Origin of the sequence: Bartonella sp. AP40SXNS (assembly GCF_042195825.1) — a bacterium.
Taxonomy (GTDB): Bacteria; Pseudomonadota; Alphaproteobacteria; order Rhizobiales; family Rhizobiaceae; genus Bartonella.
The window spans coordinates 57,672-115,342 of record NZ_JBHIPB010000006.1; the positions used below are offsets into that span (position 1 = coordinate 57,672).

Here is a 57,671-nt window from a genome sequence, read left to right on the forward strand (position 1 = left end):
TATAATATAGTGAAGGCTCATACCTTTATAAATGTCAAAGATGGTGGTGCCCAATAGATCTTAAAATGTCTCTTTAAAACAGGTTTTTAGATAAGGAGTACCTTGGAACTTTTAGTGAGGGGTGCAAAAAGATGCTCTAAAAAGACGAAAAAGTAAAAGGGTAAGACAATGCATTATATTCATAAAATAAGATCGGCGATGATCTAGGGATAGTTTGTGGCTGAAAGTAGGAAAAAAAGCGTGATATTACACTAAAGTTTCGTATCTCTTTATCATGAGAAGTTATGAAGGTTATTAAATAAGTCCATTGTTTTTGCCAAAAGTATTTTCTTTCTTTTTATGTTTGCCGCTCATCTTATGACGCAGTCCGTGGGTATAGCGTAAAATTGATAGGGCACCATCGTCTTTAGTTTAAGTAAAAGTTGTAAGCAGGCATCATCGTTTTATGTTTTTTATCCATATGCTTCTTCTTGTTTGTGATGTGCGATAGTATGGCTATTCATTAATTCAATAGACGAAGATTGAAAATAAGGGAACCTTACGTTCTTGAGATCTCTCATGTAAATTGTAAAATGATGAGTTATGATTGTAAATCAATGAATTGTTTACGTTAGAAGAACAGACTATAAAAATTTTTGAGCATAGAAACTACTGTGTGTATTACTTTACGGGATCATTTAAATGATAGAGATTAAGAGAAAATGTCTGCGTTGATTTCGGTTTGTTATGTTAAAATGAGTTAGAGACTGTTGGTTATTGTAAAATGGTTTATCGTTACTTGGAATGACGATGGCGCGTGATTCGAAACAAATACCTTCAGAGTTCTCATTTTCTCATAAGATTAAGCTGTTTAAGTTCCTCATTGATTGTTACATGAAGGATGTAACAATATTTTAATGATCATTTACAGAAATTTTTTATAAATATAGATAAGATTTTATTTCTCTAATTTATTGTTTTATATGAATAATTCATAGCTTTCTTGCAAGAAGATGTTTTCCATTTTTTACGGTTATTTGTGTAAGATTTTAAAAATCTACGTTTTTCTTTTTGTGGTGATTGCTGTTGGAAAAGCGATTCTACTTTTACATAGTTTAATTTTTATAGGGTGGATACGTAGAAATTACTGTTTTTTAATATGATCATCAGAGTTATGAAAGAAACTATTTAAAAGTTATAATGATCGTAGATTCTAATTGATGCTTCTTGAAATAAAATTGCTTCAAATTGGGTCATTTTGAACTTTTTTTGCCTAAATTTAAACATTTTTAAATAATTTATAATTCTTTTATGTTTTTTTGCGTAGAAGATGATAAGAATTTCTTGTTGTTTAAAGAATTTTATTCCATAGCAAGAATATTGCATCGGCTATCTTAGTGGTTGATGTAAGAGGACAATCGGGGAACCTCCTCCCCCCCCCCCGCGTGGATCCCCTAGATTGTCTGGCCTGACTGAGGATTTCCTCAGTCAGGCTTTTTATAATTGTTTTAGGGGATGTGTAAGGTTTTATAGGGGGGAAGTGTAAGATCTGTTATTGTTTCGCCTATAGTACGTAAATATGTAGAGGGGGATGTCTTGTTAGGCGGATAGTGTTAGCGTATTTATTTTGAATAATTTGATTTTTCTTTATTGAGGCATTGTTGAATGCTATAAGGGAAATCGTAAAGGGAATCTATGTTTGTATTCTGTGATCTTTAGGTAAGAGATAATGGAATCTTTTTCGCATCGTATTATTTTTATTTTATTTGTGTTTTTTATTTTTGGCGCTGTCTTTTTTGCTTTTCAAAGTGGTGTTGTTTATCAGTTTTTTCCCGGTCACTCTTCTTTGTCTTCTCAGCAGCTTGATGTAACAGAGGAGGAGTTATTAGAGAGATTATCCGTATCTTTTCCAGATATCATCAAGCATCTTTCTAAAATGACCCCTCAACAGCAAGAGTTGTTTATTGCGCAGCTGCGTCGTGATGTAATTGCGCTTGCTTCTAAAAGTGGGCAGAGTCGTGAACAGGCTCAAAAATCTGGTGAAACTGTTGCTATGGCTCTCTCGAAAGCGATTTCTCGTCCTTCCATTGCTAATACTTATTTTTAGCTATTTTTTTAATCGCGCTTTTGGGTTTTATTTTAAGGAGCAAGAGCTTTTCGTGAAGTCTTGAAAAGTGCGAGGAGATAATCGATTTGTAAGGTATTAACAAAATTTATCTCTCAAAAGGTAAGCAATTGGAGTATAAGGGTAATGTTGCAATCATTACAGGAGTGATAGAAAGTCTATCAAGGGTATTGGTCCAAGTTAATTGCATTATCAACCGCTACAATGACAAAAGCAGTATTGACTATAATAAAACACGTTAACCGCATTTTATATGCCGGTTATTTTTTTATTTGATATGAGAAAATAAAAAATTTTAAAGGATTTAAGCTTTTTTATTCTACGGATTTTAGGATATTTATCCACTTGTATGATTTCTGAAAATGAGGTGTAAGGCTGATAAGATGATAGTCTGTGACAAAGAAAAAATATTTGAATGAAGATGAGAGGTCTATTTTTATTTAAAAAGGCTTTAGGGGTATTGAGCTTTCTAACATTTTTCAAAAAAATAGACACAAGTAATTGTTAAGCTTTGTTGTAGGAAAAAACGGATATAACTTTTTTAGTATATTGTTTTATAATGATAATTTATCATTTTATATTGAATGAGAATCTTAAGAATTATAAAATCCTCTCATTTTAAATTTATCCATGGTGAAAAAATCAAAATCAGTTTCTTGTATATACAAGTGGGAGGCTTGTGTGGATAAAAACTCTTTTAAAAAGGAATTAAAAAGCTTCTTTGAGATATCTTGAGAGCTAAAAGTCTGTTGCAATATTTTGAATTGGTAAATAGCGTATGATGGTTTTTGTATATCTATGGACTCCTTATGCACAGTGATGGAGGTAGGGGTTGATTTTAGTCAATGGTTTATTGGGGCCATAAAGAATGCTGCGCGTGTTTATTGGTTAGAAAGAAGCATCAATAACGGGTTTTATTTTTGTGAAACTTTTGCGATATCGAGGATCTTTGGTAAAGATGATCTCGTCTCTATTGCTTTGTGGGATTGATATCAATAAAAAATTTAATCATCGTATATAAAAAAATATCATATCTTTTTAAAGTGCTATTTTGTAATATAAAAATTGATTGATACAATAGATATAACAGAACTTGATAGAATATATCATTTTAGTTAATATGATATAAGTTTAATTATAGGCTTTTAATTTTTTTATTTGATGATATAGAGAAGTCTATAATTTTTGTATAAAGAGTTTTTCTTTTTATACAGAACTTTATCTTGAAATTGTCTTAATATTTCCCTTTTCAAGCCGTTCTTTTGCTTTCTTTTTTTGTACAATGCATTCGAAAATTATTTGCGGTTAGAATTTGAGAATTTTTGAGTGAGAGAAAGAAAATGCAATTTTTGAAAATTTTGTTAAATATAGCGTGTGCTGTATTTTTTGTATTTGATATAAGTTGGGCTCATAGTGTTTTAAATGTTGCAGAAGCAAAAGAAGGCTTAGGGAGTGTTGCTTCTCAGATTTCTAATCGTCCTTATGAGTTTCTTATTCAGAAATTTGCAAATAAGTATAATATTCCGGTTAATTTAGCACATGCTGTTGTAAAAGTTGAAAGTAATTATAAGGCAGGTATAAAGGGGGCTGCTGGCGAAATAGGTTTGATGCAAATTAAACCCTCTACGGCACGAGGGTTGGGCTTTAGTGGTTCTGTACAGGATTTGTACGATCCTGCGACCAATCTTGAATATGGTATGCGTTATTTGGCACGGGCCTATAAACTCAGTGGTGGAAGTACGTGTGGTACAATCCTTAAATATAACGCAGGTCATGCTGCAAAAAAAATGAATTCCATTTCAGCGAAATATTGCGCAAAAGTAAAGACTTATCTGGCTTCATTAAAATAAAAACATCTGTTGAGAGAGGTTTGTCATAAAATATTTTAAGATGCTATTTTCACGGAGCAAAAAATGTTTTATAAATCAGTATGTCAGTCGGCTGGGCAGCCGCGCTTGTCCAATGCTGAAAGGCGGCAGGTGAGGAAAGTCCGGGCTCCATGGAAAGACGGTGCCGGGTAACACCCGGCGGGGGTGACCCTAGGGAAAGTGCCACAGAAAGTAAACCGCCTATTTTTATAGGTAAGGGTGAAAGGGTGGAGTAAGAGCCCACCGCGCATTCAGTAATGAATGTGGCAAGGTAAACCCCACCGGGAGCAAGACCAAATAGAAATGACGTGCAAAATTTAATTTGCAGCCGATTTCCGGGCGAGTCATTCGGGTAGGTTGCACGAGGCGGATGGTAACATCCGTCCCAGATGAATGGTTGCCATGTAAAGTGTAAGCTTTACTCTACAGAACCCGGCTTATAGGCCGACTGATATTTCATGATGATACGCGATATTTTATAAGATCAATTATATATGGTCTTTTATGGAGTCTATGTGTTTGAAATGGACACTTGAGCAAAGAGTGTTTTAAAAAATTATAACATTTCTTTAAGTATAATGCGTTAGGATCTGTTTTAGGATAACTTTAGTTTTTTCGTTCATTGTGATTAATGTGAAAGTTGAAGGCCAGGTTATTCTAAGATCAGTTGCCATGAGAGAGCTGTTGATTTAAGACAGCATAACTTCAAGACGGATTATTTTGATAAAGCAGGATCAAAGAGCTGAACGCCATATTCCAGTGTTGTTACAGCCAGTTTTGGCTGGGCTTATGCCATTGGTTGGAGCAAAAGTGATTGATGGCACCTTTGGTGCTGGTGGTTACACGCGCGCTTTGTTAAAGGCAGGGGCACAGGTGATTGCTCTTGATCGTGATCCTCATGCTATCAGTGCAGGACAATTGCTTGTTGAAGAATTTTTTCCACGCCTTCGTTTGGTCCATATGGCGTTTTCACAGCTTGATCGTGTCGTTGAAGAGAAGGTGGATGCAGTTATTTTGGATATTGGTGTCTCTTCAATGCAGCTTGATGAAGCAGAAAGAGGTTTTTCTTTTCAAAAAGATGGGCCATTGGACATGCGAATGGCTCAGACTGGTTTTACAGCCAGCGATGTTGTCAATCATTTAAAAACAAGGGATTTGGCACGTATTTTTAAGATATTAGGAGAAGAGCGTTATGCGGGACGAATTGCACGGATGATTGAAACGCGTCGTGTTGTTCAGCCTTTTTTGCGTACGGGTGATTTGGCGTATGCTATCGAAACGTTGATAGGACGTAAACCGGGAGATCGTATTCATCCTGCAACACGTGTATTTCAGGCTCTTCGTATCTATGTCAATGATGAAATTGGTGAATTGGCGCGTGGTTTATTTGCTGCTGAACGCGTTTTAAAAGCTGGAGGCCGTTTGGGGGTTGTCAGTTTTCATTCTCTTGAAGATCGTATGGTCAAAAGATTTTTTTCGACTCGTTCTGGAGAACGTATGAGATCACGCTATCTGCCAGAAATAAAGGCTGCTCCAGCAACATTTTTTCCTTTGTTTAGAGGTGGGATCACGGCAACTAAAGAGGAGTTACAGAAAAATCCTCGTTCACGTTCTGCGCGGTTGCGTATTGGTGTACGGACTGAAGCAGAGGCTCTTACAGAAGATATGAAATTATTTAGTTTAGCAGAGATTGCCAGTTTTGAAGGCGGCAAGAAATGACAGTTTTTCGTACATTTGATATGATTTTAGTGATGATTATGATTTGTATGGCAGGTCTTACTTATAAGGTAAAATATGATGTTCAAAAACGAATGAATGAAGTTCTTCATCTTGAGCATGAAATTGCTGCAGCAAAAAATACGGTGAGTTTGCTTCATGCTGAGTGGGCTGTGATGATCAAGCCTTCGCGCATGCAAAAACTTGCGAAACGTTATCAAAAAGAACTTGGATTAGAAGTTATACAGCCGCGTCAAATCGTAGAATTTAAAGACATTCCGGTACGGGTACATGATCCAATTGAAGAATTGATTAAACAAAATATCTTGGAAGATAATCAAGATATTTTGGCAAATCGTCGGGATTCTCAGATGAATGGTGTTGTCCAAAAAGGCGTGCAGTGATGAAGTCGACTTTTTTATTCTTACAGAAGAAAAAGCACTTTAAGAATTCGTTGAATAATCATAATGTTTCTGTTCGTCGTCCCTATTCTAGTCGTCCACGTTTGCTTTTTTCGTTGTTCTGCTTTTTAGTTTTATATGGCATCATGGGGGCTTGCCTTATTTCTTATGGGTTGGAAGGTGGACAGATTGAAGAAGCAAAGGGGCCAGGAGTTCTTCAACTGACGGCGCGGCCTGATATTGTTGATCGTAATGGTCGTTTATTGGCAACAGATATTAAAACTTATTCACTTTTTGCTGAGCCACGACGTATTATTGATGTGGATGAAACCATTGAATTGCTCTCAACAGTTTTGCCTGATCTTAATTGGCAGGAAACCTATAAGCGCTTAAAAAGAAAAACTGGTTTTTCTTGGATACAGCGTGGGTTAACACCAATGCAGAAGACACAAATTATGGCCCTTGGTATTCCAGGAATTGGTTTTCGGACTGAAATTCGTCGTTTTTATCCCGATGGACCTGTAACTTCCCATATTCTCGGCATGGTGAATGTTGATAATCAAGGCATTGCAGGTATGGAAAAATATATTGATGATGCGGGTTTGAGTGCTCTGCGTGCCGCTGGTCTTGCCGTGGAAGAATCATTAAAACAAGTTCAGCTTTCGATTGATGTGCGACTTCAGGCAATTGTCCATGATGAACTTATTCAGGCTATGAAGCGTTATAAGGCAATTGCTGCAGGAGCTGTTATTTTAAATATACATACGGGGGAAGTTTTGGCGTTGGCATCTCTACCAGATTTTGATCCTGGAAATCCTATTGAAGCTTTAAAAAGTGATCGTCTCAATCGGATGACGGCCGGAACATTTGAAATGGGATCGATTATTAAAAGTTTTACGACCGCCATGGCACTTGATTCCAATATTTTTCATTTAAACAGTATTATTGATGCTTCAAAGCCCATAAAAGCAAGTAGTGGATATATTATTCATGATTTTCACGGAAAAAATCGTCCCTTAACGTTATGGGAGGTTTTTGTTTATTCTTCCAATATTGGTTCTGCTAAAGAAGCATTGGCGATAGGGATTGATAAACATCGTGATTTTTTGCAAAAACTTGGGCTACTGGATCGACTCGCAACAGAGTTGCCTGAAGTTGCTCATCCTATTGTGCCACATCATTGGAAGGATATCCAATCTATGACGATTGCTTTTGGGCATGGTATGGCAACAACTCCCTTGCAAACAGCTGTTGGGGCTGCTGCTTTAATGAATGGTGGTTGGTTAATTGCTCCGACATTTTTAAAACGGACAAAAGAACAAACTTTGCACCATGCAAAACGGGTTTTGCATGCTAAAACAAGTCAAAATATGCGTTACCTTTATCAATTAAATAGTGAGATTGGGTCTGGACGTAATGCAAAAGTAGAAGGTTATCGTGTAGGTGGTAAGACAGGAACAGCTGAGAAAGTTGAAAATGGAAAATATTCTAAAACAAAAAATTTCAATAGTTTTCTTGCTGCTTTTCCTATTGATGATCCTGCTTATGTTGTTTTAACAATTATCGATGAACCAAAGCCTGCAGAGGGACAGCGTTCATCAACAGCGGCGATGAATGCTGGACCAATGCTTGCTAATATTGTTCGTCGCACAGCTAGTTTTCTTGGTGTAAAACCCGATTTTAAAAAAGAATATGAGCCTCTTTTAAGTAAAAAGAGCAATTCAAGTTTCGTTAAACAACGGTAAAATAAATATAAAGGTGCGTTATCATGTTGTTGGGAACAGTTTTTACAGAATGTGTTGAAGATGAAAGTCTTTCTTCAATAGAAATAACAGGAATAAGTGTGGATTCTCGGCAAGTTTTGCCGGGCTATGTTTTTGTTGCTGTTCAAGGGAAAAAAAGTGATGGAAGACACTATATAGATGACGCGATAAAGCGTGGCGCACGAGCAATCGTTACAGACTGTCATGCTGTTCTTGAGGATTTATCTGTTCCCATTTTACGTGTTTCTAATGTTCGTCATAGTTTAGCGTTGGCAGCTGCACGTTTTTACGGTTCTCAGCCGGAAACAGTTGTTGCTGTGACTGGTACAAGTGGTAAAACATCTGTTGTCTCTTTTCTTCGGCAAATTTGGACTCATGTTGGATTTTGTGCAGCGAGTATAGGAACGGTTGGTGTTGTTTCTCCTAAACGGAATGTTTATGGTTCTCTCACAACACCTGATCCGGTCGTCTTGCACCGTCTTCTTTGTGAAATTTCTCATGAAGGTGTGACGCATGCCGCTCTTGAAGCTTCTTCGCATGGGCTTGATCAAGGACGACTTGATGGAGTCCGTTTAACGGCTGGTGCCTTTACTAATTTAGGGCGAGATCACATGGATTATCACACGGGGGTAGAGGATTATTTGCGGGCTAAAATGAGGTTGTTTGATACACTTTTGCCTGTATCTGCTCCTGCTTTGATTTTTGCTGATGATGTTTATTCACAAAAGGTTATTGATGTTGTTACACAAGCGCGCCGTCGTGTCTTGACAATTGGTCGTAAGGGGCAATTTATCACGATTAATCGTGTCGAACATCAACGCTCCAAACAGTGTATTGAGTGTCGTGTGGAAAACAATATTTATACATTTGATTTGCCTTTAGCTGGAGATTTTCAGGTAGCCAATGCGCTTATGGCAGCGGGGTTAGCCATTGCAACGGGCGTTTCACCTCGTAAGGTTTTTCCTGCGCTTGAAACTTTGCAGGGGGCACCTGGGCGGTTAGAGTTTGTGGGAAAGACAGAAAATAATGCGCTTGTTTATATTGATTATGCTCATAAACCAGAAGCTTTGGAGCAGGTTTTGCTTTCTGTTCGTCCCTTTACGCAAGGGCGCTTGATCGTTGTTTTTGGTTGTGGAGGAGATCGTGATCAAGGAAAAAGACCTTTGATGGGAAAAATTGCGGCGGATAAAGCGGACATTGTTATTGTAACAGATGATAATCCTCGAACAGAAATGCCAGAAAAAATACGTAAAGATATTTTACAGGCGGTGCCAACAGCAATAGAGATAGCAGATCGTGGTGAAGCTATTTCTTATGCGGTGGAGTTTTTGAAAGCTGGTGATACACTCATCATTGCTGGAAAAGGTCATGAGGATGGCCAAATTATAGGGCAGACAACTTATCCTTTTTCAGATCGTCTGAAAGCGATAGAAGCTTTAGAGGACCGAAAGAAATGACAGCTTTATGGGATAAGCAAGCACTTGTTGCTGCAATTAATGGTGTTGTAATGGGAAGCTTGCCAGAAACTTTTTCTGGGGTTTCCATTGATAGTCGTACTCTTGCGGAAGGGGATGTTTTTTTCTGCATTAAAGGGCACCATCTTGATGGTCATGATTTTGCTGCGCAAGCTTATGAACGAGGTGCAGGCGTTCTTATCGTTGCGGAACACCGTTTGAGGGATATGAAAAAGATATTGGCTCCACTCATTGTCGTTCCTGATGTTTTGCAAGCCTTAGAACAACTTGCACAAGCTGCACGCAAACGTTCAAGAGCTAAGATTATCGCGATAACAGGATCAGTGGGAAAAACGACGACAAAAGAAGCTTTGAAACAAGCACTTGCAACGGCTGGGAATGTTCATGCGAATCTCGCTTCTTTAAACAATTGCTGGGGGGTTCCACTCACTTTAGCGCGGATGCCTATGGAGAGTGATTATGGTATCTTTGAAATTGGCATGAATCATAGAGATGAAATTCGCCCTCTGGTCAAACTGGTTTGTCCGCATATTGCTCTCATTACGCATATTTGTGCAGGACATATGGGATTTTTCAAAAATCTTGAAGAAATAGCAAAGGCAAAAGCTGAAATTTTTGAAGGATTGGATGAAGAAGGCATTGCCATTTTAAATGCGGATAGTGATTTTTTTTCTTATCTCGTTCAAAAAGCAAAGAAATGCGGTGTAAAGAAGATCTTAAGCTTTGGTGGGACTAAAGATGCTGATTATCAAGCGCGAGATATACGTCTTCTAACCGATAGTTCTTCTATGATTGTGCGTATTGGGGGGCGGGATAAGGAGGTTCAAATTGGGGCTCCGGGACGCCATATTGTGCAAAATAGTTTAGGGGTTATTGCTGCTTGTGATGCTATGGGGGTTGAGTTAGAGCCTGTTTTTCTTTCTTTTCGCCATTTTTCTTCTCAAAAGGGGCGAGGTGTTCGTTATCGACTGTCTTTATCAAATGGGGGTGAATTTTATCTCATTGATGAAAGCTATAATGCAAATCCTGCTTCTATGCGTGCTGCACTTGAGCTTCTTGCTACAGGACCTGTAGGAAAAGGGGGGCGGCGAATTGCTATTTTAGGGGATATGCTAGAGTTAGGGGGGTATAGTGAAAAGCTTCATCGTGATTTAATAAAACCAATACGTCTTTCCGGTGCTAATCCGGTTTTTCTATTTGGTGAGGCGATGAAATCTTTAGTCAGTGATTTGTCTGCTGGTGTTAAGGTTCATTATGCTGAAAATATTGAGAAAATTTTACCGCTTCTTTTAGCAGAAATTTCTCCTGGCGACCTACTTATGATTAAATCATCCAATAGCCTTTGTTCATCAAATATTGTGACTGCATTGCTTGATCGCTATAAAGCAGTTTCTTCATAGTTTTAAGAGGTTTTTTTGTTCCATGATGCTGTTTTTTTCTTCGTTTAGTGATTGGCTTCCGGGTGTAAATGTTTTTCGTTATATTACTTTTCGCACGATAGCAGCTATGCTTACTTCGGGGCTTATCGTCTTTTTGTTTGGACCTAGCATCATTGCTTCTCTTAAATTGCGGCAAGGTAAGGGGCAACCGATTCGTGCTAATGGACCTCAAACACATTTTAAAAAGGCTGGAACACCTACAATGGGTGGATTAATGATTTTAATCGGCATTGTGGTATCGGCATTTTTATGGGGTAATTTATCGAATATTTACTTTTGGGTATCGCTATTGGTTATGCTTTCTTTTGGGGTAATTGGGTTTTATGATGATTATCTTAAGGTCACAAAACAAACAGACAAAGGATTTTCTGGGAAAGCACGGTTAAGCTTGGAATTTTGTGTTGCGGCGATTGCTGCTTTTGCCATTCTGCAAATTGGCTCATCTGGATTAGCTTTGCCTTTTTTGAAAGATTATCTTATCAATTTGGGCTGGTTTTTTATTCCTTTTTCTGCTTTCGTCATTGTCGCGACGGGTAATGCGGTTAATTTGACGGATGGACTCGATGGGCTTGCTATTGTTCCTGTGATGGTTGCAGCCTTATCTTTTGCTCTGATTGCTTATCTTTCTGGTAATATGAATTTTGCTGATTATCTCCAAATCCATTATGTATCGGGAACAGGTGAATTGGCTGTTTTATTGGGAGCTGTTGTTGGGGCAGGGCTTGGATTTTTATGGTTTAATGCACCACCTGCAGCTATTTTTATGGGAGATACTGGATCGTTGGCTCTTGGAGGACTCTTAGGGACTGTTGCGGTTGCTACGAAGCACGAAATTGTTTTGGTTCTTATTGGTGGACTTTTTGTTGTGGAAGCTTTTTCGGTCGTTATTCAGGTTGGTTATTTCAAATTAACAAGAAAACGCGTGTTTCTTATGGCACCGATACATCATCATTTTGAGAAAAAAGGTTGGACTGAAAGCCAAGTGGTGATACGCTTTTGGATTATTTCGATTGTTCTCGCTCTCATAGGTCTTTCAACACTTAAATTGCGGTGAGAATGTGATTTCTGTTACGTGTTATAAAGGTCAAAAAGTTGCTCTGTTTGGATTGGGGCAGTCTGGATTAGCAACGGCACAAGCATTAATGTGTGGTGGTGCAGAAGTGGTGGCGTGGGATGATAGTCCTTCAAGCGTGCAGATGGCTTGTCGGCAAAATATTCCAACAAGAGATCTCCACGATGAGGACTGGTCAGAATTTGTTGCATTGGTTCTCGCTCCTGGAGTTCCTTTAAATTATCCTCAACCGCATTGGGTTGTTGAAAAGGCACGAAAAAAAAATATAGAAATTATTGGTGATATTGAATTGTTTGTTCGTGCACGCCATGATTTTTTACAGCATTATGGTTTTTGTGACCAAGATGTTCCGTTTATTGCGATTACGGGGACGAATGGAAAGTCGACAACAACGGCTTTGCTTACGCATTTATTGGAAAAAATGGGCTATGATGTGCAGATGGGGGGAAATATTGGAAAGGCAATATTGACGCTTAAGCCATTTGTTAAAAAACGTATTTATGTGATTGAATGTTCATCATTTCAAATTGATCTTACTCCCTCTCTTCAGCCAACCATTGGACTTTTATTGAATTTGACATCTGATCATATTGATCGACATGGAAGTTTTGCCTGTTATGTGCAAACCAAAAGGCATCTGATTGCTCAGGCTTCTCAGGCTTTTATTTCAGTTGATGATGCAGCTTGTCAGGTTTTATATCAACAGTTACTTCATGATGGGAAGCAAATTGAGGCAATTTCCAAGAATCATTTTGTTGAAAATGGTTTTTATGCAGATGGAACCAAGCTTTTTTCTGTTCGTCAAGGACAGCGTCATATGCTTGCAGATCTTGCTCCTATGGCGGTGTTACGTGGGAGTCATAATGCGCAAAATGCTCTTATGGCATTGGCAACATTGCAGGCTTTAAAAATAACAGATCCCTCTATAAAAAAGCATTTAGCAAGTTATAAAGGGTTGGATCATCGTATGCAGCAGGTGCGTAAAATGGGGGCGGTTTTGTTTATCAATGATAGCAAGGCGACTAATGCAGATGCAACAGCTCCTGCTCTTTCCACCTTTAATGATATTTTTTGGATTGTTGGGGGACAGGCGAAAAAGGGAGGAATAGAGTCTCTTAGAGAATTTTTTCCTAAAATTCGTAAAGCCTATTTGATTGGGAGTGCGGCGGAAGAATTTGCTCGCATTATTGGATCTGCTTTTCCCTTTTCTATGAGCTTAACTTTGAAAAATGCGGTGCGTGAAGCAGCTGTTGACGCAATAGGTTGTAAGGCAAAAGAGGTGACGGTTCTTTTGTCACCTGCTTGTGCAAGTTATGACCAATTTAAAAATTATGAAGAACGGGGCGAAGCATTTGTCTCTTTTGTGATGCAGTTACAATAAAAAGCATCAGTTATAAAAAAATATTTTTGCGTTAAGACTCCAGAATCTTTTTTTGTGTAATTTAGTTTTTAAAGTGTTTGTTAAACAGGCGGGGAACCATATCACTTTGAAACAATTTATAAAACGGATAAGGCGGATATCATGGTTACGCGTGCAGATAGAGACCCAATTGCTAATTGGTGGTGGACGATTGACCGCTCTGTCTTTGCAGCTTGTTTAATTTTAATGGGGATTGGCATTATGTTGTCTTTTGCTGCCAGCCCCACGATTGCAAAAAAAATCGGAATTGCTGATAGTTTTTATTTTGTTCGGTGGCATATCATTTTCAGCATTTCAGCATTTTTTACGATGGTGACCATTTCTTTTTTTTCAATTCCTAATATTCGTCGTTTATGTGCTCTTTTGCTTATTGTAACGCTTGCTCTTATGGTTGCAACCTTATTTTGGGGTCCAGAATTAAAGGGAGCACGGCGGTGGATTGTGCTCTTTGGTTTTTCTGTACAGGCTTCAGAGTTTATGAAGCCAGCTTTTGTGGTTATGTCCGCTTGGCTTTTTTCGGAACAGATACGCAGGAGGGGAATTCTAGGTTATACGTTAGCGATTGTACTTTATGGCATTTGTTGTGTGCTTCTGGTTTTGCAGCCTGATATTGGACAAACACTTTTAATAAGTGCAACATGGGGTGGTTTGTTTTTTATTGCTGGTGTGCCTCTAGCCGTTATTTTTCTCTTTCTCATTTTAGGTGCTGGAGGAATTGTTTTAGCTTATCTTTTTCTGTATCATGTGCGTGAGCGTATCAATGGTTTTTTGACAGGTGAAGGAGATACCTTTCAAGTAGATGTTGGACGTGAGGCTATTTTGAATGGTGGTTGGTTTGGGCAAGGTCCTGGGGAGGGAACAGTAAAACGTATTATTCCTGATAGCCATACAGATTTTGTATTTTCCGTTGCTGCTGAAGAATATGGTATTATTCTTTGTTTATTAATTATGATGCTTTTTGGTTTTATCGTTATGCGTTCATTGTATATAGCAATGAATACACGTGATTGCTTTATACGTCTTGGTATTACTGGCATAGCAATGATGATTGGCTTTCAATCAGCTATTAATATGGCCGTTAATCTTCACTTAATTCCTCCAAAAGGCATGACATTGCCTTTTATTTCTTATGGTGGTTCATCGATGGTGGCAATTGCGTTTTCAATGGGCATTTTGCTCAGTTTAACACGTCGTTGGCCAGAAGCACGCCTTTCAGCTTTTTCTTCCTCTTCTGTCTTGGATACGCCTTATGAATGATAAAAAAGTTATTGTTTTGGTGGCTGGTGGTACAGGTGGACATCTTTTTCCTGCTGAATCCCTTGGCGTTGAATTAAAGGAGCGTGGATATGATGTTCATTTAATAACAGATGAAAGAGCACGCCCTTTTGTTCGGTGCTTTGATGAAGAGCATACACATATTGTTTCATCGGCAACATTTATACGCCGCCATCCTTTTGCTCTGATAAAGACGTTTTGGTCTTTACTAAGGGGAATGGGGCAATCGTTGGCGTTGTTTTATAAGTTACGTCCTGTTCTTGTTGGAGGATTTGGGGGATATCCGAGCTTTCCTCCTCTTTTTATTGCGGCTTTAACAAGGCGTGTGACATTTATTCATGAACAAAATGCTGTTATGGGGCGTGCCAATCGGATGTTGGCAATTTTTGTGCGTGCAATCGCTGGTGGTTTGTTGTCGCCAAATGGCGCTTATGCCCATAAAATGCTTTTAACGGGGAATCCTGTCCGTGAGGCTGTGCTGAAGGCGGCCGAAATTCCTTATCATTCTTCAGAGGGGGAAAAGCCATTTAATTTTTTGATTTTTGGTGGTAGCCAAGGGGCTTCTGCTTTTTCACATATTGTTCCAGAAGCCATTGCGTTACTCGATGATAAGAACCGTAAACGCTTGCGAATTGTGCAGCAAGTTCGCGGTGAAGCAGAAGGGTTGATCAAAATCTATCGTGATATGGGCGTACAAGCAGAGGTTGCTCCTTTCTTTGATGATATGGCTGAACGTATGGCACATGCTCATTTTATTTTGTCGCGCGCTGGGGCTTCATCCGTTTGTGAGATAGCGGTGATTGGTAGACCTGCTTTGCTTGTTCCCTATCCCCATGCTTTAGATCATGATCAGGCTGCCAATGCAGCTCTGCTTGCTTGTGTAGGTGGTGCGCAAATTGTATTAGAAAAAGATTTAAGTGCACAAAAGCTTTCTTCTCTTTTAACGCAAGTTTTGCGTACGCCCCATTTATTGGAAAAACAAGCGCTTGCTGCAAAAAAAGTTGGGCAACCTCACGCAACACGTTGCCTTGCTGATATGGCTGAATCTTTAATTGCAGGGCGATTGTTGTCAGATATAAAAGAGGAGCTTTTTGATGAAAATGCCACTTGATATAGGCGTTATCCATTTTATCGGAATCGGGGGGATCGGTATGAGTGGAATTGCGGAGGTTTTTTATAATCTTGGCTATAAAGTTCAAGGGTCAGATCAAGTTGAAAGTGCAAATGTTGAACGTTTACGGAAAAAAGGAATTAACGTTCATATAGGTCATTGTGCTGAAAACTTAGGGAATGCAGAGGTTGTTGTTTTTTCTACTGCCGTTAAAAAAACAAATCCTGAGTATATTGCTGCAAAGGAAAGACATTTGCCGCTTGTCAGACGTGCAGAAATGCTGGCGGAGCTGATGCGGTTTCGGCGTGCAATTGCAGTGGGTGGTACACATGGTAAAACAACAACCACATCAATGGTCGCAGCCCTTCTTGATGCTGGTCATTTTGATCCAGTGGTGATTAATGGCGGTATTATTAATGCTTATGGTACGAATTCTCGTACAGGAGATGGCGATTGGATGATTGTTGAAGCTGATGAAAGTGATGGTACATTTTTAAAGCTGCCTGCTGATATTGCTGTTATTACTAATATTGACGCTGAGCATTTGGATCATTATGGAAGTTTTGATGCTGTGCGTGAGGCTTTTCGGCAATTTGTAGAAAATGTTCCTTTTTATGGTTTTGCTGTTTTGTGTCTTGATCATCCAGAGGTTCAGTCATTGGCGGGCCGTATTGATGATCGTTGGGTGATCACTTATGGTAAAAATCCACAAGCGGATGTTCGTTTTCTTAATCTTTCGATGGATGGTCAAAAAACGCATTTTGATGTTCTTGTTCGCTCACGCAAAACAGGAAGAAAGATTGAGTTAAAAAATTTGCTTTTGCCCATGGCAGGGCAGCATAATGTTGCCAATGCAACGGCGGCGATTGCTATTGCGCATGAACTTGGCATTTCAAATGAAGCTATAAAAAGGGGCTTAGCAGAATTTGGCGGAGTAAAACGGCGTTTTACGCGAATAGGAAGTTGGCGTGGCATTGAAATATTTGATGATTATGGACATCATCCTGTTGAAATAAAGGCAGTTTTGCGTGCTGCACGTGAGAGTGCAAAAGGGCGTGTTATTGCGATTGCACAACCCCATCGGTATTCGCGTTTGTATCATTTATTTGATGATTTTGCTGCTTGTTTTAATGATGCAGATACAGTGTTGATTACGCCCGTTTATGCGGCTGGTGAAGAACCTATTGTAGGATTTGGTTCTCAAGAATTGGTAGAGCATATTAAAATGGCTGGTCATCGTGATGTGCGCTTAATACATGGTCTGGAAGATGTTGTGTCTCTTGTCTCAACATTTGCTCAGGCAGAGGATTATGTGGTTTTTCTTGGTGCTGGCAATATCACACAATGGGCGTGTGCATTGCCTCATCAGTTGTCGGTATTTGATGGTCATGATAAATTTTCAGCACATTGATGGTGAGGCGTTATTGGCGCAATTGCAACCACTGTTGGGGGGTATAAGAGGCAAGCTTACACCTAACGTTGAGATGCGTAAGGTGACGTGGTTTCGCACTGGTGGGTTGGCAGAACTTTTTTATCAGCCTGTTGATGAGGAAGATTTAGCTCTTTTCCTTCAAAATTTGCCTGAATTTATTCCTGTAACAATTGTAGGAATAGGTTCTAATCTGCTGGTGCGTGATGGGGGTGTTCCTGGTGTTGTGATTCGTCTTTCGCCAAAAGGTTTTGGGCAAGTGCAACAAGTTTCTCCAAAACGTTTTTTAGTTGGTGCAGGTACGGCAGATAAACATTTAGCTACTGCTGCTTTAAAGGCAGAAATTGCAGGTTTTCATTTTTATCACGGTATTCCTGGTGGTCTTGGAGGGGCACTCAAAATGAATGCGGGTGCAAATGGTGTTGAAACCGCAGCACGTGTTGTTGAGGTTTATGCGCTGGATCGTAAAGGAAAACGTCATATTTTGAGTTTGAAAGATATGCATTATTCCTATCGCCATTGTGATATTCCTGAAGGGTTTATTTTTACTGCTGCTTTATTAGAAGGACAAACCGGTAATAAAGATGATATTCGTGCTGCTATGGATGAAGTTGCCCTCCATAGGGAAACAGTGCAACCTATTCGTGAAAAGACCGGTGGATCAACTTTTAGAAATCCTGAGAATGGATCTGCGTGGCGCGTGATTGATGAGGCAGGGTGTCGTGGTTTACGGATTGGTGGTGCTCAGATAAGCGAAATGCACTGTAATTTTATGATCAATACAGGGCAAGCAACAGGATATGATCTTGAAGCATTGGGAGAAACAGTGCGTGCACGTGTTTTTGCACATTCAGCCCACCTTTTACAATGGGAAATAGAGCGTATTGGTCAATTTGAGCGTGGTCGAAGTGTTCCTCCTTTTGATCCATTTCATTGATTTATTGTTCACTAAAAAAGTGAAAATAAAAAATTGAGTCATTTCAAAGAGATAATAAAAAATTTCTATTAAGAATCAATAAATTAACAAAGAATCTCTTGCATCAAGCTTTTGAGTCTGATTCATTATGCAAAATGCTAGGTTATTGATTCGCAAGGATAAACTTTGTTTTTTCCTGTATGTGGTGCTGATGTATTCTATATAGACTACATATAGTATGCGAAAGAGGGTGATTTATTATGAAAGATAAACATATAGCTGTATTAATGGGAGGTTTTTCTTCTGAACGGTCTGTAAGTTTATCTTCAGGGGCGGCTTGTGCTGATGTTCTAGAGGTGCAGGGGTATCGCGTGAGCCGCGTGGATGTTGACGCTCATATTGCTTCTGTTCTTGAACAGTTACAGCCCGATATTGCCTTCAATGCATTGCATGGTCCATTTGGTGAAGATGGCCGGATTCAAGGGATTCTTGAGTATTTAAAAATTCCTTATACCCATTCTGGTGTGATGGCATCTGCTTTGGCAATGGATAAGGGACGTGCAAAAATTATCGTTGCAAGTGTTGGGGTTTGTGTTGCTCCTTCTCGTATTATGAGCCGCTTTGCTTTGGGTCGAACACATCCCATGGAGCCTCCTTATGTAATTAAACCTGTGTGTGAAGGATCAAGTTTTGGTGTTGTCATTGTTCAAGGAAATGAAGCTGCACCGCCGCATAATATTGGGGGAGCTGAGTGGGGATATGCGGATGAGGTAATGATTGAAAAATATATTCCTGGTCGTGAATTGACTTGTGCTGTTTTGGGGAACGAAGTGCTGGATGTGTGTGAAATTCTTCCCGATAAACACTTTCCATTCTACGATTATGACTCAAAATATAAAACGGGTGGTTCTCTTCACATTTGTCCTGCACAACTTTCACTAAATATTTACCAAAGTGTGCAAAGAATGTCTTTAGCAGCCCATCAGGCGATAGGGTGTCGAGGTGTTAGCCGTTCTGATTTTCGTTTTGATGAGAAAACAGGAGAATTGGTTTGGCTTGAAATTAATACGCAACCCGGTATGACATCGACGTCTCTTCTTCCTGATATTGCAAAAGCGAGCGGTCGTACTTATGGCGATATTGTTCAATGGATAGTGGAGGACGCATCATGCATGCGTTGAGTATTAATAAAACGAATATTCCGATGGAGGTGCTTTCAGTGCCGGCTTTGCCACGTCTTTATCGTCGTTTTCTTCGGTTTATGTTTGAGTTTGTTTTTGTCAATATTCATATTCCACGCCATTTTGGCTCTTTTGCTGTTGTGTGGTTTTTCTTTGTTACGGCTTTTTATGGGCTTTCATCAAGTGGTCAGATGGCTGTGATCGTAAACACGATCATATTGGATAGTAGTTTTGTGGTCACTCATGTTGATATAAGCGGTAATAAGCGCTTGGCAAAGCAGGATATTTTTAAAATTTTAAAACTTGATGTTGCGCCTTCTATATTCACTTTTGATGTTGAAAGAGCACGCTCTCTTTTGGAAAAACAGCCTTGGGTTCAATCCGCTAATGTTCAGAAAATTTATCCCAATAGAATGCGGATTTCCATCGTGGAGCGTGAACCCTATGCCATTTGGCAACATGATGGCATAATGGATATTGTTGATAATACAGGTCGTGTCATTGTGCCTTTTAAAGGGGAAATTGTTCGGGATTTACCTCTTGTGGTTGGGCAGGGTGCACAAAATGCTGCTAAAGTGTTTATTCAAGCGCTGTCAGTCTATCCGGAAATATATAATCGTGTTCGTGCTTTCGTGCGGGTAGGGGATCGGCGTTGGGATCTTGTTTTGGATAACGGAATGCGCGTTATGTTGCCTGAAAGTGGTGCGCTTGAAAGGCTTTCTTCTCTTGTTTCGTCCGGTACAATGCAAGATCTTTTATCTCGCGATATTCTCAGTGTTGATTTACGTCTTGCTGATCGAATTACTGTTTCTTTATCAGATGAAACGTTGGAGCGTTATCATACTACTGTAGCAGAAGAAGAACGTATTTTAAAAGCGCGAAAGGCAGGAAGCCTATGACATTGCTCAGATCACATCATTTGAAGGGGCGTAAAACACGTTTTTTAACGGTACTTGATGTCGGTTCAAGTAAGATTGTTTGTCTTATTGCTTGTTTGCGTCCTTTGAAGCATGCGCACTATTTACATGGTCGTACACATTCTACGGAAATTCTAGGTTTTGGTGTGCAGCGTTCACGTGGTATTAAATCTGGTGTTGTGATGGATATGTTTGCAGCAGAGCAATCAATACGCTTGGCTGTTGATGCGGCAGAAAAAATGGCGGGTTTGGTGGTGGATTCAGTGATTGTGAATTTTTCCTCAAGTCGATTACAAAGTGCTTTGATTAATGGAATGGTCCATTTGAATGGTCGTGAAGTCACCAAGCGTGATATGCGTATGGCCTTTTCAGATGTTTCGCGCAAAGCCTTTGATGCTGAACGTCATGTTATGCACTCAGTTCCAGTTTCTTATGTATTGGATGGAGATAAAGGAATTTCTGATCCTATTGGCATGGCAGGGGAAACATTTGGTGTTGACGTGCATGTGGTAACAGCGGAAACAGCATCTTTGCGTAATTTAGAAACTTGTATTAATCGTGCACATTTGAGTGTTGAAGCAATGGTTGCCACTCCCTTTGCAAGTGGTCTTGCTGTTTTGATGAATGATGAGGCGCGTTTAGGGGCTGCATGTATTGATTTTGGTGGTGGAACAACAACATTTTCAGTGTTTTTTGAAGGGAAATTTATTCATGCAGATGCTCTTGCTGTTGGGGGGCATCATGTCACTCTTGATGTTGCGCGCGGATTTTCTATGTCTTTAACAGAGGCGGAACGTTTAAAAGTTGTTTATGGTTCAGCACTTTTAACAAGTGCTGATGAGCGGCAAATGATTAATGTAGCAGAAATTGGGAGTGAACAGCGTGAAACTCAATATCCTCGCGCAGTTCTTGGGCGTATCATTCGTGCGCGTGTTGAAGAAATTTTAGAAATGGTCCGTGATTGTTTAAATCGTTCTGGTTTTGGTCACATCATTGGTAAACGTGTTATTTTGACTGGGGGAGCAAGCCAGTTAACAGGATTGCCAGAAATGGCACGTACTATATTAGGAAGAAATGTTCGTATCGGGCGGCCTTTAGGTATTTCGAGGCTTCCTTCTCTTGCAAAAGGGGCGGCGTTTACATCTGCTGTTGGGTTGTTAATTTATCCGCAATTGGTGGGTTTTGAAGAAAAAACAATGCAGGCGGCAGGAAATCATTTATCGATGGGCACGCGTGGGTATTTTCAGCGTGTTGGTCAGTGGTTGCGTGAGAGTTTTTAGTTAAGTCTAGTTGGATAAATTTCATCGCTTTGGCTTGCGGTGTCTTATGAGAAGGAAAAGAAAATGACGATTAATCTGCATCGGCCAGATATCGCGGAATTGAAGCCACGCATTACCGTTTTTGGTGTTGGAGGTGGTGGCGGGAATGCCGTGAATAATATGATAAATGCTGGTCTTCAGGGAGTTGACTTTGTTGTTGCAAATACGGATGCACAGGCTTTGGCTATGTCAAAGGCTGAACGTGTTATCCAACTTGGGGCAGCTGTGACAGAAGGTTTGGGTGCTGGTGCTTTACCGGAAGTTGGGCAAGCGGCGGCGGAGGAATGTATTGATGAAATTATTGATCATCTTGCGGACTCTCATATGGTTTTCATTACTGCTGGTATGGGGGGAGGAACTGGAACAGGGGCTGCTCCTGTTGTGGCTCGCGCAGCGCGTGAAAAGGGTATTTTGACCGTTGGTGTGGTGACAAAGCCATTTCAGTTTGAAGGGGCACGTCGTATGAAAACGGCAGAGGCTGGTATTGAAGAATTACAAAAGTCTGTCGATACATTGATTGTTATTCCCAATCAAAATCTTTTCCGTATTGCAAATGATAAGACAACATTTGCTGATGCTTTTGCTATGGCTGACCAAGTGCTTTATTCTGGTGTTGCTTCCATTACGGATTTGATGATTAAAGAGGGTTTGATTAACCTTGATTTTGCTGATGTTCGTTCTGTTATGCACGAAATGGGTCGAGCCATGATGGGAACCGGTGAGGCATCTGGTGATGGGCGTGCTTTGGCTGCTGCTGAAGCTGCTATTGCGAACCCATTGTTAGATGATACTTCTATGCGTGGGGCGCGTGGTTTACTGATTTCTATTACGGGTGGTCGTGATATGACTCTCTTTGAGGTTGATGAAGCTGCTAATCGTATTCGTGAAGAAGTGGACGCTGATGCAAATGTGATTTTTGGCGCTATTGATGATGAGTCATTGGAAGGTGTTATTCGTGTTTCTGTGGTTGCGACCGGTATCGATCGTGAAGTTAGTGATGTGGTTCAGTCCTCTCATCCTCAGATTCAAAGGCCTGCTTCTTCAATACGCAAAAGCGATCCTGGAACGTCACACAGTTCTTTTCATGTTCAATCATCGCCTCTGCGTTCTGAGTCAATGGTAGAAGTGATCGAATCACTTGAAATAGAGAAGGGTAAATCAACCGGAGAACAGTTCCGTCCCAAAAGTCAAATTTTTGCACATCCTGTAGAAGCAATGACGACACGAAGTGCGACGAGTGCTGTTGCGTATGGCTCAAATGCTGTTCAGGAACAGAAATTAAATGTGCCTCGTATGCAAGTAAGCCGCGGTTCTCAACAAGCGATGGCGGCTCCCGTGAGTATGGAGGCAACAGCGCATGTTCTTGATGAGATGACAGGGGTTGTGAAGCAAACAGAAAAGCCAGTGCAACCAAAACAAATGCAAGCGCGCGCTCCAATGCGTATGCCTGAGTTAAAGGATTTTCCTCCTGTTGCTCATGGACAAAGCCAAAGAACATTTGTGACTGATCAAGGTCCTCGTAATCTTTGGCAGCGTTTGAAACAGAGCTTGACACATCGTGAAGAAGCTGAGCCAGAAGCGAGGTTGGAGCCTGCTGTTAGATCGTCTCAGCAGAAAGAGTCTCATGTTTACAATAAAAACTCTCAGGCGCTTTCTCAAGATGCTTCTGTTTATGTTCCACGTCGTTCTGGTGAGCTGCATCCTCAGGTACCACAAGATCAGCGTACTTTTATAAGTGAAGAAGATCAGTTGGAAATACCAGCATTTTTACGTCGTCAGGCAAATTAATTGATGAAAAATGAGGTAAAGTAAGAAAATTTATTATTTCTTTAATGCTCAGTCAAAAATTATACAGTAAAATATATTACTGTTTTTTGAATAAAATACTTTGTTTAAAAAAAACCGCTTACAATAAGCGGTTTTTTTTATTATTTACTATGAATATTTTTTATAGTTTTATAAATTTTGTTAAAAGATGTACAAGCAATTTAATAAAATGATATGATGAGTTTAGTACCAAAATATCAGTCTACTCTTAAAAAAGCAGTAACATTTAAGGGGATTGGCGTTCATAGTGGCTGTTTGTCAGGGGTAAAGGTTTGTCCAGCGGATGTTGGGTGTGGTATTATTTTTAGGCGTTGTGGATTAGACGGAACAGAGAAAATATTTCAAGCCCATGCATCGCAAATAGGAGAAACTGAATTATCAACAGTACTTGGAGATGGAGATGTAAGGGTTGAAACAATTGAACATTTGATGGCAGCAATTGCTGCTTATAATTTGGATAATCTTATTATTGAAGTGTCACATAATGAGATTCCTATTTTGGATGGTTCAGCGTGGCTATATTGCCAAGCTTTTGAAGATGTTGGTATTGTACAGCAAAATGCGTTGCGTTCTTATTTCATTATAAAAAAGCCGGTGCGGGTTGAAGGAGCTCATGGTGTTGCAGAGCTTTTGCCATTTAATGGACGTCGTTTTGATATAACGATCTCTTTTCCTTCTTCTGCTATTGGTAAGCAACATTTCAGTTTTGATCTTACCACACGAGGGTTTAGGGATGATTTGTCACGGGCACGCACTTTTGGTTTTATCAAAGACGTGGAAAAATTACGGCTTTCTGGAAAGGCAAAAGGCGCTTCTTTGGAAAATTCTCTTGTTATCGACCTTAATGATAAAATTTTAAATCCCGATGGTCCTTATTGGGAGAATGAATGTGTTCGGCACAAGATGCTTGATGCGATTGGTGATACTGCTTTGCTTGGGGCACCTTTTATTGGATTATTTCGTTCTTATTGTAGTGGGCATAGAATTAATGCGCAATTGGTGAAGGCTGTTTTGGCAGACGAATCATATTATGAAAAAAGCTTTTTAGAGAAAGAGTAAAAAAATTGACAAGATTTTTTTATTATTTATTTGATTTTTAAGGGGATGATTGACCTGAACTGCTAAATTGGTTATGTGGATTTTATAGTGATATGGTATAAAACCTTTGATAAATTGTTTTTGCTACAAGGTGATATTCTGTGGAGGCCGGAAAAAATATGAAAAAATCTCATGTGTGCATTGGAAATATGACATATAGAAAATCTAACATTGTACGCAAGATATTGGGGGTGGTGCTTTTGGGAAGCACTTGTATGTTAGCGGGATGCCTCTTTAAAGAGAAAAATACCCTTGATCCATCTGCTTATGTTTTGAAAATAGAGCCACCAGATGTTCTCTATAATCAAGCGCTTGCTAGCCTTGAAAGTGGGCGGCTTGGGGGCGCATCGAAAAAGTTTTTGAAGATTGAAAAACAGTACGCTTATACAGACTGGGGGCGCAAATCTCTTGTGATGGGTGCTTTTACTAATTATCGACTCGGAAAGTATGATGATTCAATTAGTATGGCTCAACGCTATATTACGCTTTATCCAGGGTCGACTGACTCGGCTTATGCGTACTATATTATTGGTCTTTCTTCTTTCCGTCGGATTCCTGATGTTACGCGTGATCAACGTGACACGAAACGTGCTATTGCTGCTATGCAGCTTCTTATAGAGCGTTATCCTAATTCTGAGTATGTCAAGGATGCTAAGGATAAAATCCGTTTTGGTCGCGAACAGCTAGCTGGTAAAGAAATGCAGATTGGCCGCTATTATGAAGAGGGGCGGCGCTATCTTGCGGCAAGTAGACGGTTTCGTACCGTGGTTGAAGAGTATTCTGATACAAATCAAATTGAAGAAGCACTTTTTCGCTTAACGGAAGTTAACTTAGCTCTCGGCTTAACGGCAGAAGCACAGACGGCAGCAGCTATTTTAGGACGTAATTATCCCAAAAGTGAGTGGTATAAATTTTCTTATAATCTCTTGCAGAAGAATAAAATATCGCCACGTGAGCATAAATCTTCTTGGATCTCAAATGCTTTAGGTGGTGATAAGAAGAGGGTACGTTGATTCTCTATGTTGGTACAGCTTTCGATTCATAATATTGTTTTGATCGAAACGCTCGATATTCATTTTACAGCGGGGTTGACGGTTTTAACTGGAGAAACGGGTGCGGGGAAGTCTATTCTCCTTGATGCTTTATCACTTGCTCTAGGGGGGCGGGGTGATGCTTCGCTTGTGCGTCATGGGGTTGACCGCGGGCAGGTTACAGCTGTTTTTGATGTGTCTGTTTCACATCCTGCACGTCAACTTATTCGTGAGAATGGTCTTGATGATGAGGGTGATATTATTTTACGACGTGTGCAATCAAGTGATGGACGTAGCCGTGTTTTTATCAATGATCAGGTGTCTAGTGTTGCATTGATGCGGAGTGTTGGCCGTTTGTTGGTTGAAATCCATGGACAACATGATGATCGTGCGCTTGTTGATGTTGCTACACATCGCCAATTATTAGATGCCTTTGGTGGTCTTGAAGATGAAGTGGAAAATTTGCGTCAGTGTTATCACACATGGCGTGAATTTGAGGAGCGTTTGCAACGGCAGCGTCTTAAAGTAGAGAGTGCTGTACGGGAGGTTGATTATCTTCGTGCGTGTGTAGAAGAGCTTGAAAAGCTTGATTTTAAAGTTGGTGAAGAGGAAGCTCTTTCTCTTCGTCGTGCTGATATGCTTAAATTAGAAAAAATAGCAACAGATATTAAAGAAGCGGATGATCTTTTAACGGGTCAAAAATCACCAATCCCAGTGCTTTCTAATTTGGTGAGGCGTTTGGAGCGGAAAATTCCTGAGGCGCAAGAACTTATTGCACCAGTGGTGAAATCTATTGATGAGGCATTGCATGCACTTGCAACAGCACAAGAAGGTATTGAGACGGCAATACGAGCATTAGATTTTGAACCTGATGAATTGGAACGGATAGAAGAGCGTCTTTTTTCTCTTCGGGGTTTTGCTCGTAAATATCAAGTTTCTGCGGATGAATTGATTCAGTTACGCGATAAAATGGACGCTGAACTCGCTGATTTTGAAGAGGCTCAGACTATATTGACACGTTTTGAAGATGAGGCAAAGCAGGCAAAGAAAAATTATGATATGTTAGCACAAGCGTTGTCAATAAAACGTCAAGAGGTTGCAAAACACTTGTCTGAAAGCGTGATGGCTGAGTTGCCTGCATTGAAATTAGAGAGGGCCGAGTTTATTGTTGAAATGCAAAGTGATGTGGAAAGGCGGAGTGCAGAGGGATGTGATCGTATTGAATATTGGGTGCGAACAAATCCTGGAACACGAGCTGGACCGATGCTTAGTGTGGCTTCTGGCGGTGAATTGTCTCGTTTTTTGTTGGCATTAAAAGTTGTTTTGTCTGATCGAGGATCAGCACCGACGCTGATCTTTGATGAAATTGATACAGGTGTTGGGGGGGCTGTTGCAGCGGCTATTGGACAACGGTTGCAACGCTTATCAGAACGTGTTCAGGTTTTTGCTATTACGCATGCACCACAGGTTGCATCGAAAGCGCATGGTCATTTTCTTATTTCGAAAATTGAGAGTCATGATAAAGGACGCTTTGTTACTGCTATTCATAAAATGGAAGAGCATGAACGTGCAGAAGAAATTGCTCGTATGTTGGCAGGAGAACAGATTACTGAAGAAGCGCGTGCAGCGGCTCAAAAGCTTCTCGCATAAAGGTAATTAGCCAGTGATAAAAATACTGGAAAGCTTATTTTTATTTGCGATTCACTTTATGAGGAAGCGTGGAAGTCCTTATGGCAGTAACTCGTAATTTGGAATAGATTTTATGAACAAAGATGCAGTTAAAAATCTCTCAGCTGTTGAAGCAGAAAGTGAATTAGAGTGGTTGGCAAAAGAAATTGCGCGTCATGATGTGCTTTATAATCGTGATGATCAGCCTGAAATTTCTGATGCAGAATACGATGCGTTGCGCCGCCGTAATGCAGAAATTGAAGCTCTTTTTCCAGAGCTTATTCGTGTTGATTCTCCTTCACATAAAATTGGGGCACCAATTTCTGAAAAGTTTGAAAAGTCTGTTCATGTACAGCCTATGCTTTCACTTGATAATGCGTTTAGCTCTGAAGATGTTACTGAATTTATTGAGCGTATTCGTCGTTTTTTACGTCTTCCAGAAACACAAGTGTTGGAAATAACAGCGGAGCCAAAAATTGATGGTTTATCTTTGTCTTTGCGCTACGAAAAGGGGCGGCTTGTGCGTGCGGCAACGCGTGGGGATGGAACTGTCGGTGAAAATGTGACGGCAAATGCTCGAACAATTGCTGATATTCCACAAGTTTTGCAAGGTGATTTTCCTGAGGTAATCGAGGTTCGCGGCGAAGTTTATATGGGACGGGAAGATTTCCAAGCTCTTAATATAAGCCAACAAGAGAAGGGAAAGTTAACCTTCGCCAATCCTCGAAATGCAGCGGCTGGTTCGCTCCGTCAGCTTGATTCACGGATAACCGCCAGCAGAAAGCTTCAATTTTTTGCTTATGCTTGTGGTGAAGTGAGTGAAGTATTTGCAGAAAGTCAAATAGAGATGATGAAAAAGCTAAAAGAATATGGCTTTGTTATCAATCCATTAATAAAAGTCTTTAGGACAGTCAAAGAAATTATTTTCTATTATCGTGATATAGAAGAACGCCGTCATTCTTTAAGCTATGACATTGATGGCATTGTTTATAAGGTTAATGATTTGATGCTCCAAAAGCGTTTGGGATTTGTTTCTCGTTCGCCGCGTTGGGCAATAGCCCATAAATTTCCAGCAGAAAAAGCAATGGCGCTTTTGGAAGATATTGATATTCAGGTCGGTCGTACGGGAGCTTTGACGCCTGTTGCACGCCTTACACCTATTACTGTTGGTGGGGTGGTGGTGACCAATGCCAGTTTGCATAATGAGGATTATATTAAGGGAATTGGCCATAAAGGAGAGCCCATTCGTGAAGGGCGTGATATTCGTGTAGGCGATACCGTGATTGTACAACGCGCTGGTGATGTAATCCCTCAAATTGTTGATATTATTGCTGAAAAACGTCCAAAAGATGCTTCTGCTTTTGTTTTTCCTCATCTGTGTCCCGCTTGTGGGAGTCATGCTGTTCGTGAAGAAGGAGAAGCGGTGCGTCGGTGTACCGGTGGGCTTATTTGTCCTGCACAAGCGATTGAACGTATTCGTCATTTTGTTTCACGCAATGCGTTTGATATTGAAGGCTTGGGTAAAAAGCAGGTAGAATTTTTTTTCCATGCTCAAGATGAGGCGCTTTGTATTCATACACCAGTTGATATCTTTACTTTAGAACGGCGCCAAGAAAAGTCTTTGATCCGTTTGGAAAATATGGAAGGTTTTGGTACTGTTTCAGTGCGGAAACTGTATGATGCCATTAATGCACGCCGCGAAATTCCTTTAAGCCGTTTTTTGTTTGCATTGGGGATTCGTCATGTTGGAGAGGTGAATGCACGCCGCCTTGCACGAGCATATCAAAATTATACAGCTTTTGAAACGGCGGCTATGGAAGCATTTATGCCATGTGAGCAGGAAAACAAAGAAGGCAATGAAGCTTGGATGGAACTTACCAATATTGAAGGAATTGGACCACAGGTAGGGGGCGCAATTGTTGATTTTTATAGAGAAGCGCATAACCGTGAAGTTTTGTCTGTTTTGCTTGAAGAAGTAACACCTCTTGATGAGGCACCTATCATGATAGCTTCTTCACCAATAGCGGAGAAGATCATTGTTTTTACGGGAACTTTAGCACATATGTCACGTGATGAAGCAAAAGCATTGGCAGAGCGATTAGGGGCCAAAACATCTGGTTCACTTTCTAAAAAAACAGATCTTCTTGTTGCAGGACCTGGAGCGGGCTCCAAATTGGCTAAAGCTGAAGAATTAGGTGTTGAGGTTATCGATGAAGAGGCTTGGCTACAGCTGATTGAGAAACATAATGTTTAGAGGATGTTTTCTAGAAGATCGTATGCTATTTGTATGATTATCGCTCTTACATTTTTTGGGGGGGGGGGATGAAATCAAAAAGGGGGATAATAGGGGCTGTTTATTTTGCAAAAACAGAGCGCCATATATTTTGATATTTATTACGTTATTTAAAATAATTAACATTGAACTTAAATATTAAACTTAAACTATTATGATGAAGAATATGCAAGGTTATTATTAGTAAAAAATATAAATTATTACTGTGAAGCAAGGTAAAAATTGTAAATAAATATGCAGAATTTTTGAATCTAAACGGCGTAATAAGTTGGTTATAATGGGCGTGTTAGAAATGCGACGCGGAGGATTACAAAATATAATGAAAACTTCTGTATAGCAGAATAAGGCTATAACTCATGTTGAGATGGTGGAGGATAATTGATAAGCATTATCTTTTGAGAGTGTATCCCGTTCTGTTTCAATTTTGGAAGGCTTTTGTCGTATCGGCAAAAAAACTTGAAGTATTTCATAGAAGCATTTTTTGTGTTTGCTGATGGTAAATTCGCACTTCTCTCTTTAAAAGAGAAGGGTGTAATGTTTTGTAGAAAGAGTAAAAGTTATACGTTGCTTCATTTAAAGGGGCATTGTTGCTTCTTTTGCCCATTTTTTATCTTCTTCATTTAAGTAAGGCGCATTCATCTGATAAACCCGCGCATGGTAATCATTGAGCCATTGTCGTTCTTCTTGTGTCAAAAGCTCTGGAAGGATTAACCGTCGATCAATGGGGCAATGTGTGAGTGTTTCGAACGAGAGCATTTCTATATCTCCACCATCAATTTTTTGTGTTGGCTTCACAATCATCAAATTTTCAAGACGGATACCAAAAGCGCCTTCGCGGTAATAGCCTGGCTCGTTTGAAAGAATCATACCGGAGATGAGTTCTTGGCACCCTTTGCGAGAAATATTTTGCGGTCCTTCATGGACAGAAAGATAAGATCCAACACCATGACCGGTGCCATGGGCATAATCAAAACCAGCTTTCCACAATGCAATGCGTGCAAGAGCATCAATGTCTTGTCCGCGTGTGCTTTTTGGAAATCTTGCAGTTGAAAGAGCAATCATGCCTTTGAGGACAAGCGTAAAACAGCGTTTTTCTTCTTCTCCAATATTCCCAATTGCTACTGTGCGTGTGACATCAGTCGTGCCATCACGATATTGTCCACCTGAATCAACGAGGTAAAGTTCACCAGCATTGAGTGGTTTATTTGTTTGCGTTGTTACACGATAATGAATAATGGCACCATTTGCCCCTGCGGCTGAGATTGTATCAAAAGAAAGATCTTTAAGTTTTTCTCCCATTTCGTTTGCTGTATTTATGCGAAATTCTTCTAATTTTTGAGCAGCAGAAATTTCACTTATTGACCCTGGTATTTGTTTATCTAACCAAGAAAAAAAACGGGTTAGGGCAACACCATCGCGTAGGTGTGCTTTGCGTGTGCCATTGAGTTCTGTGTCATTTTTAATGGCACGTGGTAGAGCCGCAGGATCGGTAAGTGTGATAAAAGAGCTATTTTTTTCTTCAATAACAGTTCGTAATTTTTCGCATGTTAGCTGTGGATCTAAGGCAAACACTGTCCCTTTTTGAATATACTCTTTGATCTTGGGAACAAGCTGTTCTGGTTCATATAATTTTGCATAACGTTCTAGATATTGTTTCTGTTCTCCACCAAGTTTTTTGCTATTAATGAATAAAGCTGGTGTTTCTTGGATGGGAATGAGAGCAAAACAAAGGGAAAAAGGCGTGTTGGAAACATCATTGCCCCGTATATTGAATGTCCATGCAATGGAAGAGGGGTCTGTAAAAATAAAGGCATCTGCATTTGCTTTTTGTATATATCTGCAAATCAATGCCAACTTTTCATCTGTATCGCACCCAGCATATTTGAGAGGGTGAATTGATAAGGCAGATTGTGGTAATTTTGGTTGATTATGCCAGAGCAGATCAATGGGATTATGTTGAACTTCTACAAGTTTTCCACCTGCTTTCATTTCTAATGCGTTTCTCAATGCATCGGTGGCAGCAATCGTGTGGAGCCATGGATCAAAGCCAATAGAAAGTTTTTGACCATTTGTTTCAAGCCATTGTGAAGGAGGGCAAGTTATGAGATCCTCATAATCAAAAATATCAGGATCAGTTTGTTGGCGAACTTGGAGCTTATATCGCCCGTCTGTAAATATGATGGCTTTGTTTTTTAAAATCAGTGCAATCCCAGCTGAACCAGTAAAGCCGGTTAGCCAGCTAAGACGTTGAGCATGAGGGGGGACATATTCTCCTTGATGTTCATCGCACCGTGGAACAAGAAAACCATCTAGTCCAAGGCGATCAAGTTCTTTACGAAGGGAGGCAATGCGTTTTGCAGCATGCGTGGGATTTGTTGTCGCCTCAAAAGATTGATACATAACGACGTCCTTTTCATTTATTTTAGATGTATCGTTACCCATCCTTGACGGTGGTATGTTTCGATATGCTTGAGTCCTTGTTTTATATAAGTATCTAAAACGTAGGCGTGTTGCTCTTCAAGAATTCCAGAGAGTATAAGTGATCCCCCTTTTTTAAGGGCTTTTACCATTTCTTGCGCAAGTTCAATGAGAGGATTGGCAAGAATATTGGCAACAATGAGATCAAAAGGCGCACGTGTTGCAATGTGTTCATGGGTAAAACTTGTTGCTGTAACAGCTGTAATATACTCTTTTACGCCATTAAGCTCGATATTATGTTGTGCAACTTGAATAGCAATAGGATCAATATCGGAGGCGAGAATACTAATGGGCTTGAGCATTGCTATGCCAATGGCTAAGACTCCGCTACCAGTTCCAAGATCAAGGGCATTTTGTGGATTTTCGTGTTTCATTACTTTGGCAATCATTTCCAAACAACCAGCTGTTGTCCCATGATGTCCTGTTCCAAAGGCTTGATTTGCTTCAATTTCAATAGGGAGAACATTAGCTGGAATGGCGTTTCTGTTGTGACTTCCATGAAGGAAAAAAGGACCAGCATGTACAGGTTTTAGTCCTTCTAGACTTTTTTGTACCCAATCAATATTGGGTAAAACTTCCATATTAATTTTATCAGAATCTATAGAAAGAACGCTTGCAAAACGTTTCAATGCGTCTTCTTGATTGTCTTGATCAACATATAGAGAAAGCTCATATATAGCATTTTTTTCGTCTATCTCTATAAGAGCAAGAGGATATCCTTCTTCATCAAAAGCTCTTTCTATAAGGGTATAAAATTGCTCTGCTTCACTTTTAAAAGCAGTATAATAGAAGCGAATTTGTTGCGACATGCTGTTCTTTCTTTTGATTGGCTTTTTTAGTTTGATATGAGTTTTTTTAGCCGTTCAATGGCGATTGCATCTTTTAATTCGCTATCGTTTTCTTTCGTGTCATAACGGATAACACCCGCTAATTTTCCACCTTTTTTGAGTAAAAAAATTGCTGCCGTATGGTTATAAGTATAGTTTCCATCTTCTCCAGGAACTTTTTCAGCAACAATTTTAAAAGAATTGGCCATTTTATGAACTTTATCAGGATCTCCACTGATACCAACGATTTTATTGTTAAAATTGCTGAGATAATTATGGAGTACTTCTGGTGTATCACGTTCGGGGTCAACAGTCACAAACCATACTCCTAACTTATCAGCTTCAGGTCCAAGCGCTGTAAGCCATTGATCAAGATTCATCAGTGTGGTGGGACAGATTTCAGGACACATAGTGAAGCCAAAAAAAATTATTGAAGGCTGGCTTCGAATATCCGCTTCAGTAATCGTTTTTCCATTTGAATCAGTGAGCGTAAAGTTATCACCTAAAGGCTTATTTATAAATGCATCATAAATAAAAATTCCCGTAAGAAATATAGCTGTTAGCCCTAAAATGCGGAGTACATTTTTCATAGTTTGTCTCTTTTAAAAGTGTCAAAAAATTCTAGCATTGGCTGGTTTGTTTTGCAATGTTTGTTTCACGGTTGATTTTATTGGTTTGGTTGGTATGTCTTTCCATATCTATTGATGAAACAATTGAGGGAAGGCAATAATGAATATTGAAAACGATCTTCGATTTCATGAAAGTAAGCCTCGTATCCATACGACAGCACAGCTGCATGGTTGTAAATTAGGGCGCTATGTGGAAATTAATGAGCGGGTAGTTTTGCGTGATGTAATAGTTGGAGATTTTTCTTATTTAGAACGTAACAGTGAGGCTATTTACAGCGATATTGGTCGTTTTTGTTCTATTGCATCTCATGTCCGTGTGAATGCGTTGGAGCATCCCATGGAGCGCGTTTCAACGCATAAAATAACCTATCGTCCAAACGAATATTTTCGTTATATGGTACTCGATCGTTCTTTTCGTGAAAGGCGTTGTGCAAAACGTGTTATTGTTGGGCATGATGTGTGGATTGGACATGGTGCGGTTATTATGCCTGGGGTGACAATTGGTCATGGCGCTATCATTGGCGCGAACGCTGTTATAACGAAAGATGTTATGCCTTATACGATTGTCGTTGGGGTGCCTGCTAAGCGATTGCGGATGCGTTTTCCCAATCATGTGATAGAATGCCTTTTAGATATGGCTTGGTGGGATTGGCCGCTTGATAAAATTCACAACGCATTGCCTGATATGCAGAATTTGCCCATCGAAGCCTTTGTTCGCAAATGGCAATGACATTTAAAATAAAGTTGTCTCTTAAAAAAACGATTGTGGTTTGCTTTTTATTTAAGCTTTGTTTACAAAATTATCCAGTACACGCTTTTCTCCGGCTTTTTCGAACATTATTGTCAATTTATGATCGTCTATTGCTGTAATATGACCATAACCAAATTTTATGTGAAAAATCCGATCATTGACAGAAAAATCTGATGGTGCATGAGAGATTGATTGAGCGATAACTTTTCCTTCAATATTCTTGTTTTTTTGTGCATGCTTTTGTCTTGGTATTGCATAATCATTATAAAAGGAATCGTAATGTTGAAAGGAAGATTTTCCATAACCACCATAGGATGTTTCCATTGCTATGGCTTCTATATGTTCTGTTGGTAATTCCTCTAGAAAACGGGAGGGAAGAACAGATTGCCAAAATCCATGAATTCTTCGATTAGATACAAACCAGATATGCAAATGTTGTTTTGCTCTTGTCAGTCCCACATAGGCAAGACGCCGTTCTTCTTCTAATCCTGAACGTCCACCTTCATCTAATGAGCGCTGATGAGGAAAGAGTCCTTCTTCCCAACCTGGAAGAAAAACTGTTTCAAACTCAAGCCCTTTGGCTGAATGAAGGGTCATGATGTTGACTGCATCCATATTTTCATTATTTTCTGTTTCCATAACGAGTGCAACATGTTCCAAAAAACTTTGAAGATTTTCAAATTGTTCCATGGAACGAATCATTTCTTTAAGATTTTCTAGTCGTGTAGGAGCCTCTGGTGAGCGATCTTCTAACCACATGGTTGTATAACCAGAATCATCAAGGATGATTTCGGCAAGTTCTCTATGAGGAGTGTCTTGAAGCATATTTTGCCAGCGGCGGAAGTTTTCAATAAGGCTTCGTAATGCACTGCGTGCTTTAGGTTTTAGCTCGTCTGTTTCAATGATGTCAGCGGCAGCAGAAAAGAGAGGAACAGCACGTGCACGTGCACTCTCATAAAGAATGCGCAGGGTTGCATCTCCTATGCCGCGTTTCGGTGTATTAATAACACGCTCAAAAGCTAAATCATCCGCTGGTTGGACAACAACGCGTAAATAAGCCATGGCATCACGTATTTCCATTCGTTCATAAAAGCGTGGGCCACCAATGACGCGGTAGTTAAGGCCAAGTGTTACAAAGCGATCTTCAAATTCACGCATTTGAAATGATGCCCGTACTAATATAGCCATATGATTTAATGCATGACCAGTTTGTTGTGCGCGTTCGATTTCTTCACCGATTGCTCGTGCTTCTTCTGCTGAATCCCATGCTGAATGAATTTTTACTTTTTCTTCCTCACTCTTTATTTGAGCAGAAAAAAGGACCTTTCCCAGTCTTTCTTCATTATGCGCAATGAGATGGGAGGCAGCTTTAAGAATATGAGATGTTGAGCGATAATTGCGTTCTAGACGAATAATTTTAGCAGAAGGAAAATCTTTTTCAAAACGTAATATGTTTTCGACTTTTGCACCACGCCATCCATAAATGGATTGATCATCATCGCCAACACAACAAAGATTAACATGTTGACCTTGAGGATGTTGGGCCAAAAGGCGAAGCCAAAGATATTGTGCTGTATTTGTATCCTGATATTCATCGACAAGAATATAACGAAATTGAGAATGATATTCGCGAAGAATATCTGGATTATGTTGGAAGATAGAGATAGAATGAAGTAGAAGGTCACCAAAATCACAAGCATTAAGATCTTTTAATCGATTTTGATAACTGTGATAAAGTTCACGTCCCATGCCGTTACCAAAGGAATGAGCATCACTTTTTGAGATATGTGTTGGTGAAAGTCCTTGATTTTTCCAAGAATCAATCATCATGGCAAGGTTTCGTGCGGGCCAACGCTTATCGTCTAATCCTTCAGCTTGAATAAGTTGTTTTAAAAGTCGAAGAACATCATCGCTATCGAGAATTGTAAAGTTTCTTTTTAAATCAACAAGCTCTGCGTGACGGCGTAAAATTTTAGCTCCAGTGGAATGAAAGGTTCCAAGCCAAGGCATACCTTCAACAACTTCTCCAATAAGTTCACCAATACGTGTTTTCATTTCACGGGCTGCTTTGTTAGTGAAAGTGACAGCAAGTATTTGTTGAGGTGAGGCGAGTCCAGAGCGCAGAATGTGAGAAATACGGGTTGTTAAAACGCGTGTTTTTCCAGTACCAGCACCTGCAAGAACTAAAAGAGGCCCCTCAGTATTCATAACAGCTTGTTGCTGTTCTGGATTGAGCTGTTCTAAATAGTTTGTATTATATGATTTTTTTTCTTTTAGGACAGGGGAAGAAAACCCAGAATTTTCCTTATCATGGTCTGGAGGGGAATCTTCTTCAAAGAAAGGTATGGTGTGATCAGAAAAATTACTCATTGTATCTCTTTTGTAGTCTTTTTTTCATTGAAGTTCTAGATTAAAAAAACTTCTCTTAAAAAGTCACAACAGTTTCAGTTGAACAGACAGAAAGAGAACGTAAAAAAATAAGCACAAACATTAAAGGCGTTGGGTGAGAACGCTTTGAAGGGCATAAACGCGTAACGAGGCCGAAAGATTTACTTGTTGTGGTCTTTTGCTATCAATATCGGTAATAATAAAGGCTAAAGATTGTCCTTTTTTGCGGGCTATATCTTTTAGAATATCTAAAAATGGTGGTTCTAAAGAAACGCTTGTTGCGTGTCCATCAACGCGAACAGATATCTTTCGTGGAATGACTTTTGACCAATCGATAGAATTATTTTCGTGCATTTTTCCACCTTTATTCGTCGTTTCGTAAACGATTTTGATCAAGAAATTTTTGCGTTTTTAAAGATTTTTGTTGCTCAAAAAGTTTTTCAGTTTTTGTTCGTCCAAAACGATAACGATTTTGCTCAGCACAAAGAGATTTTTCTGTACGTTTTTTTTGTTTTCGAAATTGGCGAAGATTAATCAATTCAGTCATGAGAAAAATTATTTTTTCCGAAAGGAATCTAAAGAGACAACATCAGCACTTTGATTTTGTTTTGCATCGTTATTTGAAGGTTCTATATTTGTACTGAGATTTTGTTCTTTTGTAAGCGTATTTTCTTTTTTTTGTTTGTTTGATAAGGTAATGGGCGTAGTTGAGGTATTTTCTGAATGTTCATTTTCTCCAGAGGTCAGATTTGAGGGCAGATCAAATGCTGCTTCAAATGCTGCTACAGGATCATAAAAGACTTGAATGGAAGTAAAAGGAATCACGAGCTTTTCGGTTATTTCCCTGAAAGAGAGGGTTACTTCGAAAGCTGTTTCTGAAACACTGAGATCTCTAAATTGATGTTGTAAGACGATTGTCATTTGCTCGGGATAGCGATTTTTTAGCCGAGGAGAAATTTTAACGCCTGGGGCATTTGTCAAAAAAGTTATAAAAAAATGATGATTTCCCGGAAGACCTGCTTTGGCAACTTCCGATAAAACTTTACGGATAACTCCACGAAGTGCATCCTGAACGAGAATATCGTAACGGATTTGATCTTTAACCATCGAAGTTTATTCCTTTTATTTCACGTAGCAGAATGGGGCGTATTGATATTGTGTGATAGAATATATTTTAAATTAGCAGATTTTTTCTACGATGCACCTCAATAAATCGAATAAATACGAAACTCTATGGTAAATAATGTCTGATAATGTCTGAAAGATCAATCAACAACATTTAAAAAGTGAAGGCTTCTGTTGCCAGGTGCCTCCGAACCCCGCTTAAACCTGCGACGGTTTAAGACTCAATTTGAAACATTCACACCACCTTAAGCGGCGAGACGTGCTTCCGCATAGTTGTCATTTGCAACTACTCATTTAGCCCGATAACGGTGGTACAATGCCGAGTAAAAGAGCGATCTTTACACCCTTGTCGATCCTATTTCGCCCCCACCAAAATATAACTTTGTTTTCTTATATTTTGGTGGAGGCGCCGGGTACCGCCCCCGGGTCCAATAGGTTTATTTCACCGTCCATTTATTACCATAGCTGGTAAACCAGCCTTTTAAATATAGATGAAGAACAGTCTTAGGAAAAGGGGGGTTGTTAATATTTTTAATCCTCTAATTATTTATAGAGCTATATGATGCGGCTGTAAATTATAGTCCGCTCATTTTTGGAGAGGAGATGATGCAAAATGACAAATAATTTAGCAGATATTAAACTATATGATTCAAATCCCGATGAAGCAGCAGTAGAACGACTTAGCCGTCGTTTAGCTTTAGTGATGAAAAAGCAGGATGCAGCGCTTGTTGCTACATCGGATCCAAAAGAGTTAGAACGTGTTGAAAAATGGGTTCAAGATGTTTTAGAAGCTGATGAACAGAGTGCTAAAATGGCCGTTTCAAAAGTGGCTGAGATGATGTCTGGAGAGCGTAGAAAAAGTCGACTGACTTTTTATTATCTAGTTGCTAAGCACCTTAATGCACTTCATAAAATTTAAACAATATTAAATTTGCGATAATGATAAAAAAGCCCAATCTCTTGGGCTTTTTTCGTTTATAAAAAGGGTTAATGTTTTTCATCTTCTTGGAGGTATCCCCCTTTACGCATACTCGGGACAAAGAGAAGAGCAATGAATGCCATGATCATCACGATGGTTATATAAAAATAAAAGAGTGATTCATGACCGTACTTTTTTAATCCAAGCGCAACGTATTCAGCAGAACCACCAAATAAAGCGTTACCAATGGCATGAGAGATACTAACGCCTAATCCACGTATTGAAGAGGGAAACATTGCTGATTTTACGACACCAGAGATGGATGTATACATGCTCATAATGAAGAGCAAGCCAATAATGACCGATAAGGCAACCCATAGACTATGCGTATTACCGATTATCCAGAGTCCAGGAAATGTAAAGATGACAGAGAGTATACTCCAAATGATAAGTAAAGTTTTTGTTCCAATTTTATCGGCTATGATACCAGCTATGGGTTGGAATAGGATGAAAATAAATAGTACAGCTGTCATAATCGTTGTTGCGGTATGTTTATCAAAGCCGGTGGTTGTGATCAGATATTTTTGCATATAAGTCGTAAAGGTGTAAAATGTGAGTGATCCTCCTGATGCAAAGCATGCAATTACGACAACGGCTTTTGTATGCTTGGTGAGAAGTTCCTTAAGACTGCCAGAGTGTTTGTGAGAGCGGCTTTCTTTCGTGGTTGTTTCGTGGAGAGAACGACGCAGATAAATCGCAATCACTGCCCCGAAACCACCAATCACAAAAGGAATGCGCCATCCCCATGCTTTTAACTGATCTTCAGAGAGATAAGATGCTAGAATAAATATAATGAAGCTGGCAAGAAGTTGACCTGTAATAAGGGTGGCTGATTGGAAAGAAGCAAAAAGCCCTCGATGTTTTTTGAGAGCAACTTCGCTCATATAAGTGGCTGCTGTACCATATTCACCACCCGCTGAAAGTCCTTGCATCATCCGAGCTAAAAGTAAAAGGATTGCTGATGTTATTCCTAAGGTTTCATAGGTGGGAAGTATGGCGATGAAAAAAGAGCCACCACACATCATAAAAATGGATATAAGCATCGAGCGTTTACGTCCATAACGATCGGCGATAAATCCTAAAAACCAAGCTCCAATAGGGCGCATAAGAAAGCCAATAAAAAACACACCCGCGGTTTTTAACAGTGGCGTAATCGTATCACCATCGGAGGGAAAGAATTGTGATGCAAAATAAATTGATGCAAATGAGTAAACGTAAAAATCATACCACTCTACGAGATTTCCTGATGCGCTTGCTATAATAGCAAAAACACGTTTTCTTGCATCCTGTGATGCTGAAATTGTTTCATTTTCCATGAATTGTTCCCCTTTTGGATTTATAGTCCATATATTTATTTCTAAATATAATTTCTAAACATAATTTTTTATGATTTCCAGAAAAATCCAATTGTATCATGATAATTTCTTAGAGAAATTCTTTAAGATGATTTATTTGAGTTATATTGTTATTATTTTTAAGAGTTTTACTTTTTTATTAGAAAAAATATCATATTAATTTTAATTGTGTTTATATGAAAAATATACATTGAAAAGTATATAAGTATATCTTCAAATTTTATGATAATAATACTATATTAATTACTTTAATGATAATTTGATGTTATAAAATATATGGATTTTACAAGAAGTAATAGCAAAAATTAAGTTATTTCATAAGGGTTAGATAGTATAAAATGGGACTTTTAAGTCCTTACTTATCGTTTTGCGCCATAATACATTATTTTTTAGGGGGGAGGATTCAGATAAGGTTTTCCGTATGAGGTGTTTTTCAGATATCATGATAAGTATTTAGGGGAGGGCTTGCCCATAGAATCTTATCAAGTAAATTACATAAAGAGGGTAGTAACTATAGATAATTTAAGAGAAACTGAGTTGTTTGTAAGACGAATGCGGGGCGGGTTTTCGTTCTTTACTAGGGTGGAGAGGAGATCAAAAAAAAGCCCAATTTCTTGGGCTTTTTTTATCCAGAAAATAAGTTTAATGAAGTCTATCGTCTTTATCGAGATATCCTCCTTTATCTATATCAGGCATAAGAAGAATAGAGATGAGTGCAATGACCATCATACCAACGATGTAAAAAAAGAAAACAGATTCGTATCCCATATTTTTTAATCCAAGCGCTACATATTCAGCAGAACCGCCAAACAGTGCGTTGCCAATGGCAAAAGCAAAGCCAACACCAATTGCTCGGATTGAAGCAGGGAACAATTCTGCTTTTATGATACCAGCAATGGACGTATAAAAACTCATAACACAGAGTATTCCAATAATGATTAAGAGTGCTGTCCATGGATTATGGGCATTCCCGATCATTTTAAGTACAGGAATGGTGCAGATAATGGATAATACACCCCAACTGATGAGTGAAGCTCTTGCTCCAATTTTATCGGCTAGCGAACCAAAAAGCGGTTGGAGTAACACAAAAACAAAGAGGGCGGCAGTCATTATTGTTGTTGCGGTTTGTTTATCAAAGCCAGTGGTTGTGATCAGATATTTTTGCATATAAGTGGTGTATGTATAAAATGTGAGTGATCCGCCAGCTGTAAAGCCAACAACCAAAAAGAACGCTTTTTTATGATTACGAAAAAGTTCTTTAAGACTACCAGCATGTTGTTCAGAGCGGCTTTTGAGGGTTGTTGTTTCATGAAGCAAGCTACGCAGATAAATTGCAACGATTGCTCCAAAGCCACCAATGACAAAGGGAATACGCCATCCCCATGCTTTTAACTGATCCTCGTTAAGGTAAATGGCTAAAATAAATATTATAAAACTTGCCAGAAGTTGACCTGAGATCGTTGTTGCATATTGAAAAGAAGCAAAGAGACCACGACGATTTTTGGGCGCAACTTCACTCATATACGTTGCGGCTGTACCATATTCACCGCCAACGGAAAGCCCTTGAAACATACGGACAAAAAGGAGAAGGAATGCTGCTGTTATTCCCAAAGTTTTGTAAGTGGGAAGTATGGCAATGAGAAAAGAGCCCCCACACATCATAAAAACAGAAATAAGCATTGAGCGTTTACGTCCATAACGATCAGCAATAAACCCAAAGAGCCATGCTCCAATTGGACGCATAAGAAAGCCAATAAAAAAGATTCCTGCCGTTTTTAACAATTGTGTAACGATATCTTCATCTTCAGGAAAGAATTGCGAAGCGAAATAAACCGATGCAAAGGAGTAAGCGTAAAAGTCGTACCATTCTACCAGATTACCGGATGCACTGGATATAATAGCAAAAATACGTTTCCTTGTATCATGTGGATCTAAAGTTGTTTGATTATTCATGAAGTATTCCCCTTTTAGATTTATAACTTTTCTTCTTTTTAAAGCTATTTACGATGTGCATTATAAAAACGCCATTGTATCATGATAAATTTTTAGGGAAACATAAAGATTTTTTCTAGATCTATCAGTGCTGTTTTGGGCTCATGGTGTTGTTATATTGCGTAAATCTATCCTTAAGGAAATATTGTTTTTTGTTTGATTGTGAATTATTTGCATATGCAGAGTATTTATGAAGATATGATACTCTTTAGTTTATATGCTTGATGTTGTTTCGTAAAATGATGTTATTGACTATTGCATGCGAGGTTGGTGTATCAGTTAAAATACTTTTTAGAAATGATCTTAAGTGTTAAGGGGGAGTACAATATTAAGAGTTCGTCAATAGTATAATAATAGCGGCTTGCACTTTTATTAAGTGTAAAGAGAGTGATGCCCATGTTTATATTTTACGGGGCTTTTACGTTATGTCATTCACGGGTGCCGTTGTGAAATGGAGTTGGGTATATTGAGAAATGTTTCTCAAAAAAGTGTGCGAATTCATAATATAATTGTATTTTCTACTTTTCATGAAAGGATTTGTGTTTCATGAGGGGTACCATTAAGAACGTATTAAACAAAATCATGAGTGGAATCTTTATTATTGATAAAATTTCTTGAAAGATAATCACTTTTCTTCGATTTTGAGTGGGAATGGGGGGTATTAAAATAAATCAAAAATTTTTTATCTTCAGCAAAAGAAGCATTTATTCATAATAATATGCAGCTGTTTATTTTTATAAGCAGTATATGCAGGAGAGAAAATTTCTTCTTTAGGTGTTTGAAGAGATAAAAAATCGTGCGCTTTAAGCTTCTATGGGAAAGAATTACAAAAAGCCCAGAATACTGGGCTTTTTTGTTAACATCAAAAGTTAATGAATATCGTCTCCTTGTAAATATCCTTTTTTGCGCGCATCGGGCATCAAGAGAACCGCAATGAATGCAATAATCATCATGCCGGTTATATAAAAATAGAAGACAGATTCGTATCCAAGGTCTTTTAATTCAAGCGCTACGTATTCAGCAGAGCCGCCAAACACTGCATTGGCAATAGCATAAGAGAATCCAACACCTGTTGCTCGCACTGAAGCGGGAAACATTTCTGACTTTACAATACCAGAGATGGATGTATAAAAGCTCATAATGCATAGCATTCCAATAATGACTGATAGAGCAATCCATGTTTCATTAGTGTTACCAATTACATGAAGTCCAGGAATCGTAAAGATAATAGATAAAACACTCCAAATAAGCAGTGAAGTTCTTGTTCCAATTTTATCAGCCATAAAACCAAATGCAGGTTGAAGTAACATGAAAACAAAGAGCGCAGCAGTCATGATTGTTGTTGCAGTATGTTTATCAAAGCCGGTGGTTGTGATCAGATATTTTTGCATATAAGTTGTATAGGTATAAAATGTGAGCGATCCCCCAGCTGTAAAGCCAACAACTAGAAAAAAAGCTTTCCTGTGATTGCGTAGAAGCTCTAAAAGACTACCAGCTTGCTTTTTAGAACGATTTTCTTCTGTGGTTGTTTCATGAAGTGTACGACGGAGGTAAATTGCAACAACTGCTCCTAGGCCCCCAATGGCAAATGGAATACGCCATCCCCATGCTTTTAGTTGATCCTCTGTGAGATAAAGTGCTAGAATGAATATAACCAGGCTGGCTAGAAGTTGTCCACCAATCAGTGTGGTATATTGAAAAGAGCTAAAAAATCCACGGCGGTTTTTGAGTGCCACTTCACTCATATAAGTGGCTGTCGTACCATATTCACCCCCGACAGAAAGTCCTTGAAGCATTCGGAGTAAAAGTAAAAGAATTGCTGCTGCCATTCCAATAGTTTCATAAGTAGGAAGTATGGCGATTAAGAAAGAACCACCACACATCATACCAACAGAAATAAGCATTGAGCGTTTACGTCCATAGCGGTCAGCAATGAAGCCAAAGAGCCATCCGCCGATTGGGCGCATAAGAAAACCAATAGCAAAGACACCAGCGGCCTTTAAAAGTTGTGCAACGACATCGCCATCTGAGGGAAAAAATTGTGATGCAAAGTAAATGGATGTAAAAGAATAAACATAAAAATCATACCATTCTACTAGATTACCTGATGCACTGGATACAATAGCCCAGATACGTTTTTGCGTATCATGTGATGCTAAAGATTCTTGTTTTTCCATAGTCAATCCCTTCATTTCACGTTCACCATTTTTGTTCATTATCACTCTATGTTCTTTTCTTCAGAAGCTGTCTATAGTATTTTATCTTTTGCATAAAAATTTTAGTCAGATCACGATAATTTCTTGTGTAAGATGTTTTCGGATAAAGATTTGAATTATGTTTGTACGAATTTTACAGTTTTTATTTTCTATAATGAGGAGAATCGGACATAATAACCCTCATGAAATTATATCTGGCTCTTTTATCCCACGTTTTAAATCAGGGTATTGATCGTACAGATCGGACGGGCGTTGGAACGCGATCTATCTTTGGGTATCAGATGCGCTTTGATTTACAAGCAGGATTTCCATTGTTGACAACAAAAAAACTACATTTACGTTCAATTATTTACGAGCTTTTGTGGTTTCTTAAAGGTGATACAAATATTGCATGGTTGAAAGAGCATGGTGTATCAATTTGGGACGAGTGGGCTGATGAAAAAGGAGATCTTGGTCCTGTTTATGGTTATCAGTGGCGTTCTTGGCCTGCTCCTGATGGGCGCCATATTGATCAAATTAGTAATCTTTTAACAATGATTAAGGAAATGCCAGATTCTCGTCGCTTGATTGTATCAGCTTGGAATCCTGCATTAATAGAAGAAATGGCTTTACCTCCGTGCCATTGTCTTTTTCAATTTTACATTGCGGAGGGAAAATTGTCCTGTCAGCTTTATCAGCGTTCGGCGGATATTTTCTTAGGTGTTCCATTTAATATTGCATCCTACGCACTGTTAACGATGATGATTGCGCAAGTAAGCGGTCTTAAAGTAGGCGACTTTATTCATACTCTGGGGGATGCTCATCTTTATTCTAATCATTTTGAACAGGCAAAATATCAATTGTCTCGTAGACCAAATGCTTTGCCATGTATGCGCATAAATCCAGCGGTAACAGATCTTTTTTCTTTTCAATTTGAGGATTTTGAATTGCTTAATTATGAAGCACAATCCCATATTAAGGCGCCGGTAGCAATATGATGATTTCCATTTGTTTCATTGCTGCGGTTGCAGAAAATGGTGTTATCGGTCGTGAAGGTGCCATGCCTTGGCATTTATCAACGGATTTGCAACGCTTTAAAGCTTTGACATTGGGTAAGCCCATTATTATGGGAAGAAAAACTTGGGATTCTCTTGGGCGCCCTTTACCAGGGCGTACAAATATCGTCATTACGCGTGATTGTACCTTCAACGCTGAAGGGGCTGTTGTTGCTCACTCTTTATCGCAAGCTTGCTCTCTTGCAACAAGCGTTGCTTCTCAAAATAATGTAAAGGAAATTTTTATTATTGGGGGAGGGGAAATTTTTCAACAAGGATTGCCTATGGCTGATAAAATATTCCTTACAGAAGTTTTAGCCTCTATAGAAGGTGATAGTTTTTTTCCTGTTTTTGATAAAGAAAAGTGGACTATTGTGCAAACACAAGATATTCCAAAAGGGGATAAAGATAGTCATCCGACACGTTTTGTTGTTTATGAGCGGAAATAATTTTTGTAATATGAAGTGGAAGGGGTTATCAGTTGTATTATAATGAGGTAATAGGCACCCTATAAGATCAAGCAAATGGTTGGTGTTCGAGTAGTGGTAATCAGTTAAAGAGGTGATAATGCCCTGGACAAATCAAAATGGTGGTGGCCCGTGGAGTGGCGATAAAAACAGTGGTGAAAAAAAAACACCAGCTAAGAATATCTTTGGTTCTGGTGGCAATCATGGTAGCGAAAATGGTCCTAATCTTAATGATATTTTGCGCAAAGGGCAGGATCAGTTTAAACAATTTGGGAGAAGTAGTCTTTCTGTTTTGTTCCTTCTGCTTATTGCGTTTTTTTGGTTATACCAGTCAATTTATATTGTTCAGCAAAATGAACAAGCGGTAGAGCTGCGCTTTGGCATCCCTAAAGAAGGCATTATTGGTGATGGCTTGCATTTTCATTTTTGGCCAATTGAGACCTATATGAAAGTACCTTTAACGGAAAAAACAATCGCGATTGGTGGAAAGCCTGGTCAAGCGCAACAAAGTGATGGTTTAATGCTTTCGAGTGATCAGAATATCGTTAATGTTAATTTTTCTGTTTACTATCGGATTTCATATCCTAGTCAGTTTTTATTCAATGTGAATGATCAAGAGGGAACTGTCCGCCAAGTTGCTGAGAGTGCAATGCGTGAGGTCATTGGTTCGCGGCCGGTCGATGATGTTTTACGTGACAAGAAAGAAGAAGTTGCTAATGACGTTAGAAAGATTATCCAGTTGACTGTGGATAAATATCAACTTGGTGTCGAAATAAGCCGTGTGTCTATCAGTGAAGCTGCTCCTCCAACAAAGGTTGCTGCTGCGTTTAATTCTGTTCAGCAGGCGGAGCAGGAACGTGGAAGAATGATTGAAGAGGGGAATCGTGTGCGTTTTACGAAAATTGGTTTAGCAAATGGTGAAGCTTCACGCACACGGGAAATCGCAAAAGGTGAAAAGGCACAAATGGTTGAAGAGGCAACAGGGCGTGCTGAACGTTTTCAGGCAATAGCTCGAGAGGCTGCGATTTCACCAGAAGCTGCGCGCTACCGTCTCTATATGGAGACGATGGGGCGGATTCTTTCTTCACCAAATAAGCTGGTTCTTGATCAGGCAAATTCTCCAGCGGTGCCTTATTTACCTTTGAATGAATTGTTGCGTAGCAAGTCATCAGAAAAAGTAAAGGCAACATCAGCGCGTCCTGCGTTACTCTTAGATTCTCGTATTGCTGGAGGAGATTAATTATGCAGCAATCTCGCTTTTTGTTTGTTTTTAGTGCTATAGTGTTTTTTTTGATGATTTTGTGGATGTCCGTTTTTATCGTCTATCCTCGTCAACAAGTAGCAATTAAGCGTTTTGGACAAATTGTTCAGGTAGAATCTAATCCTGGAATCTATTTCAAGGCGCCCTTTATCGATAAGATGATCATTGTTGATAATCGGTTATTGCGTTACGATGTTCCTACACAATCTGTACAGGTTCGTGGTGGTGCGTATTATGAGGTGGATGCGTTCTTTATTTACCGTATTACAGATCCTAAGTTGTTTTTACAGCGCATTGCTTCTGGGCGTCCACAAATTGCGGCACGTGAAAACCTTGCACCACGGTTTATTGACGCTTTGCGTGCTGTTTATGGTAAGCGAGAATTTAAAGCAGCCTTATCGGATGAACGAGGCGCGATGATGGCTGAAGTACAGAAGCAATTTTCTGTAGATGCAGGTTCGTTGGGTATTACCATTGTTGATGTGCGTATTCGTAAAACCGATTTGACTGATGCTGTTTCAGAAGATGTCTATCGGCAAATGGCAGCTGAACGTGAAGCTGCTGCGGAAAATATCCGAGCTCGTGGTCAGCAGGAGCGAGATCGTATTGTGGCAGAAGCTAATCGTGAATATGAAGAAATTGTAGCAGCTGCGAAGCGTGATGCTGAAATTACCCGTGGTGAAGGTCAAGCTGAAAGTATTCGTCTTTTATTGAATGCGAGGGAGGCTAATCCGTCTTTTTACGATTTTTGGTTGGCGATGGAACAATACAAGAATTTAGAGAAAACACCGATGGTGATTTCTCCAAATGAGGATTTCTTTTTCTATTTTCGTAATCCGCCGCAGGCAAATAAAGCATTCTTACCGACAATGAATACGGGCCTCAGTAAAACTGATCCAAAATCGGGAGAGAATAGATAAAATAATGGATTGCAGATACGAGATTTTGCATGAAAAGAATGATCTGTGACCATTTTCTTTTATGGTAAAAGTGGTAGAGAGTATCGAGCCGTGCTGGTTTTACGTAGATAAATTTAGTAGGGCTCTTTGCATCTTTGATTAAAGGCATGTCATGGATAGAAGTGTCATGAGTAAAAATACGTTTTTAAAGTTTTTTATCACAAGAGTTGTTTTTTGTGTGACTTTGTTTCTATCTGGATCAGTGAGTTTGTCTTGGGGAGCCGAGACAAGCAAGGCATTGCTTTCTATTCCTGATTTAGCTTCTGAGCTTTTGGAAACAGTTGTGAATATTTCCACGGCGCAGACTGTTGAAGGAACAGAACAGGATGAAAATACTGCGGTACCCATTATCCCAAAAGATTCATTGTTGGAGGAATATTTTAGTGATTTCTTTACACCTAAAGATGGTCAAAAAGATAGTCAATTTCAAAAGGTGCGTTCTTTAGGGTCTGGTTTTGTGATTGATGCGCAAAAAGGGATTATTGTTACAAATTATCATGTTATCGTTGATGCTGATGATATTGAAGTTAATTTTACGGATGGTACAAAACTAAAGGCAAAGCTTCTTGGAAAGGATAGCAAAACTGATTTGGCGTTGCTTCAAGTCGATGCAGGAAGTAAAAAATTAAAAGCTGTGCGTTTTGGTGATTCAGAAAAGGCACGTATTGGTGATTGGGTTATGGCTATTGGAAATCCTTATGGTTTTGGTGGAAGTGTAACAGTTGGCATTATTTCTGCACGTAACCGTGATCTTAATGCTGGTCCCTATGATAATTTTATTCAAACAGATGCAGCAATTAATCGTGGCAATTCTGGTGGTCCGTTATTTGATAGAAATGGTGAAGTCATTGGCATTAATACAGCAATTGTTTCACCTTCGGGAGGATCTATCGGTATTGGATTTGCTATTCCATCGGATATGGCTCTTTCTGTTATTAATCAATTGCGTGATTTTGGAGAAATAAGGCGTGGTTGGTTGGCTATTCGTATTCAGCCGGTAACAGAGGATATTGCAAAAAGTTTAAAATTGGACAATGCTGTGGGAGCATTGGTGGCTGGTAAAATAGAACAGACGAAAGAAAATAATGTAGATAATAGCCAGTTACAAACTGGAGATATTATTCTTTCCTTTGGTAATTCCAAAATTAAGCATGCACGTGATTTGCCGCGTTTAGTTGCAGAAAGTTCAGAAGGAAAAGTGGTGGACGTTACTGTTTTACGCAATGGGCAAGAAGAAACAGTAAAAGTTAAGCTTGGACGTTTGATTGAAACAGATCCAAATGAAGATACAGAAGAAGTTGATGATAAAAAAAATCAAGATCTGTCGAAAAACGTGACAATGCAATTTATGGGCATGACGTTATCTGAACTGACAGAGGATTTGCGTCATCGTTATTCAATTTCAGATAAACTTCGAGGACTAGTGGTGACAGCTGTTGCACAAAATAGTGCAGCGGATAAAAAGCGTATTCGCGTTGGTGAAGTGATAGTTGATATCAATCAGAGTTCTATCACAACAATTGATGAGGCTAAGAGACGTATTCATAAATTACGTGAAGCTGGACGAAAAAATGCTCTCTTTATTGTTGCGCGTCCAGATGGAGAGTTACGGTTCGTAACGATTTTAATGGATTGATGTTTGAAAAATTATTTTTTGTTTTTTAGCAGCTTTAGTATATGGGGTCTTTTGCAAGTCAGGCATGTGATGTTCAATGTTTCTCAAGCTCATTTCACGATAGAGAGCATGGGCTGTGCAATATAAAATCTATAGGAAATCATTATATCTTTATGCTGGATATAAAGTATAAATTGGTGCCATCATAGTATTTTTCAGTTATCAATATTGTAACAGCCTAGACTTTGAAATGCTGCATAAGAGATATTGGTACACCTTTCTTAAGTCCATTTTTATCTCTGCTTGTGATACGCAAGTAAATGGTATTGATATGATGCTTTATAAGGCTCTGATTATAAACCGGCGTAGCATGCTATTTTTATAGGAAAAAATAAAGCTATTTGATTGTATAGATTAAACTTAGTATTATTTTCATAAATGATGACAAAGAGTATGTTTTTAATGGCATTAACGGACAGAATTATTATAGCTGTGGTTTGTTATTGAATTATGATAGCAAAAAATGCTTGGAAATTCCTTTGGTGTTGTTATTAAGTCCATTTTTTCTTTTTTATAAGTTTCATAGGATTTTCTTTGTATTAAAGAGAATTTGTGTTCGTATTTTTGTTTGAAGTATTTACTCTATGATCATGGAGAGAAAATACAGTGGCTTTGGGGGTGTCTGCATGTTGCAATAAGTTATTGATTGGGAGAAATTGCTATTCATGACACAGAGAACAGTTACATTAATAGCGGGGCCAACGGCAAGTGGGAAGTCAGAACTTGCCTTGCAAATGGCTAAAGAAAAAAATGCTCTCATTATTAATACTGATTCAATGCAGGTTTATGATGTTTTAAATATTTTAACAGCACGGCCGAGAGAGGCTGATACTGCGATTGTTCCCCATTATCTTTATGGTCATGTGAGTCCTACGTTGAATTACTCAGTAGGGCAATGGTTGTGTGATGTTGAGAAGCTATTGGCTACTTTTTCTTTGAGATCAGTTATTTTTGTTGGCGGAACAGGACTTTATTTTCGTGCTCTTTTGGAAGGGATTGCGGAAATTCCTCATGTTCCAGATGTTGTGCGGCAGAAATGGCGTCTGCTGCTTGATCAAGAAGGACCTGAAAGTCTTTATGGCCAGTTGTTACAGATTGATGCTGATGTTGCTGAAAAAATTTCTTCGCACGATAGACAGCGTATTGTCCGTGCTTTGGAAGTTTATGATGCAACCGGTAAGACGCTCAGTTGGTGGCAGAAACAAAAAACAACACCTATCATTGCGCCGAATTTGACCGAAAAAATTCTTCTCATGCCACCACGTCCTCTGCTTTATGAACGTATTCATAAACGCTTGGATTCTATGATTGAAAGAGGCGCTTTAGAAGAAGTGGTGGCTATGAAAAAACTTAAACTTTCCCCTTCATTACCAGCAATGAAGGCTATTGGTGTACCTGAATTTATGGCTTATTTGGATGGATATAGAAGCTTTGAGAATGCTCTTGAAGCGGTAAAAATACAAACGAGGAGATATGCAAAAAGACAAATGACATGGTTTCGTAATCAATTTGATGAAGAATGGATGCTTACTTTTTGATAAAAGAGTTATAGCTTTGCAAAAAAACTTATCGAAAGATAAAAGATAATTCGTGAAAAAGAAATTTTTTAGAAAATATAATTTTTTATTGACGAATGGTATCAATGGAATTAAAAATCTTTCTACAAGGAATTTTTTATATATTTTATACGTTGGAATAATGGGGGTAATCATACAGTATGTGTTGTGTAATAGGCTCCTTTGGGGGCTTTTTTTATGGGCTCCGTTAGGGGCTTTTTTTATTGTCCTATAAAGTAGGTGAGTGGGAAAAATGAGAAATGATCCAAGAAAGCAAGAGAGTGCAGATGGAAAAATAATGTCGGGCGCTGAAATAGTGGTTCAAGCTCTTATAGATCAAGGCGTTGAACATATTTTTGGTTATCCTGGTGGGGCTGTTTTGCCTATTTTTGATGTTCTTTATCACCAAGATACACTCCAGCATATTTTGGTGCGTCATGAACAAGCTGCAGGGCATGCGGCTGAAGGCTATGCACGCAGCACAGGGAAGATAGGGGTTATGCTTGTGACTTCTGGTCCAGGGGCAACGAATGCTGTTACACCTTTGCAAGATGCTCTTATGGATTCGATACCTCTTATTTGTTTTTCTGGGCAGGTGTCAACAACGGTGATTGGAACAAATGCTTTTCAAGAGGCTGATACAGTTGGAATTACAAAGCCTTGTACGAAGCGTAATTGGCTGGTTAAAAATGTCAATGATCTTGCGGCTATTATTCATGAAGCTTTTTTTCTTGCTCAATCAGGTCGTCCTGGGCCGGTTTTGATTGATATTCCTAAGGATGTTCAATTTGCTTCAGGATTTTATAGAGCACCTCAAGTTCAGGAGTCTTTACATTCTTTTCCATCGTTGAAAGGGAATACTAAGGCTATTGAATCTGCCGTTTCTCTTTTAGTTGAGGCAAAACGCCCTATTATTTATTCTGGTGGTGGTGTTATTTCATCGGGGATGAAAGCTATACAGCTTTTACGTAATTTGGTTCAATTGGGGGATTTTCCGATTACTTCAACATTAATGGGACTTGGTGCTTATCCTGCTTCCGGTAAAAATTGGCTTGGAATGCTTGGAATGCATGGAACCTATGAGGCTAATATGGCCATGCATGATTGTGATGTCATGTTAGCTGTTGGAGCACGATTTGATGATCGTATCACGGGGCGCCTTGATGCATTTGCACCTCATGCGCGTATTATTCATATTGATATTGACCCTTCTTCCATCAATAAAATCGTAAAAGCAGAAGTTCCACTTATTGGCGATGTGGCTTATGTTTTGGCAGATATAATGCAAAATTTGCATATGCATCAATCAAAGTTCGATAAAGAAAGTCGTAAAATATGGTGGACGCAAATTAACCGTTGGAAAGCTCGTAATTCATTGGCATATACGGAAAAAAAAGATGTTATCATGCCACAATATGCTCTTGAACGATTGTATGCTCTGACCAAAGATGCCTGTCCTTATATTACAACAGATGTTGGACAACACCAGATGTGGGCAGCGCAGTATTATCATTTTGATGAACCAAAACACTGGATGACTTCTGGTGGTCTTGGAACGATGGGGTATGGTTTACCTGCTGCTATAGGTGTTCAAATAGCGCATCCTAATGCGCTTGTTGTATGTATTTCTGGTGATGCCTCCATTCAGATGAATATTCAAGAGCTTGCAACAGCTATTCAGCATGACACACCGGTGAAAATTTTCATTTTAAATAATCAGTATATGGGAATGGTCCGCCAGTGGCAGCAATTGCTGCATGGTAATCGTCTTTCTCATTCTTATACGGAATCTATGCCTGACTTTGTGAAATTGGCACAAGCTTATGGAGCGGTAGGGATTCATTGTTCAAAACCCGATGAACTTGATGATAAAATTCAGCAGATGATTGATTGCGATAAGCCTGTTCTTTTTGATTGTCGTGTTTATCATTTAGAAAACTGTTTTCCTATGATCCCATCGGGATGTGCCCATAATGAGATGTTATTACCCGATGAAGCAAGCGAAGAAGCTATTGCAAATGCTATTTCTTCCGAGGGAAAGATTCTTGTATAAAATGAATATGTTAACAAAATGGTGAAGGATGGTGATGATGAAGTCTTTGGAGGCTTCATCTCTGTCTCTTCTTTGTGGAGAGTTTCTATTATTCTTAGAACTCATTTTATTATTTTCACTCTGTGTTTAAAGACATGGGGTGTATTATTATTTGTTTATCTAAAAAATGTTATAAGTCGTGTGCCAAATTATGTTTGAATTTATTTGTACGCGATGTTTGTTTTTTTTAAATTCATATGTTCACATTAATAGCTATATCGTTGCATTTTTTAGATAATACATTGAATTATCTGTTATAAATTAATTATGTTGTCTCATATATGAAAGATTTCATCGTGCAAGAAAAAAAGCCACCATGCTTGAAGGGTGCAACCATGCAAACCGTTATACTTGTGAAAACAATAGAAAAGTTTGTCACTATGTTTTGGTTTTGCATTATGAAACTACTCCAAATAGCTCTTTCAAGGGCTTGATAGGAAAATCCCCCTAGAGGCTTGAAAGGAATGGCGAAAATAACAAAAAGCGAATGCAGCCATAGAAAATCAATTGGCCACCATAGCTTATAATTAGCTAGTAACATCACCTGATTATGTGGGAGAAATCTATACATATGAGATGTATCGTCAATATATATAAACCAGAATAATACTCACCATTATATCATTATCAGGACATTAACATTGAAAATTAAATACTCTTTCTTTTATTTGTTCTACATATCTATGATTCCATAAATCTGCAGACCAAACACTCTTTGAATCTATCGCATTGGATTTTCATAACTATCAAATGATCCAAAAAATTTATCTCTAGAGTGTAGAGCCATTCTATTATCAATGTATAATAATCTTCCCTGTTGTACATCAATTCCAAAAGATACAGCCTTAAAATGATCTGAAGCTTCCTTGGCTTTTTTTGACTGTGGCTCTAACATGCCTGGATAAAAAACAGCGCTGATATCTGGGAATTCACCGTCCCCTTGAACGAGGGGCACTTTACTTGTAGAGGTTACTCCATTTCTTCTCCATCTATAGGGAACATTAATTATATATAAATTATCCCTTAAGTTCCTCAAATCCTCCTCACTTAAAAGTTTTAGAGCGAGACGTGCATCAGATATTCTCGTTAACGGACCATCAACATCATTGTGAACACCAGATAAAAGGATCCCTTTAGGAGATAAATTTAAACCCGTTATAAATTTTAGTGCAGCATTTTCTATATGAAAATCTAACTCAACTTCAGATCCTAATCCTGTATAATCTTTTTTATTATCCTCTAAAGGAACTAGGTTATTGACTATATGTTCGCCTTTAAACTTAATTGCATAAGGCTCTCCAATCAATAAAGAAAACATCATAATTAAATTTTCGCTAATATAGCCACTTTTACAAGACGCATCTAAATTATAAGGATTAGGTGACGTATTAATTTGTCTATCAATTGGAAGATTTTCAAAGATTAAATATGGTTTAGGGGTAATAGATACCTTTTGATTCATCAGAATTGCCAATATTCTATGGGGTAACAGCGAAAATGCTATTTTTTAGCTCAACTCAAAAGTATTTTCATTGATCATTATAATTTCCTCCCCAATTATCTTTCCCTACTTTCTTATTAAGAAAAGTGAAAAAACAATAATTAAAATCAGCCATGTTAGTAAATAAGTGTCTGTAAAATCTTGGATTAATCCAAATAATGGTGGAGCAGTAATAATTGCGATTTGATTTACAGACATTGCTAAACCCAGAGAAAAGCCAACGCTTTCTTTCGGTGAAGAGTCTACAATATAGGCGACCCAAGGGCCATACCATCCTAATCCAAAAAAACCTAACCAAGCAGATAAAATAGTTAAATAAATTATGGATCCACTTATGCCCAAAATTAATATTAAAAATCCAAAAACGACTGCAATCATGCAAAACAAGACAGGAAAAAATCGTCCTTTTCTACAATGATCACTCCACGCTGCTAAAATAATTCTTCCTAAGGCACCAGAAGCCTGTGAAACAAAAAACAAATAAGCACTTTTAGCTAAAGACAGGTGATAGATTCTATAAAAATAAATCGTTATAAAAATGGTTAAAACATATTGAACGATCACAAGTGAAACGCCTGAAAAAATAATATTCTTCATATGCGGTGCCGTTAACATCGCAAGACGAGACTTTACATTTGCATAGAACGAAACTTTTTCTTTGCTTTCTGAAACGATAGCGACAATTTTTTCTGGTGAGTGATAAAAAATAATAAATATACATCCCCCTAAAAAAGAAACTATGGCACCGACTAAAAACGCACCTTGTATGCCATAGACAAACGCACTAGTAGGAAGAACTATCCCTGCTAATGCCCCACCTAATGGTAGCCCCGCTTGCCTTATTTCCATTGCAAATCCGTGTTGCGATTGTGGAAACCATAAAGAAACAGATTTAGCGCCACCGAGTTGAGCAGAACTATAAAATCCCTCTACAATTAGTAAACAGACCAAAAGGGAAATATAGTTATCTGCAATTGCTCCCAACAAAAGAGCGACAGAAACGCCGACCGCGCCAACTCCAACAATATAGCGCTCGTTAAACTTGTCTAGTAATTCGCCAGATACAATTAACCCAATAATAGGTAGGAACTGCGCTGCTGAAGACAGCAAACCTATCTGAGAGTCACTAAGCGAGAAATCATTCTTAAAAAATTCAGCTAAAGGATCAATCCTTTGAACAAAGAAGCAGGCTGATGCTTGAGCGATAGTGGCAACAAGCGATATAATCCATCTATAATAATTTTTTCTATAATTTTATTATTGCTCACTCAGCCCCCCTCCAATTAAAGTGTATTCCAATGAAGTAGCCTTTTTAAATAATGCTTGGAACAATAAATTAGGTATTTTATGCTGATTACATAAAAAATCTGTCAATACGATTGGTATGAATATGAAAACTAAGGAATATGCTTAATTTAAGGAAATACGCTATTATGTGTAATGCAAACTTGATACGCTAGCGATATAAGATAAATTTTACAAACATTGGCTCAGCCGGCATTAAGTGCTCTTCATAAAAGAAGCTATATTTTGGCAAGCTTTTTCAAAATAATTCTCAAAGCTTTCTTCAGTCACATAGCCCAGATGCGGTGTGCAAAGAACTCTATCTGATTGCAATAATTTGCTCTCATATACTGGTTCGCTGTCATAAACATCCAGTGCAAAGTAAGTTGAATTTTCCAAACTTAGTATTTTTTCTATCGCCCCTTTTTCAAACAAAGCTGAACGCGCTGTGTTGACAAAAATAGCATGAGTTTTCATGCTCAATAGATCATCTAATTTTATGATTTCTCTGGTTTTATCGCTTAAACGTAAATGGACGGATATAACGTCAGGACGTGTAAAAAATTCATCTTTTGAATGCGTAAAATGATAACCTAAATTTTTTGCTTCTTGCGTTGAACGCTCACTCCCATAAACCAAAATGGACATGCCAAAAGCTTGAGCATATTGAGCAACCATTTTACCAATACGCCCAAATCCGAATATTCCAAGAGTAGCCCCTTTCATTTGGTTGCCAAATGTTGTTTGCCATCGTCCTTTTTTCATATCAGATACAGATTTATAGAGTTTCCTACGCGCAGACATAATTAAGAGCCATGCAAATTCAGCAGCAGAAGTTGGGTCTCCACCACCGTCTAATATTTTAATTCCTAAATCTCTACAAGCTTCTATATCAATATGTGAACCTATAGGGCCTGTTTGGCAGATCAATTTTAAATTTGGCAGTTTCAGGAGAAGATCTCTATCAACTGTAGTTCGCTCTCTGATTAAGATCAAAATATCGATCTTTTTGAGCTTATCTTCTAAATCACATTCTTTAGCTAAATTATTTATAACCAGCACTTCATGTGATTTCATTAATTTTGTAATAGACTGTAATGTTAGGGTGGCTTTTTGATAGTCGTCTGGAATTAATATTTTCAATTTAAACCTCCTGTTTCATTCATCAATATTTGAGTTCATTATTTCATTTCTAAAACAAACAAAAAGCAATATTACCGCTGATATTTTGGCATAACGCCAAGCCTATTAACAAATTATCCCCCTTGATTTCATTGTTATTTCTAGCAATAAGAATAGCATTAATCAGTTAGTTTTTATAAACTTTAAAACATTGCGACAAAAAAGTTTGACTCAATAGATGAAGAATTGCGCTTTTCTCATATTCTAGAGGACGAACCTGAAGTGCTACGTTGGACTGAAACCGTGTCCCAGTTTTCTATAATAGCCTACCAAGAAGGCCATACTTACGAACCATATTTTATTGTTGAAACAGAAAAAGCTCCATATTTGTGCGAGATAAAGCGTGCTTCATATAAGCGTGATGTCTCTCTTTATTCGTTGAGATATAATTTATTTGTAACATGAAGAGTAAATTTATTAAAATCATGATAAGAGGGAGATAGGAACTTTAGAGGTGTATCATCATAGGATTAAGTAGTTTTGTTGAGAGCTATTTTTATTTCTGCCAAAAGGTTTTTGATATATTTAATTATTATTTCAGAATAGTAGATATACTTTATTTTTATGTGCAAGAAAGCTGATTTTTTGTGTAAAATA

The 57,671-nt window shown here is 38.7% G+C and carries 44 protein-coding genes and 2 other RNA genes; 32 read left to right on the forward strand and 14 right to left on the reverse strand.

The genetic code is table 11. The features are described from left to right. Nucleotides 1-1,708 precede the first annotated feature (1,708 nt). From ACFILZ_RS05640 to ligA, 23 genes are all read left to right on the forward strand, one after another. Complete coding sequence (locus ACFILZ_RS05640; protein ID WP_375606957.1) at nt 1,709-2,086, forward strand: hypothetical protein; 378 nt, start codon at nt 1,709-1,711, stop codon at nt 2,084-2,086. Between the two features lie 816 nt (nt 2,087-2,902). Further along, on the forward strand, nt 2,903-3,094 hold the full coding sequence (locus tag ACFILZ_RS05645) for a hypothetical protein (RefSeq protein WP_375606958.1): 192 nt from the start codon (nt 2,903-2,905) through the stop codon (nt 3,092-3,094). A 350-nt stretch (nt 3,095-3,444) separates the two neighbouring features. Continuing rightward, on the forward strand, nt 3,445-3,954 hold the full coding sequence (locus ACFILZ_RS05650) for a lytic transglycosylase domain-containing protein (protein ID WP_375610489.1): 510 nt from the start codon (nt 3,445-3,447) through the stop codon (nt 3,952-3,954). Between the two features lie 83 nt (nt 3,955-4,037). Then, an RNA gene (gene rnpB, locus ACFILZ_RS05655) (RNase P RNA component class A) lies at nt 4,038-4,428 on the forward strand. A 264-nt stretch (nt 4,429-4,692) separates the two neighbouring features. Beyond that, complete coding sequence (gene rsmH / locus ACFILZ_RS05660; RefSeq protein ID WP_375610490.1) at nt 4,693-5,691, forward strand: 16S rRNA (cytosine(1402)-N(4))-methyltransferase RsmH; 999 nt, start codon at nt 4,693-4,695, stop codon at nt 5,689-5,691. Beyond that, entirely contained in the window at nt 5,688-6,092 is a 405-nt protein-coding gene (locus ACFILZ_RS05665) for a hypothetical protein (protein WP_375606961.1), read from the forward strand. Before rsmH ends, ACFILZ_RS05665 begins: the two co-directional genes overlap by 4 nt. After that, complete coding sequence (locus tag ACFILZ_RS05670; protein ID WP_375610491.1) at nt 6,092-7,834, forward strand: peptidoglycan D,D-transpeptidase FtsI family protein; 1,743 nt, start codon at nt 6,092-6,094, stop codon at nt 7,832-7,834. Before ACFILZ_RS05665 ends, ACFILZ_RS05670 begins: the two co-directional genes overlap by 1 nt. 23 nt (nt 7,835-7,857) lie before the next feature. Continuing rightward, nucleotides 7,858-9,309: a UDP-N-acetylmuramoyl-L-alanyl-D-glutamate--2,6-diaminopimelate ligase gene (locus ACFILZ_RS05675; RefSeq protein WP_375610492.1), complete on the forward strand. Its 1,452-nt coding sequence runs from the start codon at nt 7,858-7,860 to the stop codon at nt 9,307-9,309. Continuing rightward, entirely contained in the window at nt 9,306-10,727 is a 1,422-nt protein-coding gene (gene murF, locus ACFILZ_RS05680; RefSeq protein WP_375610493.1) for a UDP-N-acetylmuramoyl-tripeptide--D-alanyl-D-alanine ligase, read from the forward strand. Before ACFILZ_RS05675 ends, murF begins: the two co-directional genes overlap by 4 nt. 22 nt (nt 10,728-10,749) lie before the next feature. Continuing rightward, on the forward strand, nt 10,750-11,820 hold the full coding sequence (mraY, locus tag ACFILZ_RS05685; RefSeq protein WP_375606965.1) for a phospho-N-acetylmuramoyl-pentapeptide-transferase: 1,071 nt from the start codon (nt 10,750-10,752) through the stop codon (nt 11,818-11,820). Between the two features lie 4 nt (nt 11,821-11,824). Further along, complete coding sequence (murD, locus tag ACFILZ_RS05690; RefSeq protein ID WP_375608232.1) at nt 11,825-13,219, forward strand: UDP-N-acetylmuramoyl-L-alanine--D-glutamate ligase; 1,395 nt, start codon at nt 11,825-11,827, stop codon at nt 13,217-13,219. A gap of 141 nt (nt 13,220-13,360) precedes the next feature. Further along, entirely contained in the window at nt 13,361-14,515 is a 1,155-nt protein-coding gene (locus tag ACFILZ_RS05695) for an FtsW/RodA/SpoVE family cell cycle protein (protein WP_375606967.1), read from the forward strand. Next, nucleotides 14,508-15,644, forward strand: a complete 1,137-nt coding sequence (murG, locus tag ACFILZ_RS05700; RefSeq protein ID WP_375610494.1) for an undecaprenyldiphospho-muramoylpentapeptide beta-N-acetylglucosaminyltransferase — start codon at nt 14,508-14,510, stop codon at nt 15,642-15,644. The genes ACFILZ_RS05695 and murG overlap by 8 nt, the downstream gene beginning before the upstream one ends. Then, nucleotides 15,628-17,055 carry a UDP-N-acetylmuramate--L-alanine ligase gene (gene murC, locus ACFILZ_RS05705; protein ID WP_375606969.1) on the forward strand — a complete coding sequence of 476 codons (1,428 nt, stop codon included), beginning with the start codon at nt 15,628-15,630 and terminating at the stop codon, nt 17,053-17,055. Before murG ends, murC begins: the two co-directional genes overlap by 17 nt. Next, nucleotides 17,033-18,010 carry a UDP-N-acetylmuramate dehydrogenase gene (gene murB, locus ACFILZ_RS05710; RefSeq protein ID WP_375610495.1) on the forward strand — a complete coding sequence of 326 codons (978 nt, stop codon included), beginning with the start codon at nt 17,033-17,035 and terminating at the stop codon, nt 18,008-18,010. Before murC ends, murB begins: the two co-directional genes overlap by 23 nt. Before the next feature lie 239 nt (nt 18,011-18,249). Then, nucleotides 18,250-19,170 carry a D-alanine--D-alanine ligase gene (locus ACFILZ_RS05715; RefSeq protein WP_375610496.1) on the forward strand — a complete coding sequence of 307 codons (921 nt, stop codon included), beginning with the start codon at nt 18,250-18,252 and terminating at the stop codon, nt 19,168-19,170. After that, on the forward strand, nt 19,158-20,069 hold the full coding sequence (locus ACFILZ_RS05720) for a cell division protein FtsQ/DivIB (RefSeq protein WP_375610521.1): 912 nt from the start codon (nt 19,158-19,160) through the stop codon (nt 20,067-20,069). The genes ACFILZ_RS05715 and ACFILZ_RS05720 overlap by 13 nt, the downstream gene beginning before the upstream one ends. Continuing rightward, entirely contained in the window at nt 20,066-21,367 is a 1,302-nt protein-coding gene (gene ftsA / locus ACFILZ_RS05725) for a cell division protein FtsA (protein WP_375610497.1), read from the forward strand. Before ACFILZ_RS05720 ends, ftsA begins: the two co-directional genes overlap by 4 nt. A gap of 63 nt (nt 21,368-21,430) precedes the next feature. Beyond that, entirely contained in the window at nt 21,431-23,194 is a 1,764-nt protein-coding gene (gene ftsZ / locus ACFILZ_RS05730) for a cell division protein FtsZ (protein WP_375606973.1), read from the forward strand. 213 nt (nt 23,195-23,407) lie between these two features. Then, entirely contained in the window at nt 23,408-24,292 is an 885-nt protein-coding gene (gene lpxC, locus ACFILZ_RS05735; protein WP_375610498.1) for a UDP-3-O-acyl-N-acetylglucosamine deacetylase, read from the forward strand. Between the two features lie 158 nt (nt 24,293-24,450). Further along, nucleotides 24,451-25,344 carry an outer membrane protein assembly factor BamD gene (locus ACFILZ_RS05740; protein WP_375610499.1) on the forward strand — a complete coding sequence of 298 codons (894 nt, stop codon included), beginning with the start codon at nt 24,451-24,453 and terminating at the stop codon, nt 25,342-25,344. Nucleotides 25,345-25,350: 6 nt separating this feature from the next. Then, entirely contained in the window at nt 25,351-27,012 is a 1,662-nt protein-coding gene (gene recN / locus ACFILZ_RS05745; protein ID WP_375606975.1) for a DNA repair protein RecN, read from the forward strand. A 112-nt stretch (nt 27,013-27,124) separates the two neighbouring features. Further along, complete coding sequence (ligA, locus tag ACFILZ_RS05750) at nt 27,125-29,284, forward strand: NAD-dependent DNA ligase LigA (RefSeq protein WP_375610500.1); 2,160 nt, start codon at nt 27,125-27,127, stop codon at nt 29,282-29,284. 612 nt (nt 29,285-29,896) lie between these two features. Here ligA and ACFILZ_RS05755 read toward each other — a convergent pair. Genes ACFILZ_RS05755 through ACFILZ_RS05765 form a run of 3 tightly spaced genes read right to left on the reverse strand, consistent with a single transcriptional unit; the run spans nt 29,897 to nt 33,218 of the window. Continuing rightward, nucleotides 29,897-31,723, reverse strand: a complete 1,827-nt coding sequence (locus tag ACFILZ_RS05755; protein ID WP_375610501.1) for an aminopeptidase P family protein — start codon at nt 31,721-31,723, stop codon at nt 29,897-29,899. Nucleotides 31,724-31,740: 17 nt separating this feature from the next. After that, nucleotides 31,741-32,610, reverse strand: coding sequence for a 50S ribosomal protein L11 methyltransferase (locus ACFILZ_RS05760; RefSeq protein ID WP_375610502.1), 870 nt, complete (start codon nt 32,608-32,610; stop codon nt 31,741-31,743). Nucleotides 32,611-32,636: 26 nt separating this feature from the next. Next, complete coding sequence (locus tag ACFILZ_RS05765; protein WP_375610503.1) at nt 32,637-33,218, reverse strand: SCO family protein; 582 nt, start codon at nt 33,216-33,218, stop codon at nt 32,637-32,639. Nucleotides 33,219-33,357: 139 nt separating this feature from the next. Between ACFILZ_RS05765 and ACFILZ_RS05770 the strand changes: the two genes are divergently transcribed. Continuing rightward, nucleotides 33,358-33,987: a DapH/DapD/GlmU-related protein gene (locus ACFILZ_RS05770; protein ID WP_375610504.1), complete on the forward strand. Its 630-nt coding sequence runs from the start codon at nt 33,358-33,360 to the stop codon at nt 33,985-33,987. A gap of 51 nt (nt 33,988-34,038) precedes the next feature. Here the strand turns inward: ACFILZ_RS05770 and ACFILZ_RS05775 are convergent, their stop codons facing one another. The 5 genes from ACFILZ_RS05775 to ssrA all read right to left on the reverse strand — a co-directional run bounded on the left by ACFILZ_RS05775 (nt 34,039) and on the right by ssrA (nt 38,038). Next, nucleotides 34,039-36,378 carry an ATP-dependent helicase gene (locus ACFILZ_RS05775; RefSeq protein ID WP_375610505.1) on the reverse strand — a complete coding sequence of 780 codons (2,340 nt, stop codon included), beginning with the start codon at nt 36,376-36,378 and terminating at the stop codon, nt 34,039-34,041. Nucleotides 36,379-36,498: 120 nt separating this feature from the next. After that, nucleotides 36,499-36,750, reverse strand: a complete 252-nt coding sequence (locus ACFILZ_RS05780; RefSeq protein ID WP_273788067.1) for a ribbon-helix-helix domain-containing protein — start codon at nt 36,748-36,750, stop codon at nt 36,499-36,501. Between the two features lie 10 nt (nt 36,751-36,760). Then, the gene (locus tag ACFILZ_RS05785; RefSeq protein WP_375606982.1) at nt 36,761-36,943 is read right to left on the reverse strand and encodes a DUF4169 family protein; all 183 of its coding nucleotides are present in this window, start codon (nt 36,941-36,943) and stop codon (nt 36,761-36,763) included. A gap of 8 nt (nt 36,944-36,951) precedes the next feature. Continuing rightward, entirely contained in the window at nt 36,952-37,503 is a 552-nt protein-coding gene (locus ACFILZ_RS05790) for an SspB family protein (protein ID WP_375610506.1), read from the reverse strand. Nucleotides 37,504-37,681: 178 nt separating this feature from the next. After that, nucleotides 37,682-38,038, reverse strand: a transfer-messenger RNA (tmRNA) gene (ssrA, locus tag ACFILZ_RS05795). Nucleotides 38,039-38,134: 96 nt separating this feature from the next. On the opposite strand from ssrA, the gene ACFILZ_RS05800 reads away from it, so the two are divergent. After that, nucleotides 38,135-38,440 carry a DUF2853 family protein gene (locus tag ACFILZ_RS05800; protein ID WP_375606984.1) on the forward strand — a complete coding sequence of 102 codons (306 nt, stop codon included), beginning with the start codon at nt 38,135-38,137 and terminating at the stop codon, nt 38,438-38,440. Nucleotides 38,441-38,508: 68 nt separating this feature from the next. Here ACFILZ_RS05800 and ACFILZ_RS05805 read toward each other — a convergent pair whose 3' ends face one another. From ACFILZ_RS05805 to ACFILZ_RS05815, 3 genes are all read right to left on the reverse strand, one after another. After that, a complete protein-coding gene (locus ACFILZ_RS05805; RefSeq protein ID WP_375610507.1) occupies nt 38,509-39,816 on the reverse strand; it encodes an MFS transporter in 1,308 nt (435 codons plus the stop codon). Between the two features lie 681 nt (nt 39,817-40,497). Further along, nucleotides 40,498-41,808 (reverse strand): MFS family transporter, encoded by a 1,311-nt coding sequence (locus ACFILZ_RS05810; RefSeq protein WP_375606986.1) that lies wholly within the window; start codon nt 41,806-41,808, stop codon nt 40,498-40,500. 908 nt (nt 41,809-42,716) lie between these two features. Then, on the reverse strand, nt 42,717-44,024 hold the full coding sequence (locus ACFILZ_RS05815) for an MFS family transporter (RefSeq protein WP_375607008.1): 1,308 nt from the start codon (nt 44,022-44,024) through the stop codon (nt 42,717-42,719). A gap of 221 nt (nt 44,025-44,245) precedes the next feature. On the opposite strand from ACFILZ_RS05815, the gene ACFILZ_RS05820 reads away from it, so the two are divergent. The 7 genes from ACFILZ_RS05820 (at nt 44,246) to ACFILZ_RS05850 (ending at nt 53,068) form a co-directional block, all read left to right on the forward strand. Then, nucleotides 44,246-45,040: a thymidylate synthase gene (locus ACFILZ_RS05820; RefSeq protein ID WP_375606987.1), complete on the forward strand. Its 795-nt coding sequence runs from the start codon at nt 44,246-44,248 to the stop codon at nt 45,038-45,040. Beyond that, nucleotides 45,037-45,546, forward strand: a complete 510-nt coding sequence (locus ACFILZ_RS05825; RefSeq protein WP_375606988.1) for a dihydrofolate reductase — start codon at nt 45,037-45,039, stop codon at nt 45,544-45,546. Before ACFILZ_RS05820 ends, ACFILZ_RS05825 begins: the two co-directional genes overlap by 4 nt. 118 nt (nt 45,547-45,664) lie before the next feature. Further along, complete coding sequence (gene hflK / locus ACFILZ_RS05830) at nt 45,665-46,804, forward strand: FtsH protease activity modulator HflK (protein ID WP_375606989.1); 1,140 nt, start codon at nt 45,665-45,667, stop codon at nt 46,802-46,804. 2 nt (nt 46,805-46,806) lie between these two features. After that, nucleotides 46,807-47,745, forward strand: a complete 939-nt coding sequence (gene hflC, locus ACFILZ_RS05835; protein ID WP_375610508.1) for a protease modulator HflC — start codon at nt 46,807-46,809, stop codon at nt 47,743-47,745. A gap of 151 nt (nt 47,746-47,896) precedes the next feature. Further along, nucleotides 47,897-49,420: a Do family serine endopeptidase gene (locus ACFILZ_RS05840; RefSeq protein ID WP_375606991.1), complete on the forward strand. Its 1,524-nt coding sequence runs from the start codon at nt 47,897-47,899 to the stop codon at nt 49,418-49,420. A gap of 704 nt (nt 49,421-50,124) precedes the next feature. After that, nucleotides 50,125-50,997, forward strand: coding sequence for a tRNA (adenosine(37)-N6)-dimethylallyltransferase MiaA (gene miaA, locus ACFILZ_RS05845; protein ID WP_375608254.1), 873 nt, complete (start codon nt 50,125-50,127; stop codon nt 50,995-50,997). A 271-nt stretch (nt 50,998-51,268) separates the two neighbouring features. Further along, complete coding sequence (locus ACFILZ_RS05850) at nt 51,269-53,068, forward strand: acetolactate synthase 3 large subunit (protein ID WP_375610509.1); 1,800 nt, start codon at nt 51,269-51,271, stop codon at nt 53,066-53,068. Between the two features lie 760 nt (nt 53,069-53,828). Here ACFILZ_RS05850 and ACFILZ_RS05855 read toward each other — a convergent pair. The 3 genes from ACFILZ_RS05855 to ACFILZ_RS05865 all read right to left on the reverse strand — a co-directional run bounded on the left by ACFILZ_RS05855 (nt 53,829) and on the right by ACFILZ_RS05865 (nt 57,035). Then, nucleotides 53,829-54,569 carry a TauD/TfdA family dioxygenase gene (locus tag ACFILZ_RS05855; RefSeq protein WP_375610510.1) on the reverse strand — a complete coding sequence of 247 codons (741 nt, stop codon included), beginning with the start codon at nt 54,567-54,569 and terminating at the stop codon, nt 53,829-53,831. Between the two features lie 105 nt (nt 54,570-54,674). Continuing rightward, nucleotides 54,675-55,835 carry an MFS transporter gene (locus ACFILZ_RS05860; protein ID WP_375610522.1) on the reverse strand — a complete coding sequence of 387 codons (1,161 nt, stop codon included), beginning with the start codon at nt 55,833-55,835 and terminating at the stop codon, nt 54,675-54,677. 273 nt (nt 55,836-56,108) lie between these two features. Continuing rightward, nucleotides 56,109-57,035, reverse strand: coding sequence for a D-2-hydroxyacid dehydrogenase family protein (locus tag ACFILZ_RS05865; protein WP_375610511.1), 927 nt, complete (start codon nt 57,033-57,035; stop codon nt 56,109-56,111). Nucleotides 57,036-57,671 lie beyond the last annotated feature (636 nt).

What these genes read in the sequence shown, in the direction of transcription:
- ACFILZ_RS05640 (WP_375606957.1), top strand. Translation starts at nt 1,709, where the DNA reads ATGGAATCTTTTTCGCATCGTATTATTTTTATTTTATTTGTGTTTTTT.
- ACFILZ_RS05645 (WP_375606958.1), top strand. Translation starts at nt 2,903, where the DNA reads ATGGACTCCTTATGCACAGTGATGGAGGTAGGGGTTGATTTTAGTCAA.
- ACFILZ_RS05650 (WP_375610489.1), top strand. Translation starts at nt 3,445, where the DNA reads ATGCAATTTTTGAAAATTTTGTTAAATATAGCGTGTGCTGTATTTTTT.
- ACFILZ_RS05665 (WP_375606961.1), top strand. Translation starts at nt 5,688, where the DNA reads ATGACAGTTTTTCGTACATTTGATATGATTTTAGTGATGATTATGATT.
- ACFILZ_RS05670 (WP_375610491.1), top strand. Translation starts at nt 6,092, where the DNA reads ATGAAGTCGACTTTTTTATTCTTACAGAAGAAAAAGCACTTTAAGAAT.
- ACFILZ_RS05675 (WP_375610492.1), top strand. Translation starts at nt 7,858, where the DNA reads ATGTTGTTGGGAACAGTTTTTACAGAATGTGTTGAAGATGAAAGTCTT.
- murF (WP_375610493.1), top strand. Translation starts at nt 9,306, where the DNA reads ATGACAGCTTTATGGGATAAGCAAGCACTTGTTGCTGCAATTAATGGT.
- mraY (WP_375606965.1), top strand. Translation starts at nt 10,750, where the DNA reads ATGATGCTGTTTTTTTCTTCGTTTAGTGATTGGCTTCCGGGTGTAAAT.
- ACFILZ_RS05695 (WP_375606967.1), top strand. Translation starts at nt 13,361, where the DNA reads ATGGTTACGCGTGCAGATAGAGACCCAATTGCTAATTGGTGGTGGACG.
- murG (WP_375610494.1), top strand. Translation starts at nt 14,508, where the DNA reads ATGAATGATAAAAAAGTTATTGTTTTGGTGGCTGGTGGTACAGGTGGA.
- murC (WP_375606969.1), top strand. Translation starts at nt 15,628, where the DNA reads ATGAAAATGCCACTTGATATAGGCGTTATCCATTTTATCGGAATCGGG.
- murB (WP_375610495.1), top strand. Translation starts at nt 17,033, where the DNA reads ATGATAAATTTTCAGCACATTGATGGTGAGGCGTTATTGGCGCAATTG.
- ACFILZ_RS05715 (WP_375610496.1), top strand. Translation starts at nt 18,250, where the DNA reads ATGAAAGATAAACATATAGCTGTATTAATGGGAGGTTTTTCTTCTGAA.
- ACFILZ_RS05720 (WP_375610521.1), top strand. Translation starts at nt 19,158, where the DNA reads ATGCATGCGTTGAGTATTAATAAAACGAATATTCCGATGGAGGTGCTT.
- ftsA (WP_375610497.1), top strand. Translation starts at nt 20,066, where the DNA reads ATGACATTGCTCAGATCACATCATTTGAAGGGGCGTAAAACACGTTTT.
- ftsZ (WP_375606973.1), top strand. Translation starts at nt 21,431, where the DNA reads ATGACGATTAATCTGCATCGGCCAGATATCGCGGAATTGAAGCCACGC.
- lpxC (WP_375610498.1), top strand. Translation starts at nt 23,408, where the DNA reads ATGATGAGTTTAGTACCAAAATATCAGTCTACTCTTAAAAAAGCAGTA.
- ACFILZ_RS05740 (WP_375610499.1), top strand. Translation starts at nt 24,451, where the DNA reads ATGAAAAAATCTCATGTGTGCATTGGAAATATGACATATAGAAAATCT.
- recN (WP_375606975.1), top strand. Translation starts at nt 25,351, where the DNA reads ATGTTGGTACAGCTTTCGATTCATAATATTGTTTTGATCGAAACGCTC.
- ligA (WP_375610500.1), top strand. Translation starts at nt 27,125, where the DNA reads ATGAACAAAGATGCAGTTAAAAATCTCTCAGCTGTTGAAGCAGAAAGT.
- ACFILZ_RS05755 (WP_375610501.1), bottom strand. Translation starts at nt 31,723, where the DNA reads ATGTATCAATCTTTTGAGGCGACAACAAATCCCACGCATGCTGCAAAA.
- ACFILZ_RS05760 (WP_375610502.1), bottom strand. Translation starts at nt 32,610, where the DNA reads ATGTCGCAACAAATTCGCTTCTATTATACTGCTTTTAAAAGTGAAGCA.
- ACFILZ_RS05765 (WP_375610503.1), bottom strand. Translation starts at nt 33,218, where the DNA reads ATGAAAAATGTACTCCGCATTTTAGGGCTAACAGCTATATTTCTTACG.
- ACFILZ_RS05770 (WP_375610504.1), top strand. Translation starts at nt 33,358, where the DNA reads ATGAATATTGAAAACGATCTTCGATTTCATGAAAGTAAGCCTCGTATC.
- ACFILZ_RS05775 (WP_375610505.1), bottom strand. Translation starts at nt 36,378, where the DNA reads ATGAGTAATTTTTCTGATCACACCATACCTTTCTTTGAAGAAGATTCC.
- ACFILZ_RS05780 (WP_273788067.1), bottom strand. Translation starts at nt 36,750, where the DNA reads ATGCACGAAAATAATTCTATCGATTGGTCAAAAGTCATTCCACGAAAG.
- ACFILZ_RS05785 (WP_375606982.1), bottom strand. Translation starts at nt 36,943, where the DNA reads ATGACTGAATTGATTAATCTTCGCCAATTTCGAAAACAAAAAAAACGT.
- ACFILZ_RS05790 (WP_375610506.1), bottom strand. Translation starts at nt 37,503, where the DNA reads ATGGTTAAAGATCAAATCCGTTACGATATTCTCGTTCAGGATGCACTT.
- ACFILZ_RS05800 (WP_375606984.1), top strand. Translation starts at nt 38,135, where the DNA reads ATGACAAATAATTTAGCAGATATTAAACTATATGATTCAAATCCCGAT.
- ACFILZ_RS05805 (WP_375610507.1), bottom strand. Translation starts at nt 39,816, where the DNA reads ATGGAAAATGAAACAATTTCAGCATCACAGGATGCAAGAAAACGTGTT.
- ACFILZ_RS05810 (WP_375606986.1), bottom strand. Translation starts at nt 41,808, where the DNA reads ATGAATAATCAAACAACTTTAGATCCACATGATACAAGGAAACGTATT.
- ACFILZ_RS05815 (WP_375607008.1), bottom strand. Translation starts at nt 44,024, where the DNA reads ATGGAAAAACAAGAATCTTTAGCATCACATGATACGCAAAAACGTATC.
- ACFILZ_RS05820 (WP_375606987.1), top strand. Translation starts at nt 44,246, where the DNA reads ATGAAATTATATCTGGCTCTTTTATCCCACGTTTTAAATCAGGGTATT.
- ACFILZ_RS05825 (WP_375606988.1), top strand. Translation starts at nt 45,037, where the DNA reads ATGATGATTTCCATTTGTTTCATTGCTGCGGTTGCAGAAAATGGTGTT.
- hflK (WP_375606989.1), top strand. Translation starts at nt 45,665, where the DNA reads ATGCCCTGGACAAATCAAAATGGTGGTGGCCCGTGGAGTGGCGATAAA.
- hflC (WP_375610508.1), top strand. Translation starts at nt 46,807, where the DNA reads ATGCAGCAATCTCGCTTTTTGTTTGTTTTTAGTGCTATAGTGTTTTTT.
- ACFILZ_RS05840 (WP_375606991.1), top strand. Translation starts at nt 47,897, where the DNA reads ATGGATAGAAGTGTCATGAGTAAAAATACGTTTTTAAAGTTTTTTATC.
- miaA (WP_375608254.1), top strand. Translation starts at nt 50,125, where the DNA reads ATGACACAGAGAACAGTTACATTAATAGCGGGGCCAACGGCAAGTGGG.
- ACFILZ_RS05850 (WP_375610509.1), top strand. Translation starts at nt 51,269, where the DNA reads ATGAGAAATGATCCAAGAAAGCAAGAGAGTGCAGATGGAAAAATAATG.
- ACFILZ_RS05855 (WP_375610510.1), bottom strand. Translation starts at nt 54,569, where the DNA reads ATGAATCAAAAGGTATCTATTACCCCTAAACCATATTTAATCTTTGAA.